The sequence below is a fragment of the Clostridium drakei genome (assembly GCF_000633595.2).
Lineage (GTDB): Bacteria > Bacillota > Clostridia > Clostridiales > Clostridiaceae > Clostridium_AM > Clostridium_AM drakei.
On record NZ_JIBU02000023.1, the window covers coordinates 346,030 to 403,700 of the forward strand.

The 57,671-nt window shown below is 29.1% G+C and carries 61 protein-coding genes (2 of these 61 only partly in view); 2 read left to right on the top strand and 59 right to left on the bottom strand.

Annotated features, from left to right (window positions below):
* The 19 genes from EG57_RS0213455 to EG57_RS0213545 form a co-directional block, all read right to left on the bottom strand.
* A protein-coding gene (locus tag EG57_RS0213455) for a DUF512 domain-containing protein (RefSeq protein ID WP_032077707.1) crosses the window boundary here: on the bottom strand, positions 1–159 show its beginning. Its footprint begins 1,176 nt before the window's first position; only the first 159 of its 1,335 coding nucleotides appear in the window; the start codon lies at positions 157–159; its stop codon lies beyond the left edge, outside the window.
* Positions 160–326: 167 nt separating this feature from the next.
* Positions 327–1,331 carry an inorganic phosphate transporter gene (locus EG57_RS0213460; protein ID WP_032077708.1) on the bottom strand — a complete coding sequence of 335 codons (1,005 nt, stop codon included), beginning with the start codon at positions 1,329–1,331 and terminating at the stop codon, positions 327–329.
* On the bottom strand, positions 1,324–1,947 hold the full coding sequence (locus EG57_RS0213465) for a DUF47 domain-containing protein (RefSeq protein ID WP_032077709.1): 624 nt from the start codon (positions 1,945–1,947) through the stop codon (positions 1,324–1,326). Before EG57_RS0213465 ends, EG57_RS0213460 begins: the two co-directional genes overlap by 8 nt.
* Positions 1,948–2,310: 363 nt before the next feature.
* On the bottom strand, positions 2,311–2,967 hold the full coding sequence (gene phoU, locus EG57_RS0213470; protein ID WP_032077710.1) for a phosphate signaling complex protein PhoU: 657 nt from the start codon (positions 2,965–2,967) through the stop codon (positions 2,311–2,313).
* Between the two features lie 66 nt (positions 2,968–3,033).
* Positions 3,034–3,783 carry a phosphate ABC transporter ATP-binding protein PstB gene (gene pstB, locus EG57_RS0213475; RefSeq protein WP_032077711.1) on the bottom strand — a complete coding sequence of 250 codons (750 nt, stop codon included), beginning with the start codon at positions 3,781–3,783 and terminating at the stop codon, positions 3,034–3,036.
* A gap of 12 nt (positions 3,784–3,795) precedes the next feature.
* Complete coding sequence (gene pstA / locus EG57_RS0213480; protein ID WP_032077712.1) at positions 3,796–4,683, bottom strand: phosphate ABC transporter permease PstA; 888 nt, start codon at positions 4,681–4,683, stop codon at positions 3,796–3,798.
* The gene (pstC, locus tag EG57_RS0213485) at positions 4,684–5,589 is read right to left on the bottom strand and encodes a phosphate ABC transporter permease subunit PstC (RefSeq protein WP_084572229.1); all 906 of its coding nucleotides are present in this window, start codon (positions 5,587–5,589) and stop codon (positions 4,684–4,686) included. It abuts the gene before it with no gap.
* A 60-nt stretch (positions 5,590–5,649) separates the two neighbouring features.
* Positions 5,650–6,540: a phosphate ABC transporter substrate-binding protein gene (locus EG57_RS0213490; RefSeq protein WP_032077713.1), complete on the bottom strand. Its 891-nt coding sequence runs from the start codon at positions 6,538–6,540 to the stop codon at positions 5,650–5,652.
* Positions 6,541–6,857: 317 nt separating this feature from the next.
* On the bottom strand, positions 6,858–8,558 hold the full coding sequence (locus EG57_RS0213495; RefSeq protein ID WP_032077714.1) for a HAMP domain-containing sensor histidine kinase: 1,701 nt from the start codon (positions 8,556–8,558) through the stop codon (positions 6,858–6,860).
* A 12-nt stretch (positions 8,559–8,570) separates the two neighbouring features.
* Positions 8,571–9,266, bottom strand: coding sequence for a response regulator transcription factor (locus EG57_RS0213500; protein ID WP_032077715.1), 696 nt, complete (start codon positions 9,264–9,266; stop codon positions 8,571–8,573).
* 27 nt (positions 9,267–9,293) lie between these two features.
* Positions 9,294–10,001, bottom strand: coding sequence for a peptidoglycan editing factor PgeF (pgeF, locus tag EG57_RS0213505; RefSeq protein WP_032077716.1), 708 nt, complete (start codon positions 9,999–10,001; stop codon positions 9,294–9,296).
* Between the two features lie 161 nt (positions 10,002–10,162).
* Positions 10,163–10,618, bottom strand: coding sequence for a transcriptional regulator NrdR (nrdR, locus tag EG57_RS0213510; RefSeq protein ID WP_007061494.1), 456 nt, complete (start codon positions 10,616–10,618; stop codon positions 10,163–10,165).
* Positions 10,619–10,708: 90 nt separating this feature from the next.
* A complete protein-coding gene (locus EG57_RS0213515; protein WP_029161430.1) occupies positions 10,709–10,972 on the bottom strand; it encodes a YlmC/YmxH family sporulation protein in 264 nt (87 codons plus the stop codon).
* Between the two features lie 147 nt (positions 10,973–11,119).
* On the bottom strand, positions 11,120–11,893 hold the full coding sequence (sigG, locus tag EG57_RS0213520; RefSeq protein WP_029161429.1) for an RNA polymerase sporulation sigma factor SigG: 774 nt from the start codon (positions 11,891–11,893) through the stop codon (positions 11,120–11,122).
* A 76-nt stretch (positions 11,894–11,969) separates the two neighbouring features.
* Positions 11,970–12,677: an RNA polymerase sporulation sigma factor SigE gene (sigE, locus tag EG57_RS0213525; RefSeq protein ID WP_007061497.1), complete on the bottom strand. Its 708-nt coding sequence runs from the start codon at positions 12,675–12,677 to the stop codon at positions 11,970–11,972.
* Positions 12,678–12,744: 67 nt separating this feature from the next.
* Positions 12,745–13,545 carry a sigma-E processing peptidase SpoIIGA gene (gene spoIIGA, locus EG57_RS0213530; protein WP_032077717.1) on the bottom strand — a complete coding sequence of 267 codons (801 nt, stop codon included), beginning with the start codon at positions 13,543–13,545 and terminating at the stop codon, positions 12,745–12,747.
* Between the two features lie 230 nt (positions 13,546–13,775).
* Positions 13,776–14,906: a cell division protein FtsZ gene (gene ftsZ / locus EG57_RS0213535; RefSeq protein WP_032077718.1), complete on the bottom strand. Its 1,131-nt coding sequence runs from the start codon at positions 14,904–14,906 to the stop codon at positions 13,776–13,778.
* A gap of 15 nt (positions 14,907–14,921) precedes the next feature.
* Complete coding sequence (gene ftsA / locus EG57_RS0213540) at positions 14,922–16,193, bottom strand: cell division protein FtsA (RefSeq protein ID WP_032077719.1); 1,272 nt, start codon at positions 16,191–16,193, stop codon at positions 14,922–14,924.
* A 173-nt stretch (positions 16,194–16,366) separates the two neighbouring features.
* Complete coding sequence (locus tag EG57_RS0213545) at positions 16,367–17,641, bottom strand: glycosyltransferase family 2 protein (RefSeq protein ID WP_032077720.1); 1,275 nt, start codon at positions 17,639–17,641, stop codon at positions 16,367–16,369.
* Positions 17,642–18,064: 423 nt separating this feature from the next.
* On the opposite strand from EG57_RS0213545, the gene EG57_RS26735 reads away from it, so the two are divergent.
* A complete protein-coding gene (locus EG57_RS26735) occupies positions 18,065–18,223 on the top strand; it encodes a hypothetical protein (protein ID WP_200880557.1) in 159 nt (52 codons plus the stop codon).
* Between the two features lie 39 nt (positions 18,224–18,262).
* On the opposite strand, the gene EG57_RS0213550 is transcribed toward EG57_RS26735, so the two are convergent.
* The 38 genes from EG57_RS0213550 to EG57_RS0213735 all read right to left on the bottom strand — a co-directional run bounded on the left by EG57_RS0213550 (position 18,263) and on the right by EG57_RS0213735 (position 55,602).
* A complete protein-coding gene (locus EG57_RS0213550; RefSeq protein WP_084572230.1) occupies positions 18,263–19,318 on the bottom strand; it encodes a type IV pilus twitching motility protein PilT in 1,056 nt (351 codons plus the stop codon).
* A 223-nt stretch (positions 19,319–19,541) separates the two neighbouring features.
* Positions 19,542–20,243: an RNA polymerase sporulation sigma factor SigK gene (gene sigK / locus EG57_RS0213555; protein WP_029161424.1), complete on the bottom strand. Its 702-nt coding sequence runs from the start codon at positions 20,241–20,243 to the stop codon at positions 19,542–19,544.
* A 133-nt stretch (positions 20,244–20,376) separates the two neighbouring features.
* Entirely contained in the window at positions 20,377–22,035 is a 1,659-nt protein-coding gene (locus tag EG57_RS0213560) for a penicillin-binding transpeptidase domain-containing protein (protein ID WP_032077722.1), read from the bottom strand.
* A gap of 66 nt (positions 22,036–22,101) precedes the next feature.
* Complete coding sequence (gene udk / locus EG57_RS0213565; RefSeq protein WP_032077723.1) at positions 22,102–22,722, bottom strand: uridine kinase; 621 nt, start codon at positions 22,720–22,722, stop codon at positions 22,102–22,104.
* A 27-nt stretch (positions 22,723–22,749) separates the two neighbouring features.
* Positions 22,750–23,970, bottom strand: coding sequence for a peptidase U32 family protein (locus EG57_RS0213570; RefSeq protein ID WP_032077724.1), 1,221 nt, complete (start codon positions 23,968–23,970; stop codon positions 22,750–22,752).
* A 1-nt stretch (position 23,971) separates the two neighbouring features.
* Positions 23,972–24,619 (bottom strand): O-methyltransferase, encoded by a 648-nt coding sequence (locus tag EG57_RS0213575; protein ID WP_032077725.1) that lies wholly within the window; start codon positions 24,617–24,619, stop codon positions 23,972–23,974.
* 170 nt (positions 24,620–24,789) lie between these two features.
* Positions 24,790–26,613, bottom strand: coding sequence for a translational GTPase TypA (gene typA, locus EG57_RS0213580; protein WP_032077726.1), 1,824 nt, complete (start codon positions 26,611–26,613; stop codon positions 24,790–24,792).
* A gap of 152 nt (positions 26,614–26,765) precedes the next feature.
* Positions 26,766–27,116 (bottom strand): YlbF/YmcA family competence regulator, encoded by a 351-nt coding sequence (locus tag EG57_RS0213585; RefSeq protein ID WP_032077727.1) that lies wholly within the window; start codon positions 27,114–27,116, stop codon positions 26,766–26,768.
* 78 nt (positions 27,117–27,194) lie between these two features.
* Positions 27,195–28,862, bottom strand: coding sequence for a ribonuclease J (locus EG57_RS0213590; RefSeq protein WP_032077728.1), 1,668 nt, complete (start codon positions 28,860–28,862; stop codon positions 27,195–27,197).
* A gap of 151 nt (positions 28,863–29,013) precedes the next feature.
* The gene (locus EG57_RS0213595; protein ID WP_007063584.1) at positions 29,014–29,469 is read right to left on the bottom strand and encodes a Fur family transcriptional regulator; all 456 of its coding nucleotides are present in this window, start codon (positions 29,467–29,469) and stop codon (positions 29,014–29,016) included.
* A gap of 155 nt (positions 29,470–29,624) precedes the next feature.
* Complete coding sequence (locus EG57_RS0213600) at positions 29,625–29,891, bottom strand: DUF1292 domain-containing protein (RefSeq protein ID WP_032077729.1); 267 nt, start codon at positions 29,889–29,891, stop codon at positions 29,625–29,627.
* A gap of 23 nt (positions 29,892–29,914) precedes the next feature.
* On the bottom strand, positions 29,915–30,331 hold the full coding sequence (gene ruvX / locus EG57_RS0213605) for a Holliday junction resolvase RuvX (RefSeq protein ID WP_032077730.1): 417 nt from the start codon (positions 30,329–30,331) through the stop codon (positions 29,915–29,917).
* Positions 30,332–30,482: 151 nt separating this feature from the next.
* Positions 30,483–30,734: an IreB family regulatory phosphoprotein gene (locus tag EG57_RS0213610; protein WP_007063587.1), complete on the bottom strand. Its 252-nt coding sequence runs from the start codon at positions 30,732–30,734 to the stop codon at positions 30,483–30,485.
* 62 nt (positions 30,735–30,796) lie between these two features.
* Positions 30,797–33,436: an alanine--tRNA ligase gene (gene alaS, locus EG57_RS0213615; protein ID WP_032077731.1), complete on the bottom strand. Its 2,640-nt coding sequence runs from the start codon at positions 33,434–33,436 to the stop codon at positions 30,797–30,799.
* A 392-nt stretch (positions 33,437–33,828) separates the two neighbouring features.
* Positions 33,829–34,851 carry an AI-2E family transporter gene (locus EG57_RS0213620; RefSeq protein ID WP_032077732.1) on the bottom strand — a complete coding sequence of 341 codons (1,023 nt, stop codon included), beginning with the start codon at positions 34,849–34,851 and terminating at the stop codon, positions 33,829–33,831.
* Positions 34,838–35,344 carry a PRC-barrel domain-containing protein gene (locus EG57_RS0213625; protein WP_032077733.1) on the bottom strand — a complete coding sequence of 169 codons (507 nt, stop codon included), beginning with the start codon at positions 35,342–35,344 and terminating at the stop codon, positions 34,838–34,840. The genes EG57_RS0213620 and EG57_RS0213625 overlap by 14 nt, the downstream gene beginning before the upstream one ends.
* Before the next feature lie 121 nt (positions 35,345–35,465).
* Positions 35,466–35,894: a Fe-S cluster assembly scaffold protein NifU gene (gene nifU / locus EG57_RS0213630; protein WP_108849543.1), complete on the bottom strand. Its 429-nt coding sequence runs from the start codon at positions 35,892–35,894 to the stop codon at positions 35,466–35,468.
* 5 nt (positions 35,895–35,899) lie between these two features.
* Entirely contained in the window at positions 35,900–37,102 is a 1,203-nt protein-coding gene (gene nifS / locus EG57_RS0213635; protein ID WP_032077735.1) for a cysteine desulfurase NifS, read from the bottom strand.
* A complete protein-coding gene (locus tag EG57_RS0213640; RefSeq protein ID WP_032077736.1) occupies positions 37,095–37,550 on the bottom strand; it encodes an RrF2 family transcriptional regulator in 456 nt (151 codons plus the stop codon). The genes nifS and EG57_RS0213640 overlap by 8 nt, the downstream gene beginning before the upstream one ends.
* Positions 37,551–37,641: 91 nt before the next feature.
* A complete protein-coding gene (locus EG57_RS0213645; RefSeq protein ID WP_032077737.1) occupies positions 37,642–39,021 on the bottom strand; it encodes a vWA domain-containing protein in 1,380 nt (459 codons plus the stop codon).
* Between the two features lie 27 nt (positions 39,022–39,048).
* Complete coding sequence (locus EG57_RS0213650; protein WP_032077738.1) at positions 39,049–40,200, bottom strand: ATP-binding protein; 1,152 nt, start codon at positions 40,198–40,200, stop codon at positions 39,049–39,051.
* A 74-nt stretch (positions 40,201–40,274) separates the two neighbouring features.
* The gene (locus EG57_RS0213655; protein WP_032077739.1) at positions 40,275–41,072 is read right to left on the bottom strand and encodes a hypothetical protein; all 798 of its coding nucleotides are present in this window, start codon (positions 41,070–41,072) and stop codon (positions 40,275–40,277) included.
* A 79-nt stretch (positions 41,073–41,151) separates the two neighbouring features.
* Complete coding sequence (locus tag EG57_RS0213660) at positions 41,152–42,426, bottom strand: replication-associated recombination protein A (RefSeq protein ID WP_032077740.1); 1,275 nt, start codon at positions 42,424–42,426, stop codon at positions 41,152–41,154.
* Positions 42,427–42,441: 15 nt separating this feature from the next.
* Positions 42,442–43,236 carry a hypothetical protein gene (locus EG57_RS0213665; protein WP_032077741.1) on the bottom strand — a complete coding sequence of 265 codons (795 nt, stop codon included), beginning with the start codon at positions 43,234–43,236 and terminating at the stop codon, positions 42,442–42,444.
* Positions 43,237–43,342: 106 nt separating this feature from the next.
* Positions 43,343–43,840 carry a flavin reductase family protein gene (locus EG57_RS0213670; protein WP_032077742.1) on the bottom strand — a complete coding sequence of 166 codons (498 nt, stop codon included), beginning with the start codon at positions 43,838–43,840 and terminating at the stop codon, positions 43,343–43,345.
* 23 nt (positions 43,841–43,863) lie between these two features.
* The gene (locus tag EG57_RS0213675) at positions 43,864–44,637 is read right to left on the bottom strand and encodes a histidinol phosphate phosphatase (RefSeq protein ID WP_032077743.1); all 774 of its coding nucleotides are present in this window, start codon (positions 44,635–44,637) and stop codon (positions 43,864–43,866) included.
* A gap of 177 nt (positions 44,638–44,814) precedes the next feature.
* Entirely contained in the window at positions 44,815–46,818 is a 2,004-nt protein-coding gene (locus EG57_RS0213680) for a methyl-accepting chemotaxis protein (protein ID WP_032077744.1), read from the bottom strand.
* A 121-nt stretch (positions 46,819–46,939) separates the two neighbouring features.
* The gene (locus EG57_RS0213685; RefSeq protein ID WP_032077745.1) at positions 46,940–47,554 is read right to left on the bottom strand and encodes a hypothetical protein; all 615 of its coding nucleotides are present in this window, start codon (positions 47,552–47,554) and stop codon (positions 46,940–46,942) included.
* Between the two features lie 166 nt (positions 47,555–47,720).
* Positions 47,721–48,056 (bottom strand): phosphoribosyl-ATP diphosphatase, encoded by a 336-nt coding sequence (gene hisE, locus EG57_RS0213690; protein WP_032077746.1) that lies wholly within the window; start codon positions 48,054–48,056, stop codon positions 47,721–47,723.
* Between the two features lie 29 nt (positions 48,057–48,085).
* A complete protein-coding gene (gene hisI / locus EG57_RS0213695; protein WP_032077747.1) occupies positions 48,086–48,430 on the bottom strand; it encodes a phosphoribosyl-AMP cyclohydrolase in 345 nt (114 codons plus the stop codon).
* Between the two features lie 65 nt (positions 48,431–48,495).
* The gene (hisF, locus tag EG57_RS0213700; protein ID WP_032077748.1) at positions 48,496–49,257 is read right to left on the bottom strand and encodes an imidazole glycerol phosphate synthase subunit HisF; all 762 of its coding nucleotides are present in this window, start codon (positions 49,255–49,257) and stop codon (positions 48,496–48,498) included.
* Between the two features lie 24 nt (positions 49,258–49,281).
* Positions 49,282–50,346, bottom strand: coding sequence for a histidinol-phosphate transaminase (gene hisC / locus EG57_RS0213705; protein ID WP_032077749.1), 1,065 nt, complete (start codon positions 50,344–50,346; stop codon positions 49,282–49,284).
* 69 nt (positions 50,347–50,415) lie between these two features.
* Positions 50,416–51,129 (bottom strand): 1-(5-phosphoribosyl)-5-[(5-phosphoribosylamino)methylideneamino]imidazole-4-carboxamide isomerase, encoded by a 714-nt coding sequence (hisA, locus tag EG57_RS0213710; protein ID WP_032077750.1) that lies wholly within the window; start codon positions 51,127–51,129, stop codon positions 50,416–50,418.
* Between the two features lie 15 nt (positions 51,130–51,144).
* Entirely contained in the window at positions 51,145–51,756 is a 612-nt protein-coding gene (gene hisH / locus EG57_RS0213715) for an imidazole glycerol phosphate synthase subunit HisH (protein WP_278246472.1), read from the bottom strand.
* A 10-nt stretch (positions 51,757–51,766) separates the two neighbouring features.
* Positions 51,767–52,351, bottom strand: coding sequence for an imidazoleglycerol-phosphate dehydratase HisB (hisB, locus tag EG57_RS0213720; protein ID WP_032077752.1), 585 nt, complete (start codon positions 52,349–52,351; stop codon positions 51,767–51,769).
* A gap of 17 nt (positions 52,352–52,368) precedes the next feature.
* Positions 52,369–53,688, bottom strand: coding sequence for a histidinol dehydrogenase (gene hisD, locus EG57_RS0213725; RefSeq protein ID WP_032077753.1), 1,320 nt, complete (start codon positions 53,686–53,688; stop codon positions 52,369–52,371).
* A gap of 47 nt (positions 53,689–53,735) precedes the next feature.
* Positions 53,736–54,398 (bottom strand): ATP phosphoribosyltransferase, encoded by a 663-nt coding sequence (gene hisG, locus EG57_RS0213730; RefSeq protein WP_032077754.1) that lies wholly within the window; start codon positions 54,396–54,398, stop codon positions 53,736–53,738.
* A gap of 28 nt (positions 54,399–54,426) precedes the next feature.
* Positions 54,427–55,602: an ATP phosphoribosyltransferase regulatory subunit gene (locus EG57_RS0213735; RefSeq protein WP_032077755.1), complete on the bottom strand. Its 1,176-nt coding sequence runs from the start codon at positions 55,600–55,602 to the stop codon at positions 54,427–54,429.
* Between the two features lie 222 nt (positions 55,603–55,824).
* Here EG57_RS0213735 and EG57_RS0213740 point away from each other — a divergent pair, with 222 nt between their 5' ends.
* Positions 55,825–56,028: a cold-shock protein gene (locus EG57_RS0213740; protein WP_032077756.1), complete on the top strand. Its 204-nt coding sequence runs from the start codon at positions 55,825–55,827 to the stop codon at positions 56,026–56,028.
* 117 nt (positions 56,029–56,145) lie between these two features.
* Here the strand turns inward: EG57_RS0213740 and EG57_RS0213745 are convergent, their stop codons facing one another.
* Positions 56,146–57,312 (bottom strand): MalY/PatB family protein, encoded by a 1,167-nt coding sequence (locus tag EG57_RS0213745; protein ID WP_032077757.1) that lies wholly within the window; start codon positions 57,310–57,312, stop codon positions 56,146–56,148.
* 1 nt (position 57,313) lies between these two features.
* Positions 57,314–57,671, bottom strand: partial view of a M20 metallopeptidase family protein gene (locus tag EG57_RS0213750; RefSeq protein ID WP_032077832.1) — the 3' portion only. It continues 860 nt past the right edge of the window; 358 of the gene's 1,218 nt are visible here — the last part of the coding sequence; the start codon falls outside the window, past its right edge; it ends in the stop codon at positions 57,314–57,316.

Below are 57,671 nucleotides of genomic sequence, written 5' to 3' on the forward strand. Positions count from 1 at the left end.
TTCTATTTCTACGTTAATATATTCATCACACATAAGAAATCTGTAATCTATAATATCCTTAACAATTTTGCCATTAATGCTTAATAAATAGTCTCCTACTTCTATTCCCATTTCTTCTGCAATACTTCCTGATTCTACTAGTGCTATTTGGTTTTTCATATATACAACTCCTTTTTGACCTATGTACATCTCGCAATATGGCTCCGTTCCTAAAAAAAATATCCATTTAGTAATATTACCTTAATATGTTTATTTAGTCAACGTATTAGCTTTCTTATTTAAAGAAACAAAAAAACCCTTCATATTTAAGAAGGGTAAATCACATTTTAAAATAATTTTATTAAAAACATTGTTAAAGCTGCAATTACAGCACTTGCTGGTATAGTAATTACCCAAGCAGTTACAATATCTTTTGCTATAACCCACTTTACTGCAGAAAATCTTTTAGATGCACCAACCCCCATTATAGAACCAGTAATTATATGAGTCGTACTTACTGGTGCATTTAATATTGTTGCAGTAAGCATTACAGTTGATGCACTCATTTCAGCTGTGAATCCATTAATAGGTGCAAGTTTGGTCATACCTGTACCCATGGTCTTAATAATTTTTTTCCCTCCAAGACTTGTACCCAAAGCCATAGCTAAAGCACAGCAAATCTTTACCCAATTTGGTATTTCAAACTGTGTTATAAAATTACCACTTATAAGTGCCATTGTAATAATTCCCATAGATTTTTGAGAGTCATTACATCCATGATTAAAAGCTATAAACGCTCCTGAACATATTTGAGCCTTTGAAAAAATTTTAGTAACAGATGAAGGTTTTGCTTCCATAATTCTTAAAACAGCATTCATAATAGTCATAACTACAAATCCTATCACAAATCCTATCATAGGCGATAAAAAAATCCATATTATAACTTTCCAAAACAAATTTGACCAATTAACTATGCCAAAAGACCACTGAAAAACTATAGCAGAGCCAATTAATCCTCCTATAAGAGCATGTGAAGAACTACTTGGAATTCCAAAATACCATGTTATTATATTCCACACTATTGCACCAATTAAAGCAGCTATAATTACAGTTTGTGATATATGATTGGGATCTACAATACCACTACCTATAGTTTTGGCAACACCTTCCCAAACAAAAGCTCCAACAAAATTTAATGCAGCTGACATTATGACTGCCTGCTTTAACGTTAAAACCCTAGTTGATACAGAGCATGCTATAGCATTGGCACTATCATGAAAGCCATTAATAAAATCAAAAATTAAAGCAGTAACAATTATAACAGATATTAAAATCAAAGTTCCACTAAGCATTTTTCATTACTACTCCTTCAATTACATTAGCTATGTCTTCACAAGCATCTAAAGTATCCTCTAAATACTGATAAATTTCTCTCCATTTAATTACTTCAATAACTTCAATATTTGATCTGAAGAGATCACCAATAGCTCTTCTTGAAACTCTGTCTCCTTCTTCTTCAATTCTATTAATTTCTATAATTTTCTTATTTAGATATTTGCTGGTTTTCATATTTTTCAATTCTTCCATGAGAGTAATAATTTCTTTACAACTTGCTGCAATCATATCCCCTAATATAATTGCTTCCTTTGTAACTTTACTTACATTTAGCATAACAAATCTGCTTGCAGCAGACTCTATTAGATCTATAATATCGTCCATGTCTTTTGCTATTATGTAAATATCTTCTCTGTCAAAGGGTGTTATAAATGTTTTATTAAGTTGTTCAAGTATTTGATGTTGTTTCCTATCTCCTTCGTGTTCCACCTCTTTAAGCTTTTTTAAATTTTCCTCTGAATTATCAAGATCTTTTAGAAATTCTACCAACATATTAGATGCTTTATAAGCTATATCAGCAGTTTCTACGAAAAATTCGAAAAATTTGTCTTCTTTTGGAGTCAAACTAAACAATCTTTATCCCTCCTGATCTAAAAGTATAAATTTTCGACCTCATAAAGTATACCATAGATTTTACAAAAATAAAATACAAAATTAACATATATTTTACTCAATAACTCTTTTATACAGTATTTTCATAAGTTCATTTCAAATATCTTTTCTACATTATATTACATTATAATACTTTTTTCTTTTCTATATTTCTAGCCCATATTTATTAGTTACAAATAAATATTAAATCAAACATAAATCACACTTTAATAGACAAATAAATTGCATAAAAATAGATGCCAACATATCTGTTCATATGCTGACACCTTAATATCATAGAAATTCCAATTCATGTAATGATTTTTCTACAAAATTCAAAACCTTTTATTCATTTAAATCCTTTAATTCTCCTGTAACTAAATATATAGTCCATTCACATATATTAGTTACATGATCACCAACCCTCTCCAAATATTTACATACAAATAAAAGTTGAGTTATCTGATTTACATTTTGCTTATTGTTTGCCATTATAGTTAACATTTCAGTAAAAACATTTTTATATAAGCTATCTATTTCGTCATCCATTTTACATACTTCATAAGCCTTATCAACATCTGCAGCTACATAAGCATCTAGAGCTCTTCTTATCATTTCTTTAACTATCTCTGACATTTTAGGAATATCTATAAGTTCTTTAACATATTTTTCATTTTTAAGCCTTTTTGTTATTTTTGCTATATCTACTGCATAATCTGCCATTCTTTCAAGATCTGTTACCAACTTAGTAGTTGTAAAAATAGTTCTTAAGTCTATAGCCAAGGGTTGTTCTTTAGCTATTAATCTTATGCATTTATTTTCTATTTCCTTTTGAAGATCATCTACCAAATCATCGTTCTTTATTATATTATCTGCTAATTCAACATCCTTATTAACTAGTGATTCTATGCACTGGTGTATTTGTTTTTCAACTATGCTTCCCATTCTTAATAAATCATTATGAAGTTCTTTTAAAGCAATATCAAATCCGGTCCTAGTCATTCATACTCACCTCTATTTAAATTAAGTTTACATTATTGTATTATATTCTTTTATTTACAAATAGTTTTAACCAAATCTTCCCGTTATATAATCTTCTGTTCTTTTATCCTGAGGTTTATAAAAAATACTTTCAGTTTTTCCATTTTCGACTATCTCTCCATTAAGAAAAAATGCTGTATAATCTGATATTCTTCCTGCTTGTTGCATATTATGTGTAACTATAATTATAGTATACTTTTTCTTTAACTCATCCATAAGTTCTTCTATTTTCAATGTAGATATTGGATCTAATGCAGAAGTCGGTTCATCCATAAGTAATACTTCTGGTTCTACTGCTAACGTTCTTGCAATACACAACCTCTGCTGCTGACCACCAGAAAGTCCTAATGCACTTTTATTTAATCTATCTTTTACTTCATCCCAAAGCACAGCACCTTTTAAACTACTTTCAACCAATTCATCTAATTTATTCTTATCCTTTACCCCATGTATCTTAGGTCCATATACTATATTGTCATATATAGACATAGGAAAAGGATTAGCTTTTTGAAAGACCATTCCTACCCTTTTTCTAAGATCTATTTCATCATAATCCTTATATATATTCTTATCTTCAAATAATACTTCCCCTTCTATTTTTACAGAATCTATTAAATCGTTCATTCTATTTAAAGTTCTTAAAAAAGTAGACTTACCACAACCCGATGGGCCTATTAATGCCGTAACTGCATTCTTTTTTACATCTAAATTTATTTTTTTCAAGGCCTGAGTATTTCCATAATATAAATCAAGCTCTTTAGTCTGTATTATACCCATTTAGCTTCCTCCTTATTTTTTACCAGCATAAGATTCATATATTTTTTTTCCTAATATTCTAGCAGTTAAATTGAATAATAAAACCATTATTATAAGTACCGCTGATGATTTATTTGCTATAGCTGCTGCATCTGGTACCATTCCTTCAGAATTAAGCTTCCAAATGTACACTGCTAATGTTTCTGCTGGTCTCATTACACTGAAAGGAGATGATTTTCCAACTAAACTAAAGCTATCAAATGGAAGTACTGGTGCACTCATACCTGCCGTATATAAAAGTGCTGCTGCTTCACCAAATATTCTTCCTGATGCTAATATTATTCCTGTTAAAATTTGTGGAAGGGCAGAAGGCAATATAACTTTTTTTATAGTTTGCCATTTAGTTGCCCCAAGTCCAAGACTTGCTTCCTTAACAGATTTACCAGCCGCTATTATAGCATTTTCGCTAACTCTCGTTAAAGATGGTAGATTTAACACTGCTATAGCCAATGCTCCTGATAAAAGTGTAAATCCCCAATTTGTCATACTTACAAACACTAAAAGACCAAAAAGACCTACTACTATAGAAGGCAATGAAGCCATAGTTTCAATACATAATCTTATTATATTTAATAAAATTCCTTCTCTCGCATATTCTGCTAAATATATACCCGCACCTACTCCAAAAGGTACAGTTATTACTAAAGATACTACTAGCATGTAGAAGGAATTAAACAGCTGAGGACCTATTCCACCTCCAGCTTCACCTATTTTAGGTTTTCCAAACAAGAAAGAAGGATTTAATGAATTTCCACCCTTATATAATATATATCCTATCAAGGCCATTAGAAGTAATATTACGAATCCAGATACAACATATAAAATTCCTGTCCATATTTTATCTTTCAACTTAGCATCCATTTATTTAAGTTCACCCCTTTTTCCAATGGCTCTTATTAACAAAATAAATAAAAATGATATAACTAAAAGCAATAAAGCAAGTGACCACAACGCATCATTCCATGCTGTTCCCGATATTGTATTACCCATATCCATAGTTAAAATACTAGTTAAAGTAGCTGTTGGGCTTACTAAATTTTCAGGAAATTTAATTGAATTACCTATAACCATCTGAACAGCTAAAGCTTCTCCAAAAGCTCTTGCAAGCCCTAATATTATTGAAGTTAATATACCACTTTTAGCCGCTGGTAATATAACTCTGCTTATAGTTTGCCATCTAGTTGCACCTAATCCATATGATGCCTCTAAATAGCTCTTAGGTACAACTTTAACAGCATCTGCTGATAAACTAGCTATAGTTGGTAGTATCATGATACTTAATACTACAATACCCGCTATTAAGCTAAATCCAATACCTCCAAAACCTTTTTTAATTAGAGGTAGTAGAACGCTGAATCCTATCCATCCATAAACAACTGAGGGTATTCCTACAAACAATTCTAATGCAGGTTGAACTAATTTATTTCCTATCCTTGGTGAAATAAAGTTCATAAAAATTGCTAAAGCAATACTTATCGGTGCACTCAAAATAACTGCGCCTATGGATACTAAAGTAGAACCTACAATAAATATAAGTGCTCCTAATTTAGGTTTTTCACTATCTGGATTCCAATTTGAAGTAAATAAAAAGTCTTTTAATGAATATCCATGCTTTATAAAAGTATTTAATCCCTTTACAGTTACAAATCCTATTATACTTAAAGTTAAAATTATTATTAACATTCCACAAAATATGGCAAAGCTTCTTCCTAAATATTCAGTTTTTAACTTTTTCCAAAAGGTTCTTTTCTTTATACTATTCTCCATACTCTCTACCTCAATATTAATTTAATGGCTGACTGATTAACAGCCAGCCCTATAAAAACTCTATTTATTTTTAATTTCACTCATTGGAATATATCCTAATTTTTTAACTAAATCACTATTTTCACTACTTAACATGTACTCAATAAATGCTTTTGATAAATCCTTAGCTTCTCCTTTTGTATACATGTGCTCATATGACCAGAAAAGATATTTTCCAGCAGTTATATTTTCTTCATTTGCATCTACTCCATCTATTTTTAATGGTTTTACACTTTCCTTAACTTTATCACTTAAATATGATAACGCTAAATAACTTATTGAACCTTTTGTAGACTGTATTCCTTTTTCAACGTTTCCGTTTGAATCTTGTGTAGTTCCTAGTCCGTCCTTTTCATCTTTTCCACCCATTACTGTATCTTTAAATGTTGCTCTTGTACCAGATGATTTTGCTCTATTAATTACATTTATAGGTAAGTTATCTCCACCAACTTGACTCCAGTTAGTAATTTCACCAGTAAATATTTTTTGTATTTGATCTTTTGTTAGAGAGTCAACTTTAACTTCTTTATTTACAACTACTGCAAAACCAATAGCACAAACTTTATGATCAACTAATTCTTTTGCCTTTTGTGCATCTAATTTAGCTGTTTCTGCTGTTATATCAGAATTTCCTATATCAGCAGTACCTTCAGATACTAATTTTATTCCAGTACCACTTCCCCCACCTTGAACATTAATAGTAGCTTTAGAGTTCTTTTCAGTGAATTTTTTTCCTGCTTGATCGGCTAATGGCTGAAGAGCTGTAGACCCTGCTAATGTTATTGAACCTGAAACTTCCTTTTTAGTATCTCCTGAAGACGATTGTTCTTTTGATCCACATCCTGCAAATACACCTGTTACCATAGTAACTGCTAATGCAGCTATTATAATTTTTAAACTCTTTTTCTTCATTAATACGAACCTCCTAAAATTTTCAACGTTTATTAATTTTAAATTATTCCCTATGAATACTATGATAACTTTACAAAGTTAACCCATTATTATACACAGGTTAATTAAAATTAACATATGGAATTTATTTATCTTTACCATTTTTATTAAAAATATAACAAAAGAACCTTTCCATACTCTGTATTCAAAGGTTCTTTTCACAATATTCAATAAAATAATTCATTTTTACTTACTTAACAAGTTCTTAACATTACTAACATAAACGTTAAATTTTTTTATTCTAGTCATAATCAATTAGTGTAATAATATATTAAAAATCATACAATAGGTATTTCTAAAATAAACTTGCTTCCTTCTCCTATCTCACTTTCCACTCTAATATTTCCATTAAGAGTCATAACTATATGTTTTACAATAGCAAGACCTAATCCTGTTCCACCTTGAGCTCTTGATCTTGCTTTATCGATCCTATAAAATCTTTCAAATATTCTATCTATATGTTCTCTTGATATACCAACACCTTCATCTTCAACCCATATTATGCAATTATTATTTTCAACTCTGGTACCTATTTTTACAATTCCATTATTATCAGAATATTTTATTGCATTGTCCACTAGATTTATAAGCATTTGTTTAAACCGATCATTATCCCCTTTTAAATTAGGAAGCTCATCTCCTATTGTAACAACCTTAATATTTTTCTTTTCAGCTGAATTTTTAACTAAACAGCATACATCTTTTATAATAAAGTTTACATCTATTTTTTCTTCCTTATTCTCTATACTATTTTCAATATGAGAAAGTGTTAAAGTATCATTAATTAATCTTGTTAATCTATCAGCTTCATCATTTATAATATTTAAAAACTTTTCTTTATTTTTAAAATCATCTACATATCTCAATGTCTCTGCAAAACCTTTTATTGAAGTCAATGGTGTCTTTAATTCATGAGAAACATTAGCTACGAATTGAGTTCTCATATTTTCTAATCTTTTTATATCAGTTATATCTTGCACTACAGCAACTGTACCAATTTTTTCTCTAACATTAATTATATCGGCAGTCCTTATTCTTAAGTTCCTTTCCTTAGGCCATAATATCTTTATTTCTGCATAATCTTCATCAGTATTTTTAAATACATCCTCAAATTCAAAATCCCTTATATTATCCATAAGATTTTCACCTATAATATCTCTATTTATACCAAATATTTTTTTTGCATAAGGGTTTATCATAATAATTTTGTAGTTTATATCTACAGCTATAACTCCGCTATCCATACTCTTCAATATTGCTTCCAATTTATTTTGTTTATCTAAAACCTCATTAAGTGTACTATTTAATTTATCTGCCATATTATTAAAGGTTATACCTAATTGACCTATTTCATCTTTAGAACTAATCCTTACTCTTTTATCAAATTTTCCTGAAGCAATACTTGAAGTCGTAAATTCTAATTCTTTAATAGGCTTAACTATAGTATGAGAAAGCTTTGATGCAAATATTATAGAGACCATAATTGAAAACATCATAGCAATTATATAATATTTAAAATAACTCATTTCTATTCCTTTAATAATTTGCATAGCTATAGCACTTCTTACAACATAACCATTATTAAAAGCTGTAGCAAAATATAAAGTTTTCTTTCTCAAAGTAGCACTATATCGTGTACTATACCCCGTACCTTCTTTTCTTGCATCCTTAACTTCTTTTCTCTCATTATGATTATCCATTGTTTCAGCATCTGCTATAGTATCACTTAAAACTTTTCCTTTTTTGTCTATTAAGGTTTCTCTAATAACATCATTTTTAAAATTATTCTTGAAAGAAAAATTTTTATCATTAAATCCTTCTGCCTCTAAAACATTTATTACAATTTGATTATTTATTCTCAAATTTTCCTTTGTGTTTTGCATATATTGATAATTTTCAATAATTACAAATAATGTAGTAACTATAGAAAATGTAAGAATCAATGTGATAAGCATTGTTATCATTAATTTTTTTTTCATTTTAATCACCAACTACTCTTCCGAATTGAACCTGTATCCTATCCCACGAATAGTTTCTATATGTTTTGGATTTTTATCATCTTCCTCTATTTTTTGTCTTAAGTGTCTTATATGAACATCTACAGTTCTTGTTTCACCTATATACTCATATCCCCACACCTTATCCAATAAAAAATCTCTCGTCATAACTCTTCCTCTATTTTTTATTAAAAGTTCCAATACTTCAAATTCTTTCAAAGTAAGATCTAATTTAATGCCATCTTTTAAAATTTCATGTTTTTCAAAATTTATATTAATTTTTCCAAAAGTGAATTTTTTATCTGTAGATTTAGCTGTAGTTCTTCTAAGAATTGCTTTTACCCTAGCCAATAATTCCCTTATAGAAAAAGGCTTAGTAATGTAATCATCTGCTCCTAACTCTAAGCCTAGTACTTTATCAAATTCTTCTCCCTTAGCAGTTATCATTATTATAGGAGTTGATGATATGGAATTATCTTTTCTAATTTCCTTGCATACATCATATCCATCCATTCCAGGCAGCATAATATCCAATAATATAAGATTTGGAGTATCTCTCTTAGCCTTCTTTATTGCATCCAAACCATTATCTGCACAAATAGTCTTATATCCACTATTTTCTAAATTGAATTTTATTAATTCTGTTATGTGTTCTTCATCATCTACAATAAGTATTTTTTCTTCTGACACTAATTTTCCCTCCCGATTCATTAAAAATTATTTTAAATAGATAAATGCAAATAATCTTCCCTTATTTTTATCTCTTCTATAAGAATGAGTTTTATATTCTGTACTGCAAAATGTACATATATCTAAATCTTTCACATTATTTTTATCTATATTTTTTAAATTTAGTTGATGTAATATGCATTTTCCTAAGCTTAAATATCTTCCATTACATATATTTACATCTTTATATATTTCTAATCCTTTGAACTTATCTATAAGATCATAGTGTACTTCATAACAACATTCATGTATATATGGTCCTATATAAACTATTAAATCTTCACATTTAGTCCCATATTGTTGTTCCATTTTTTCAATTGTTTTTAGCAGTATACAATCAAAAGTCCCCTTCCAGCCACTATGTACTGCTGCTATTGCCTTCTTATTTTTGTCATATAAAAGAACTGGAACACAATCTGCCGTAAATACCCCTATTGCTGTATTTTTTTTGTCTGTAATTAAAGCATCACCTTCTTCTATTTCATTTTTATATTCAACAATTTTATCACTATGTGTTTGATTTAAAAATCCAACCTCGTTTACTCCAAACCATTTTTTTATATTTTGCAAATTTTTTTTCCCATGAGAAGAATTTTTATTAAAATCTAATCCACCTTCTGCAGTAGAAAAAACCATTTCTGCTCCTTCTAAAGATACTTTTATAAATTTACAATTCTCAATTCTTAATTCTTCCATTTTACTCCTCCATTAACTAACTTTTAATTATATTTTAACATTGTTTGTTTTATAGACACAGAAAAATTTAATTGTTTTAACTTAAATTTAACACAGCATACTTTTACTAAAAACGAATTAAACTTAACAACAAGTAAGTGGTATACTTGTTAGCATACCACTTACTTATCACTAATTAAATTTTTAATTTCTTCCATAAAAGTATTTATATCTTTAAATTGTCTGTATACAGATGCAAATCTAACATAAGAAACTTCATCTATATTTTTAAGGCTTTCCATTATCATTTCTCCAATATACTCAGAATGTACCTCTGTCAGCATTTGATTGTTTATTGTCTTTTCAATTTCATCAGCTATGCTTTCTATCTGATGCCTAGACACAGGTCTTTTTTGACAAGCTTTTATTAAACCATTTATTATTTTAGTTCTATCAAAATATTCTCTATTCATATTCTTCTTTATTACTAATATAGGTACATTTTCAACTTTTTCATATGTAGTATATCTCTTATTACACTTCAAACATTCTCTTCTTCTTCTAATAGACATATTGTCCTCTGTAGATCTAGAATCTACAACTTTACTTTCCGCATAGCCGCAGTAAGGGCATTTCACATCTATTCACGTCCTTCTAAAATCAATTTTTATCTTAGCCTTATAAATACTCAATATATATTATACACTTTTTTTTATAAATTTCTACCATTAATCTTTTATAGCAAAATCATTAGTTTCCACCAAAACCACATCTATGCCTATCTTTTTAATATTTTCCCATGGAATTTCTATATCATCACTTTTACCAAACCAAGACATTTTTCCAGAAGGTATAATAATTGATATAACTTTAGATTCATCACAATCCACTTTTAAATCTTTTATAAAACCTAATTTTGCTCCAGTATTTATTTCTATAATTTCCATGGATCTTAAATTGCTTATAGAATATAGTCCTTTTTCATCTTCCACTTTTATCACCTCATTTTATCTCTTTTTATTAATATATGAACTATATAAAGTATTAATTACCACAACAAAAAATGCTGAAAATATTAAATAATCTTATATTTTCAGCATTCTATACAACTTATCTATAAACAATATAATTACTAATGTTTAAACATATTTTCTCATATGTCTTAAAGCAGTTTTTTCAAGCCTTGATACTTGCGCTTGAGATATACCTATTTCATCTGCCACTTCCATTTGAGTTCTTCCATCAAAGAATCTTAAATTAAGTATGAGTTTTTCTCTATCATTTAATTTTTTCATAGCTTCTTTTATGGCTATGTTTTCAAGCCAGCTATCATCCATATTTTTGTTATCACTTATTTGATCCATTACATAAATTGCATCGCCTCCATCATGATAAATTGGCTCAAATAGTGATACTGGATCTTGTATAGCATCTAAAGCAAATACCACTTCCTCTCTAGGAACCTTTAATTCTTTTGCTATTTGAGATACTGTAGGTTCTTTATTATTTTCACTTATAAGTTTATCCCTAACCTGCAATGCTCTATAGGCAATATCTCTAAGTGATCTACTTACTCTTATAGAATTGTTATCTCTTAAATATCTTCTTATTTCTCCAATAATCATTGGTACAGCATATGTAGAGAATTTTACATTTTGGCTCAAATCAAAATTATCAATTGATTTGATTAGCCCTATACATCCTACTTGAAATAAATCATCTACATTTTCTCCCCTGTTATTGAATCTTTGAATCACACTTAGTACTAATCTTAAATTACTTTTTATAAATTTTTCCCTACAGCTTACATCTCCATTCCTCATACTTATTAGTAATTCTTTCATCTCTTTTTCTTTTAAAACTGGTAGTTTTGCTGTGTTTACACCACAAATTTCAACTTTATTAATTATCATAAAGTTATCAGCCCCTTCAGAATATATCGCATTTTAATTGTTTCCTAAGGAGTGAAATTTTATACTAAAGACAACCTTATAACATTTTATTTATTTCTTTTTTTAGCCTCTTTATTATTCTTTTTTCCAATCTTGAAATATAAGATTGTGATATACCAAGCATATCAGCCACTTCCTTTTGAGTTTTCTCGCCTTGTCCATTTAAACCAAATCTTAAATTAACTATTTCCTTTTCTCTATCATTAAGTTTTTTCATAGCCACCATAAGTAATTGTTTATCTACTTCATCCTCTATCAAATTGTAAACCACATCATTATCCGTGCCTAATATATCAGATAAGAGCAATTCGTTTCCATCCCAATCTATGTTTAAAGGCTCATAAAAGGATATTTCAGCTTTTACTTTACTATTTCTTCTTAAATACATAAGTATTTCGTTTTCAATGCATCTTGAAGCATATGTAGCCAATTTTATTTTTTTGCTTGGATCAAAAGTATTAACAGCCTTAATAAGTCCTATAGTTCCTACAGAAACTAAATCTTCTACATTTACCCCTGTATTTTCAAACTTTCTTGCTATATAAACCACCAGTCTTAAATTACGTTCTATTAAAGTTGATCTAACCTTCTCTTCTCCTCCATCAAGCTTAGATACCAAATCATCTTCTTCTTTTTTACTAAGTGGAGGAGGCAATACATCACTTCCACCTATATAGTAAATTTTCCCAGCCAAAAATTTTATCTTAATTAAAATTCTATTCAGCAATATTTTTAGTTTTATCATAAATCATCCTCCAAATAATTAATATGGTTGTCCTTCATCTATGATAGTTATGTATTGTTTGATATTATTACATAACCCCTCTAGATAAAAGCGCATGGTATTCATTAAAATCACTTAATTTCTCTTCACAAAAAGCTACTATAACTTCTCTTACTAATTCTTCCTTTGAACCATGTATTTTTATATATTCAGGTCTAAATCCTTGCAAATTACCATTTGCACCATTAACAACCCTATAAGGAATATAAAATTTATCATAAGTATTTAAATCCATATCTTGAAAAACTGACTTTTCCACTATTATTACAGGCAAATTTGTAGCAGGCTCCCTCAATTCATTCCCTGTATCTAAAAAAGCCTCTACAGTCTTTTTTGAATTTTTCATCACAATATCTATATCATATATTAAACACCCTAAATCTTTTCTATCTTTTATATAAATTATTGTTCTATGAATAAGCATATATATTATCATTATTGAAATTATAAGTTTTTTATAAGAAAAATTTATAATTGTAAAATAACTAATATAGTTACTACAATTGCTATATTCTATAAAAATACATGCTCCTGCAAGTACCATAGAATATAAGATAAATATTCCTAAAGCTTTTATAAAAAATATAAATTTTATTCTTCTAAAAACTATTAATATCATAATCGAAGCCATTAAAATTTTAAATGGAAAATATGAAAAAATATTTAATTTAGGATAAAGTAACGTTATTATATATATACTTCCTATCGTTGATGAAAAAATCATATTTATTAGTTTTGCTCTTACTCTCAATGATTGAGCAGTTATATACAAAAGAAATAAATTTACTATTAAGTTTTCCAAGATCAATACATCTAAATATACAATCAAATAATGCCCCACCTCCATACATTTATTACCATTTTTATATTTTTATTATATACCTTTTTTTTCTAAAATTTTGTCACTTCTTAATAAAAAGTAATATTTTTATTTTCCATATTATCCTAATAAATTCAATTTTATAAAAATAATTTTCAGCTTAATTTCTCAAAAAATAAAATAAAAAAACCATGTATAGCTATTATGCATTATACATGGTTTTTTATTCCATCATACTATTACCTTTTTTGTCTTCTTAAAAAAGCTGGAATTTCAAGGTTACTTTCATCATAATTTTTATATTCCATTTTAGATGCAGCAACTTGATCTTTGCCATCAAAATCATTTACATTGTTATTATGTTTAGGTTGCTCCATATTAGTTTTTGGATTAACTTCTGGATTCCCCTTTATATCTTCTGATTCAAAACCTGTAGCAATTACAGTAATCCTTATTTCATCCTTTATGTTTTCATCTATTACTGCACCAAATATAATATTTGCATCTGGATCTGCTGCTTCTTGAACTATTTCTGCTGCTTCATTTATTTCTAAAAGTCCTAAATCTGCTCCACCCGTTATATTCAATAAAACTCCTGTAGCTCCTACTATTGAAGTTTCAAGTAATGGACTTGATATAGCTTGTTTAGCAGCTTCTTGAGCTCTATTATCGCCAGTTCCTCTACCTACTCCCATATGAGCAAGTCCTTTATCTATCATAATAGTTCTAACATCTGCAAAATCTAGATTAACAAGTCCAGGTATAGTGATAAGATCTGATATACCTTGAACACCTTGTCTTAAAACATCATCTGCAAATTTAAATGATTCCATTAAAGTTGTCTTTTTATCTACAATACTCAATAATCTTTCATTTGGTATTGTAACTAAGGTATCCACTCTCTCCTTTAATTCTTTTATTCCTAATTCTGCATGAAGCATTCTCTTTCTACCTTCAAATGGAAAAGGTTTAGTAACTACACCTACTGTGAGTATTCCCATAGATTTAGCTATTTCAGCAATAACAGGTGCTGCTCCAGTACCCGTTCCTCCTCCCATGCCTGCTGTTATAAAAACCATATCAGCTCCTTTTATAGCTTGGGATATTTCATCCTTGCTCTCTTCAGCAGCTTTTTGTCCGATTTCAGGATTAGCACCTGCTCCTAATCCCTTAGTAAGTTTATCTCCTATTTGTATTTTTTGTGATGCTTGTGATAACATTAAAGCCTGTTTATCTGTGTTTATAGCTATAAATTCAACATTTTTAAGTCCTTCTCTTATCATCCTGTTGACAGCATTATTTCCTCCGCCACCACAGCCTATTACCTTTATTTGAGCAAATTGTTGAACATCAACATCAAAGTCTAGCACAATACTACCTCCTTATTAAAAAAAATCCGTAAAAAATTCTTTTATTTTTAACACAATCCCATTTTTATTTTCATTTCTAATTTCTTTTTTATCTTTACTTTTAGTATAATCTTTATATTTATTTTCTTGTTGCTTTTCAATGTCAGCCGAAAGTTTATTACCCTTTACAGCATAGGAAACATCCTTAACTATACCAACTGTACATGCATATAAAGGATTAGATGCACCAACAGTGCCCGGAGTTCCTATTCTAATTGGTTTCTTAATTATATTTTTGCTAAAATCCTCAATCCCCTTAATTAATCCTAGACCTCCACCAACTATAACTATACCTGATACTTTTTCATAATACTCACTACTTTTTAGTTTTTCATCTATTATACACAATAATTCTTCTACTCTTGCTTCAACTATTTGCTTTAGCATATAATAATCTACTTTAATTTTATTATTGTAATCAGCATTAACTTCTATTTTTATGTTATAATTAGCGTTATCTTCACCTAAACTAATATGCTTTTTCTTTAGGTTTTCAGCTTCAGAAAAAGGTATTTTTAAACATACAGAAATGTCATTGGTTATTATACTTCCACCTAAGGCTGCTGTTTGAATACTGGCTAAATTTCCTCCTTCGTAAACATAAATATTTGTACATTCAGCCCCCACATCTATCACTGCTACACCCCTTTGAATTTCATCATCTTTAAGTACAGCTTGTGATATAGCTAAAGGTTGAAATACTACTCCCAAAACTTTAACTTCAGCCTTAATTACACTTTTAAAAAGATTATTAACAACAGTGGTCTGAGCTAAAATTATCTGTGCATCTACTTCTAATCTTAACCCACTCATACCTATAGGATCTTTTATTTTATCATAACCATCAATTATATACTGCTCAGGTATAACTCCTATAATTTCTTTATCGGATGGAATCGTAACAATTTTAGATGCTTTTAAAACTCTTTTTACATCGCTTTCTCTTATTTCTCTATCTTCTGAGGATACAGCTACTACACCTTTATTCCAAAGTAATTCACTTATGCCCCCTGGTAAAGAGATATATGCTTCTTTAATTTTTATGTCTACCATTCTTTCCAAAGCTGCAATACACTCCTTTACAGCTTCAGAAGTATTATCTATATCAACGACAATTCCTTTTTTTACTCCATTACATTTTGCCGATGCAACCCCCATAATTTGTATTTTGCCATATCTATCAACTTTTCCTGCAGCAGCACGAACTTTCGATGACCCAATGTCTATTCCAACTATATATTCATCCATTAAGTGCTTTTCCCCCCTTAGAGAACCATCCAAAATTATATATTCAACAAAAATTCTATTTTTCCTCTTATTATTTTATCATATTTTAATAAAATTTCAAATATAGTTAAATAATACAGTTTTTAAATGTAAACATTACAAAAATAAGGAAAGGATTTAAACCTTTCCCATTTTTAGTTAGCTTTATCCAAATCGTTTATTTTTACACTTCTAGTATGAGCAGTATGACTCCACTCTTTTTTATTCCTATCTATAATTCCTTGAATGGAAATAGGAAACCAAGTAATAGCATATATTGGGTATAGTATGTAATACCAAAATATTTTCTTATTTAATTTTTTTTCTAATACTAAAATAAATGGAGTATATATAAATTGAAATATTGCTAATAATGCTATTGTAATATGAAGTAAATCAAAGTTAACAGAATATATAAATGTATTAAAATTATTTATTAGGTTAAGTCCTTTCATACAATATTGAATTATACCTGTTACGGCAGAAATACCTATTAAAATAGCTACTATAGGCTGTATGCTATACAATGCACAATCTAACGCTGTGAAACTAAAATTCACTATAGATTTCTTTAACAATTTGAAAAAATATCTACTAGCAACATCTGCAAATCCTTGCATCCATCTTTTTCGCTGCCACCAAGATTGGGAAAGTGTTAAAGGTTTTTCATCATATATTATTGCATCATGAGCCCATCCTACTTTGTATCCTGATAACACAATTTTACATGTAAATTCTAAATCCTCTGTGAGGCAAGTTGCTCCCCATCCTAATTTTTTTAATATTTCTGTATCCACACAAAAACCTGTTCCACCTAATTGTGTAGATAGTCCCAGGTTATTTCTTGCATTTTGAAACATTCTATTATTTGACCAAAAAGATATAGAATAACTTCCCGTAATCCACGTATCTTCTGGATTTTTGCTGTCTAAATATCCTTGAACAACTTTAAATCCTTCACATAATTTTTTATTCATTTCTTTCAAAAAATTTTTATGAGCTAAATTATCCGCATCAAATATTGCAATAGCGTCATATTTTTTATGTAACTTAAATATTTTATCAAACATCCACTCTAAAGCATATCCTTTTCCTCTTTTTTCCTTGTTTGTTCTTTCATACACAATAGCATTTTTTTCTCTGGCCTTCTCGGCAGTTTTATCTGTACAATTATCAGCAATAACAAAAATGTCATAAAGTTCTTTAGGATAATCAAGCTTTTTTAAGCTTTCTACAATATCACCTATGACAATTTCTTCATTGTGTGCTGCGACAATTAAAGCAAAATTTTTTCTTGGTTCTACAACTCTTTCGTTCTTTTTCCTCAATATACCAAAAAATGATATACATAAATAATATATCGTTATAAAATATACTATACAGGTAAAAACACTAGAGGTGCCATGAATTATATCTTTAAAAATGCTCACTACTTATCCCCCCTAATTCAAAGTTATTTTAGCATAAATAAAAATTAATTACTATATAATTTGTAATAAATAAGCAAAAAATATTTTACACTTATTTGTAAAAATACTTAACCATGAGATATCCATAGGAAAAATGTACATAAATCATTTTAGCAAAGGATATTAAAATTTTTTTAAATTTTAAATTATTTTAATGGTGTATACCCGGTTTGTTATTAATTTTATCATGTGTTATTATATAATTATAACAAATTAAATTTACTGTTATAGTACAGTGATTGAAAAGGGGGTAGAGCCTTATGAGGCGCTACGAACTGATCTTTTATATTGATTTGCGAAGGCTTCATAAAAAAGATGAATCCTTTGGATAAATTCTCTTTACAATTTTAAACAAAAAATTTTAAAATTTAAGGAGGTTTGTTTATGGATATCATGCTTGAAAAAATGTATCCTGTAGATACTATGAATATATGTGATAGCGAAAAGGAATGTACTCGTCAAATTGAAGATAATTTTTCTGTACATTTAGATTCTGATTCCAATAAAACTTGTTTAAAAATGTTTGATTACTTTATATTCTAATAAATAAAAATAGGACTTAGGTCCTATTTTTATTTTTAACTACAATGATATTATTCTGCTTAGTATATCCCTATCCATAGCATAACTTAAAGCACATTCATATGATATCATTCCTTTTTTATATAACTCAGCTAAAGACATATCCATAGTTTTCATACCATATTTAGCTCCTGTTTGTATGGAAGATTCTATTTGATGAGTTTTTCCTTCTCTTATCATATTTTGGATAGCTGCAGTTGCCATCATTATTTCTAAGCTTGCTATTCTTCCATTACCATCAACTTTGGGCAATAATTGTTGTGATATAATTCCTTTAAGCACTGCTGCTAACTGTGTTTTTACTTGCTGCTGTTGATATGGAGGAAATACATCAACTATTCTATCAATAGTTTTTGATGCACCTATTGTATGTAATGTAGAAAATACCAAATGTCCTGTTTCAGCAGCTATAAGTGCTATAGAAATAGTTTCTAAGTCCCTCATTTCTCCCACAAGAATAACATCTGGATCTTCCCTTAAAACCGCTTTTAAAGCATTATGATAACTCAAGCTATCTTTTCCTATTTCTCTTTGATTTATTATAGATTTATTATGTTTATGTAAATATTCAATGGGATCTTCAAGAGTAATAATATGTTCTGCTCTAGTACAATTTATTTCATTTATCATTGCTGCTAATGTAGTACTTTTCCCTGACCCAGTAGGACCTGTAACTAATACAAGACCTCTTTTGTTATTTGTAATTTCTTTTATTGAAGATGGAAAATTCAAATCACCTATTGAAGGTATCTTTAATCCTACAACCCTTATAGCTAATGAACAGCTTCCTCTTTGTTTGAACAAATTAACTCTAAATCTTCCTAATCCTGACACGGAAAAAGAAGTATCCATTTCACCTTTTTTAGTATACTCTTCGTAGTCTTCATTTAAAATTTCTCTACTATAGCTTTCCGTATCTGCTGGTTGAAGTTTTTCATTATTAACATTTGACAATTCTCCATCTATTCTTATTATTGGAGGAACTCCTACAGTTAAATGTAAATCAGATGCATTATTTTTAATGGTTATTTCCAATAATTCCTTTAGTGATATCACTTTAAGTTCTCCTTTCATCAATCCTTACTATAATTATAATTTTCCAAATTTAATATGTTATCTAGACTAATTTTTTGCAAAATATACTATAAAGATGCTGGTAACCTATTAAAGTTAATATTCTACAAATTTTATTAAATTCCTTTTATAAAAGACAAATTTATAAAAAACTAAAAATTAATGACTAAGAGTACTTAAAATCTTAATCATTAATTTTTAATCCTCACTTTTTTTCATAATTTAATTCTTTATACAATTTTTTTAATGCTCTCTTTTCTATTCTTGATACATAAGATCTAGATATACCAAGAATTTTAGCTATTTCCCTTTGAGTTTTTGGTTTTCCTTCTAAAAGTCCATAACGCATTTCTACCACACTTTTTTCTCTTTCTGCTAAGCAAGTATTCATTTTATCATATAGTTTTTTTACCTGTATTTTACTTTCCACAATCTCAATTATAGAATCTTCATCACTACTAAGTACATCTAAAAGAGAAATCTCATTTCCTTCTTTATCTATTCCAATAGGATCTTGAAGATATATTTCACCTTTAGTTTTTTTATTATTTCTTATAAGCATAAGTATTTCATTTTCTATACACTTAGCAGCATAAGTGGCAAGTCTAGTTCCCTTTGAAGCATCAAAGGAATCTATAGCTTTTATTAGTCCTACAGTACCAATTGATATCAAATCGTCTACTTCTTTTCCCGGATACGAATATTTTTTTACAATATGAGCTACTAATCTTAAATTTCTTTCAACCAAAATATTCTTGGCTAGTAAATCCCCCTCCTTAAACTTTTTTAAATAATATTCTTCTTCTTTATCATTTAAAGGTTGTGGAAAGGAACTGTTATTTGTAATATAGGCAGTGAGAAATACCATGCTGCCTGCAAGATCTAATAAGCAGTTGGTTAAAAACACGGGATGCTCCTCCTAATAGTGCTTATTAATATATTATGAGCTAATATTAAAAAAAGTGCCTGTACAAACAAATTTTACTTCATGATATAAAAATAATACTTTACATTATACTTATATCATGAAAATTAAATGATTATTTACTTATTAACTTACTAACAACATCTTTAAAAACTGGTGCAGCTGTAATACCTCCGCTTTCTTTATCCTTATCTATATCTTTTACAAATACAACCATAGAATAATATTTTCCTTGAAACTTGAAAAATCCTACAAACCATCCATCTGAATGCTCTTCTGATTTTGTTGATGCTTTAGACATTTCTACTCTTTGTGTGGTTCCTGTTTTACCACCCATTTCCACATTATTTACAGCTGCTGCTTTTCCAGTACCTTGCTTTACTACCTCTATCATTTGGTTTTTTAGTATATTAGCTGTAGATTTTTCTATAACAGGATGGCTATTAGAATTCAACTTTTCTATTTCCTTATTGTTGTCATCAACATAAGCATCTAAAATTTTAGGTTTTACATAAACTCCTTCATTAATAACTGTGTTAACTATATTTATAGCTTCTATAGGAGTTATTCTAATGCCTTGACCAATTGAAGCTGCACCTAAACTACCATCACCATATTTAGGATCTTTAACTTCAAAATTTCCTTTCTTTTCACAATCTAACCCTAGTGATTTTTCCAATAGACCTTGAGTCTTTGCATTATCATAAAAATTATTAAATCCAACTTTATTTCCTATTTGAAAGAATATATCATTGCAGGATTGTATTAAAGCTTGTTCTGGATTTAAAGTACCATGAGGTTGCTCTTCTGACTCATACAGCCCTTTACATGTAAATTTATCATTTAGACTTAATGTTTTTCTGTCCAAACCAGCTTCTTCTACTATTACTTTGAATATTGAACCTGGAAAAAATCCATGATTAGTTGCTGCGCCTAGATTTATATTAGGTAGATTATCATTTTTTTGAACCATAGCTTTTATGTTTCCTGTATTCGCCTCCATTAGTACTACTCCTATTTGATTAAAGTTCTTATACCTGTTATCATTTAATGTATCTTTAATCTTATCTTCTGTATTTTTATCCACAGTAAGCCTTACATTTATGTTTTTTTCAGGTAATTCCGTCTTTTCATTTGTTACATTTCCATTTACGTCTCTATTTATTATAACTTGAGGTTTTTTATTATTTTTAGTTTTATTAGCAATTTGCATTTCTAATGAATCTGACGATTTTAGTTGATTACTATCTGTTTTTTTAGTACTAGTCAATAAATTCTCTATTTTCCAAGTACCTTCTCTATTTATTGATGAATACGTATAAGTATAGAATCCCTTTACTCCTTTTACATTTTTCAATTTATTATATGTATTTTCATCTATTTCATAGTACAACTTTTGGCTACTGCTTAAACTATTTATCTTAGATAAGTCATATTCATTATTATAATTTCTCAAAATATATATTAAAGTTAAAATTTTATCTGAATCAGTATCTTGATTATTTTTAATAAATATATCCGGACATATAACTACATAATACTTCTTTTTATAATCAAGTAACTGTTTTCCATTTGAATCAAAAAGCATGTAGTTTGCATCTGTAATATCTTCTTTGTAAGAATACTGTGAGTTAGCCATAACACTTAGTTTATTTGAGCTAAAATACTGAAAATAAACTATTCTAATATAAATGCCTATAATAAATACTATAAACATACAAAAAATTACATATTGTCTTTTTTTTATCGTATTCCTATTTAATTTTATCATCATAAAAAAACACCTCATCTCAAACTAAAATTTTGTCCAAAATGAGGTTTTTTATTCAATAATTTACTCTTATTTTTGTAAAAATTGTTTTATATTAGCAACTATAATGTCTATAGCAACTTTATTATGTCCACCCTCTGGTATTATAATATCAGCATATCTTTTAGTAGGTTCTATGAATTGCATATGCATTGGTCTTACTACATTTAAGTATTGGTTTATAACAGAGTCTACAGTTCTCCCTCTTTCATTTATATCCCTAAGTATTCTTCTTATTATTCTAACATCTGCATCTGTATCTACATACAATTTTATATCTAAAAGATTTCTTATTTCTTCATCCTCAAGTACAAGTATGCCTTCTACTATCACAATTTCTCTAGGCTCAATCCTTATAGTTTCTTTTTTTCTGTTATGCGACTCAAAATCATAAACAGGTTTATCTATAGCTTGTTTTTTTAAAAGTTTCTTTAAATGTTCTATTAAAAGTAGTGTATCAAATGCATTAGGATGATCATAATTAGTTTTTACTCTTTCTTCCATAGAAAGATGACTTTGCTCTTTATAATAAGAATCTTGTTCTATCATAGCTATGCAATCTTCACCAAATTTATTATATATTTCTTTGGCAATTGTACTTTTTCCCGAACCGGTTCCGCCAGTAATACCTATTAAAATTGGACGTTTCATTCATATCCCCCTCTCAAGTTTGTTACACTAATCTCTTTTCTTTATAAGCATATCATCTTTCTTTAATTCCACCGATGTTGTAATTGTAAATATCATTTGAGCTGAAGGTGCTACTTCTATTTTTTCACCTTTTCTATTTTTCATGTCACTTAAGCATATTTGAAAGCTATCTCCCTCTGATCTAAAAACCTCTACTGTATCTCGTTCAAATACTCTATTCCTTTGTTCTATAGTAGCAACACCTGTAGATTTATCATAATCTCTAACTATTCCAACAATATCATATTCTCTTATGTAATTAGAAGATTCCTGTGCCTGTTTATTAGCATCTCCAAAATAGAAGCCTGTATAATATACTCTATGGCTTGCCTTTGTAAGATCATCCATCCACTTTTTCTGGAATTTATATTCTTTAGGGTTTTCAAAATATGCATCTATTGCCTGTCTATAAGCCTTAACTATACTAGCAACATAATAAGGACTTTTCATTCTTCCTTCAATTTTAAAAGAATTTATACCTGCCTGAGCGAGCTCTGGTATATATTCTATCATGCACAAGTCTTTTGAATTTAATATGTATGTTCCTCTTTCATCTTCAAGTATAGGAAAATATTCATTAGGTCTCTTTTCTTCCATTAAATAATACTTATATCTGCATGGTTGAGCACATTGCCCTCTATTAGAATCTCTTCCTGTCATATAATTTGAAATAACACATCTACCCGAATAAGACATACACATAGATCCATGCACAAAAGCCTCTATCTCACAATCTTCTGGCAGTTTATTTCTTATTTCCTTAATCTCAGTTAAAGACATCTCCCTAGCTAAAACAATTCTCTTTACTCCTTGTTTATGCCAAAACTGTGCAGACTTCCAGTTAACATTGTTTGCTTGCGTACTTAAATGAAGTTCTAAATCCGGTACCGTTTCTCTAGCAGTCATAATAATTCCTGGATCTGATACAAGTATAGCGTCTACCTTTAGGTCATATAACTTTTTTAAGTATTCTTCCAATCCAATTAAATCCTCATTATGTGGAAAAACATTTATAGTAACAAATACTCTTTTTCCTCTTTCATGAGCATATTCTAATGCTTCTTTTAATTCATCATCTGTAAAATTATCTGCGAAAGCTCTTAAATTAAGTTTACTACCGCCAAGATAAACAGCATCTGCTCCAAAATTTATAGCCGTCTTTAACTTTTCCAAATTCCCTGCAGGTGCTAATAACTCAGGTTTTTTCAAATCAATCCCTCCTTGTTGTAACTGCAATTCCATCTCCCATAGGTATAACTGAAGTTATAAAGCTTTTATTATCAGATACAAGTTTTAAATATTCTCTCATTCTTTTAACTATAGTTATCTTTCTTCTTTCCACTAAATCATCAGAAGCAACCATTCCTCTAAATAATGCATTATCTGCTATTATTATTCCGTCCTTGCTTAACAATCTCATACATTCAGGAAGGAAGTGATTATAATGGCCTTTACCTGCATCCATAAATATCAAATCATATTTATCATTTAATTGCTTTAATACTTCCAGACAGTCACCCTGGATTATTTTAATCTTATCTGTAAATCCATACTTTTCAATATTTCTTTGGGCGGCTGCTATCATTTTTTCATCTCTTTCAATAGTTGTTATTTCACTATTGCCTTTAGAACTTATATTCATAAGGATAGATGAATATCCTATAGCAGTACCAAGCTCTAATATCTTTAAAGGCTTTTTAATATTTATCATAAGCTCCAAAAACCTAGCAACCTCTTTATGTACTATAGGAACATTATTTTCATGAGCATAATCCTCTAATTCTTTTAGAGGTTCATTATGCTCTTCTATAAGAGATCTTATATATTGCTCCATATAATCATATGTAATACCCTTCATTATTTCCTCCAAAATATTTAATCAAGATCAATTATTTCTTATATATATGCATATAAAATTTTCCAGAAGCATATCCTTTAAAAAGATGATACTTCTGGTTCCATTCATACACTGATTATCGCTTCATTACATATATGATCTAATAAAATATTCTTTTATTATACTTTAATTTATTTTTTTCTTGAAGCTCTTTTTCTAGTATCAGAATCTAGTATTTTCTTTCTCATTCTGATATTTTTAGGTGTAATTTCTACAAGTTCATCAGAACTTATAAATTCAAGACTTTGCTCTAAACTCATTTGAGTTACTGGTACTAATTTTAAAGAATCATCAGCACCTGATGATCTAGTATTAGACAAATGTTTCTTCTTACATACATTAACTTCTATATCCTCTGATCTTGAACATTGTCCTGCTATCATTCCAGCATATACATCTGTAGCTGGTTCTATAAATAACGTTCCTCTTTCTTGTGCATTGAACAATCCATAAGCAATAGATGCACCTGTTTCAAATACAACTAATGATCCTCTAGTTCTTTCAGGAATTTCTCCTTTATATGGTTCATATCCATCTAATACATGGTTCATAATACCATTACCTTTTGTATCAGTCATAAATTCATTTCTAAATCCTATAAGTCCTCTTGCAGGAATTTTAAATTCAAGTCTTGTGTATCCATTAATAGCAGATGTCATGTTTACCATCTCACCTTTTCTAGGTCCTAACTTTTCCATAACAACTCCCATAAATTCTTCTGGTACATCTATTGTAAGGTATTCAATAGGTTCACACTTTTTACCATTTTCTTCTTTAAATATAACCGATGGCTTAGAAACTTGGAATTCATATCCTTCTCTTCTCATAGTTTCAATTAAAACTGAAAGATGAAGTTCTCCTCTTCCGCTTACTTTAAAGCAATCGGCACTTTCTGTTTCCTCTACTCTTAAAGATACATTAGTTTCTAATTCTTTCATAAGTCTATCTCTTAAATGTCTTGATGTAACAAATTCCCCTTCTCGTCCTGCGAATGGTGAGTCATTAACCATAAAGTTCATACTTAATGTAGGTTCATCTATCTCAACAAAAGGAAGAGCCTCTGGATTAGCACTATCTGCTATAGTTTCCCCTATATTTATATCTGGAATACCAGCAACTGCTACTATATCACCAAGTTTAGCTTCCTCAGTTTCTTCTCTTTTAAGTCCATTATACTCATAAAGACTAGAAATTTTTACATTATCTATTTTTCCATCTGTTCTTACTAACGCTACTTGCTGATTCTTTTTTATACTTCCTCTTTGTATTTTACCTATACCAATTTTACCTACATATTCATTATAATCTATAGTTGTAACTAACATTTGAAGCGGCATGTCCAGATGACCTTGTGGCGCTGGAACATTTTTCACTATAACATCAAACATTGGATCCATATTATCTGATTCATCTTCTAATTCTTTTTTTGCGAATCCAGCTCTAGCTGAACAATAAACTACTGGAAAATCTAGTTGTTCATCACTTGCACCAAGCTCTACAAATAAATCAAATACTTCATCTAAAACTTCTGCTGGTCTTCCATCTGGTCTATCTATTTTATTTATAACTACTATAGGTCTTAGATCAAGCTCCAAAGCCTTTTTCAATACAAACTTAGTTTGAGGCATTGGTCCTTCATAAGAATCTACTACAAGTAAAACACTATCTACCATTTTAAGTACACGTTCAACTTCTCCTCCAAAATCAGCATGTCCTGGAGTATCTACTATATTTATTTTTATTCCATCATGCATAACTGCTGTATTTTTTGAAAGTATAGTAATACCTCTTTCTTTTTCAAGATCATTTGAATCCATTACTCTTTCTTGAACTTTTTCGTTTTCTCTAAACACATGGCTTTGCTTAAGAAGTGCATCTACTAGTGTTGTCTTACCATGGTCAACGTGTGCGATTATTGCCACATTCCTTATATCGTTTCTTGTAAATAATTCCATTATTATTCCTCCAATTTTTTTGTTTAAATCACTAAATATAACCTTATATCCTAATAAGCACTCAAAAAAATTGGATACTTATAAAGTACCCAATTATGCTTACCCTATCTATTTTAGTATCATAACTTTAAAAAGTCAACTTTTGAAGTATTTTATTTATTCATTCCAAAGGTAAAATCTATACCTATTGCATCATTTAAAATTTTTAAAACATCATTCCATACAACGCTAAATCTTTGCTCTGCCTGAATGTAATTGCTTACAGAAGGATTAGAAGATATAACTGGTCCTAAATTTTTAAGTTTCCCTGTTATTTCATCAGATACTTTTCCATTCTGCATTTGTTGTGAGTAAGCTTCTATCTGTAATTTTCTAAAATCATCCAGCATCTTTTTGTTATTATAATCTTCTTCGATACCTTTGCTTGCTTCTCTAAGTTTAATAACTTCTGGACAATTTTCCAACTCTTTTGCAAATTCGTGAGCCTTATCATAGATATTCATAAATAAACTCCTCCTTATTTATAATTGAAACTTTAACTTAAAATCCAAACAAGCGCCTAATAAAATTTAAATCCATAATCATATTTCCATAATTATAGGAAGTATCATTGGCTTTCTTCTTGTTCTTTCATAAAGGAACACTCTAAGAACTTCCTTTATATTTGATTTTATGCTTGCCCACTCAGTTATATGTTTTTCTTCACATTTTTTCAAGGCATCTTTAACCAGCTCTCTTGCTTCTTCCATTAAATCTTCAGATTCCCTTACATAAACAAATCCTCTTGAAATAATATCTGGTCCGGCAATTACGCTTCCACTTTCTTTTTCAATAGTAACTACTACTGTAAGTATACCATCCTGTGAAAGATGTTTTCTATCTCTCAATACTATATTTCCAACATCACCTACACCTAAGCCATCTACAAATACCTGACCAGAAATAACAGTTCCATTTTTTCTAATAGAATCTCTTGTTACTTCTATTACATCACCATTATCAGCAATTACAACATTACTTGATGGAAGTCCTAATTTAACAGCCAACTCTGCATGCTGTTTTAAATGTCTGTATTCACCATGTACAGGCATAAAAAATTTAGGTTTTACAAGCGTATGCATAAGTTTTAATTCCTCTTGACATGCATGGCCAGAAACATGAACATCTGCCAACGCCTCGTAAATTACATCTGCTCCTTTTTTAAATAACTGATTTATAACTTTTGAAATTAATTTTTCATTTCCTGGTATAGCACTAGCAGATATAATAACTCTATCTCCTGGTATTATATTTACTTTTTTGTGTTCTGAAGATGCCATTCTTGAAAGTGCTGACATAGGTTCTCCTTGACTTCCTGTTGTAATGATAGTTATTCTATTATTAGGATATTTATTTATACTATCAATATTAATAAATACATCTTTATTAGCATCTATATATCCTAATTCCATTGCAACTTCCATTATATTTTCCATACTTCTCCCAGAAACAGCAACCTTTCTATTATACTTTATTGATTCTGTAATTATTTGCTGTATTCTGTGAATATTGGAAGCAAATGTTGCCACAATTATTCTTCCTTTGGCATTAGTGAAAATTCTGCCAAATGTTTCTCCTACAGTACTTTCAGACATAGTATATCCTGGCCTCTCCACATTAGTACTATCTGCCAGCATAACTAGTACCCCTCTTTTACCTAATTCTGCAAATCTTGCTAAATCAGCTACACATCCATCAATAGGTGTGTAATCAATTTTAAAATCTCCTGTGTGTAAAATAACTCCGATAGGCGTATGGATTGCAATAGCCACTGAATCTGCAATACTATGACTAGTTCTTATAAATTCCACAGATACATTGTCTAATTTAACTATATCTTTTGGTTTTACACATTTTAACTCTACTACACTTAACAAATTGTGTTCCTTTAATTTTGTTTGAATGATACCCAATGTTAATTTTGTTCCATATACAGGTACATTCATTTCTTTTAATACATATGGTAACGCTCCAATATGGTCTTCATGTCCATGAGTTAAAAATATCCCCTTAACCTTATCTATATTTTTTTGTAGATATGTTATATCCGGTATTACCAAATCTATTCCTAACATTTCATCGTCTGGAAAGCTTAATCCACAGTCGATTACTACTATGTCATTTTTGTACTCTATTGCTGTAAGGTTCTTTCCTATTTCATTTAATCCACCTAATGGAATGATCTTTATTTTCTCTTTTTCCTTTCGCAAAAAAATCTTCCCTCCTTTTTTATAATTTTTAAAATATTTTATCCAATAGCTATCCTAATAATACTACTTAATGATAAAAGTAATAAAAAACGACTGCTATGGGCTGGATAAATTCAGCTAAAATTTAGATGGTATAAATATACTATCTAAATTAAGTTTCATTTTTACATTTGCTACATATTCCATAAAATTTCAGACTATGATTAGTAATCTTAAAATTATATTTTTCTTCAATTTCATGTTCTAAATCATCCAATAAATCGTGCTGAACTTCAATAACACTTCCACAATTAGTGCATATCAAATGATGGTGTTGATGATTTTCCTCTTCATGAATTAGCTCATATCTGCTACACCCATCATTAAGTTCTAATTTACATATAACACCTAATTCTTCTAATAATTGAACTGTTCTATATACTGTAGCCAATCCTATTTCTGGACAATCTTTCTTTACTAAATCATACAGTTCTTCTGTTGTAAGATGGCTACCTTCATTCTTTATTATTATATCTATAATAGCTCTTCTCTGAGGGGTAAACTTGTAGCCTTTTTCCTTTAAGTTATTTTTAAGTTTTTCTGTTTCTTCAGGTGAAAGCTTTGACATTATATAACCCCATTTCAATAATTATTTTCAAACCATAGTTTAATACGTATTTAATTGATTGTCAATTGAAAATAAATTAATTCGTTAAAATTAATTTTTACTAACCTTGTATAAAATTATAAAAGCTATGAATATCATAGCTTTTGCATTAAACATTAATTAAGTTGATCTTCACTGAATAAAGTCTCATAAGCTTCTTCTACCATTGCAAATTCATCTTCATCTTCAACAGTAGTTAATACCTCATTGCCTTCTTCATCTACATCTATTCTTAATGCTATCGCTTCATCTATCTCTTCTTTATCTTTTGGAACAACTATTATGTATTCTTTATCCTCTATATCCATTTTAGTAACTACATCAAACTCTACTTCTTTGCCATCCTCATCATTTAGAATTATAGTTGTTACATCATTTTCCATGGTTTTTCACCTCGTTCACTTGTTTATTTATTTGAAATACTATCTAAATATCCTTGAAGTATATATATTGCAGCCATCTTATCAACTATTTTTTTTCTCTTATTTCTAGATAAGTCTGCTTCTAACATAGCTCTATGTGCTGCTACAGTTGTTAATCTTTCATCCCACATTTTAATTGGAAGTCCTATTTTTTCTTTTATCACTTCGCAAAATTTTAATACTTTTTCACTTTGCGGTCCCAAAGTTCCATTCATATTTTTAGGAAGTCCTGACACAATAGTTTCCACACTATATTCATCACAAATACTTTTAAGCTGTTTTATGTCTTCATCCTTATTTTTTCTTCTTATAGTAGTTATACCCTGTGCTGTAATTCCAAGGGGATCACTTACGGCAACACCAATAGTTCTATCTCCTACATCTAATCCTAGTATTCTCATTTTAATTCTCCTAATTTCACTATTCTTATTGTACAATTTATTATTATTAAAATCAAATTTTATCAAAATTGTAACATATACAATTATATTTCAGTTTTATTCATCAGTATAATTTGTTCCAAATGGGTTAAAAACCCATTTGGAACAGATTTTATTTTATTCCTAAATATGCTTTTAATACTTCTTCTAATATTTCATCTCTTTCTAACTTTCTAACTAAGGATCTAGCTCCATTGTAATTTGTAATGTATGTAGGATCCCCTGAAATTAAATAACCAACTAATTGATTTACAGGGTTATATCCCTTTTTAATTAGAGAATCATAGACTTCAGTCAATATTTCTTTAGTCAAATCTTCTTTATCTTTAGGAATATTAAACTGAATAGTATTATCGTTACCCATTTATATCACCCCGCTAGTAATTCTACTAATTCTATTATAGACTATATTCGTGAAAATGTATACTATTTAACTAAATTTTCCAATATTGATGCACAATTCCCTATGGCATCTTCCACTTTTTCAGGAAGCTTTCCACCAGCTTGAGCCATGTCAGGTCTTCCACCTCCACCGCCACCAGCTATAGCTGCTACTTCCTTTATAATTTTTCCACAGTGAACTCCTTTTGCAATTGCTTCTCTAGTAGTCATAGATACAAACTGAACTTTCCCTTCTACTACACTTCCAAGAACAACTACACATTCTCCACCTTTATTCCTGATCTTATCTGCTAATTCTCTAAGTGCATTTCCATCTACATCTTTTAGTACACCAGTAAAAAGCTTAATTCCTTTTACTTCCTGGCATCCATTTAATATTTCATCTTCTGCACTTCCTGCAAGTTTAGATTTTAATTCTGCAATTTCTTTATCTTTTTCTTTAAGTTCAAGAGCTTGTAAATCTAGTTTATGAATTATCTCTTTTTCAGAACATCTTAGCTTATTGCTAATTTCCTTAATAAGATCATTTTTAGCTTCTACATATGCAATTGCTTTAGGTCCAGTAACTGCTTCTATTCTTCTTATTCCTGCAGCCACACCGGCTTCAGATATTATTTTAAATAAACCAATTTCTCCTGAATTTGATACATGAGTTCCTCCACATAATTCCTTACTAAAATCTCCTACTGAAACCACTCTAACTTCATCTTTATATTTGTTATCAAACAAAGCAATAGCTCCAGTTTCTTTTGCTTCTTTCAAACTCATGACTTGTGTTTCCACATTTAGTACTTTTACTACTTCATCATTAACTAAGGCTTCAACTCTTTTTAATTCTTCATGACTTGGTGCTTCAAAATGATTAAAATCAAATCTTAATCTTTCAGCATCTACGTAAGAACCTGATTGATGAACATGATCTCCTAGAACTTTTCTCAATGCTTCATTTAATAAATGTGTTGCAGTATGATTTCTTCTTATATTGTTTCTTCTATCTTCATTTACATTTAAAGTTACTTCATGATCTACACTTATAGTTCCACTTAATATGTTTACAAAATGAAGTATTTTTCCTGCTACATTTTTCTTACAATCCACAACCTCTGCCTTAAATGAATCTGTAGATATTATACCATGATCACCTATTTGCCCTCCCATTTCTGAATAAAAAGGAGTATTTTCTGTAACTATTACACCCTTATCTCCTTCTATCATAGTTGAAACAAATTCTTCGTTCTTAATTAAAATTTTAACCTTTGAAATAGTGTGTAAAGTATTATATCCATTAAATTTGGTTTCTATTTCTAAAGGTATTTTATTTAGTATAGTATCTTCTGCTCCCATATAGTTAGTTTGTTCTCTTGCGGCTCTAGCTCTTTCCCTTTGATTTTGCATTTCCCTATTAAAACTTTCTAAATCAACTTTCATATCTTTTTCTTCAAGTATTTCTTCAGTAAGCTCTATTGGAAATCCATAAGTATCATATAGCTTAAATGCTTTTTCTCCTGATAAAACAGTTTCATTGTTAATTTTTAAACTTTCTATAAATTCATTTAAAATTTGCATACCACTATCTATAGTTTCATCAAATCTTTCTTCTTCTAATTTTATAACTTTTTTAATATAATCTCTTTTTTCTGCAAGTTCAGCATAATTTCCACAAGAATTATCTATAACTATATCTGTTAGTTTATATAAAAATGCATTATTTATTCCTAAAGATTTTCCATGCTTAGCAGCTCTTCTAAGCAACCTTCTAAGAACATATCCTCTACCTTCATTTGAAGGCAATATTCCATCACTAATCATAAAACTAACGCTTCTAACATGGTCTGTTATTACTCTCATAGATATATCGTTTTTTTCATCTTTTCCATATTGAATTTTTGCTATTTTACTAACTTCATCTAGTATAGCTCTTATTGTATCAACTTCAAAAATGCTATTTGTTCCCTGCATAATTGTAGCTATTCTTTCAAGCCCCATACCTGTATCTATATTAGGATTTTTTAATTTATTATAATTTCCACTTTCATCCTTATCAAACTGTGTAAATACAAGATTCCAGAATTCAACTACCCTATCTTCATCTGCTGCTTTTAAAAATTCTTCTACTGTATTTATTTTTCCATTTCCTCTATCAAAGTGAATTTCAGAACATGGTCCACAAGGTCCTACCCCATGCTCCCAAAAATTATCCTCTTTTCCTAATCTAAATATTCTTGATGGATCTACATCCGTCTTTTTAACCCATATATCATTAGCCTCATCATCATCTAAATAAATGGTTACATATAATTTATCTTTAGGAAGCTTCAATACTTCCGTAGTAAATTCCCACGCCCATGGAATAGCTTCTTCCTTAAAATAGTCACCAAAAGAGAAATTACCTAACATTTCAAAAAATGTACCATGTCTTGATGTTTTCCCTACATTTTCAATGTCACCTGTTCTTATACATTTTTGACAAGTTGTAACTCTTGTATTAGGAGGCACTTGCAGTCCTGTAAAATATGGCTTTAAAGGTGCCATTCCTGCATTTATAAGCAATAAACTTTTATCATTTTTAGGAACAAGTGAAAAGCTCGGTAATCTCAAATGTTCTTTACTTTCAAAGAATTTTAAATACATTTCTCTAAGCTCATTTAAACCTATCTTTTTCATAAATTATCTCTCCTTTTTTCTTAATGTTTTGTAACAAAAAAACTTCCATCCCAAAAGGGACGAAAGCTGTTTCCGTGGTACCACCCTAATTACACAGCTAAAGATGTTTTAATTTACAAATACATAAAAATTAAAACCTAAGTTCAATAATCACTTTTTAAAATAAAGCTGTGTCTCTTTAAAGCTTATGACTCCTGGACTGCTTCAATATATACTACAAGAAGTTTTCACCTTCCACTTCTTCTCTTTATATAGAAATATAAATACTCCTTCCAATCATTGCCTTCATATCTAATTATGATACAAATTATAATTAAAAATAATCTATATGTCAACAGTATTAGTTTTGAAGCTTCAAATTTCCACATAAATTATAACTGCATTTATTTTACTTAAAATAAGTAGTAATTCAAATCCTCATAAATTACCTTTATCATAACTCCTACTGGAATAGCAAGTATCATTCCTAGAAAACCGGCAATCTTTCCACCTACTATAAGTAATATTATAACCATAAGTGGATGCATGCTTACACTATCTCCTGTAATTTTAGGCGATAATATATTGCCTTCTATTTGTTGTAATAAATATAACCATATCAATACCCACATAGCTTTTTGGGGTGATTTAATCAGTGCTATAAAAATTGCAGGTGCAGCCCCAAAAACCGGTCCAAAATATGGTATTATATTAAAGAATGCATTTAGTATAGATAAAATTATAGGGAAATCTATATGCAAAAATATTAAAATTGCAAAAGTAACAATTCCAATAAATACGCATAAAAGCAGCTGACTAACTATATATCTTCCTAATACTTTATCTATATCCTTGCTTATTTTTTTTACCATATTCCTACTCTTAATCGGAAAAAAATTCAATAATTTATTTGATATGTTATCTCCATCAGCTAAAAAATAATAAGATATTATAGGTATAACTGCAATAGACACTATATTTTGACCTATATCTAATGCTGAATCAAATATTTTTGAAAATAAACCAATTAATTGATTATTTATCTTTATGGATATATTATTCATTATTGCATAAATGGTTTTATTATTACTCATAGGCTTTAACTTTAAATATAAATTATCTACAATTTTTTGTATTCTATCTATTGTATAGCTTATATTCAAACTTTCTTTAAAAGCAGATGGTATAATTAACAAAAAAATTGTCATTGTAATTAATATTAAAATACATATGAGGCTTATTGCTGCAAATTTTTTTCTTATTCCATTTTGCTCCATATATTTATTCATTGGCCTTAAAGTATATGCAATTATAAAAGAAATGAACAATAAATATATTACTTCTCTAATAGCAGAAATTCTTAAACACAAAATTATCATTAAAAATATAATAATGAAAGTCAATATGTACTTATATAATTTTTTAACTTTTCTCATCTGAATCATCTTCCGCAAATAATTTATGTGGTAAACTACAAAAACTTAGATTTTCACTTCTTCCATTAAACAACAAACTTTCTTCTCCTATTAAAATATCCTTAATCAGTATTATTTTCTTACCAGATAAAAAATTACTTACAAAACCCATAGATACTACTAATGAACTTATTTTGAAAGACATTTTATCAAATATTATATCTTCTACCATACCCAATATATTGCCTTTTTCATCCCTCACATCCATATCCTTAATACTTTTAAATTGCAAAAAATCTCCTGAGGTTGTTTTTGTAATAACCATTACTGAATTAAAACTAACTACATCTTCTATAAGTACATTTAAAGTTTTTTTCAATAGTCCATATGGAGCAATGCTAAATCCTATTATCTTTTTAATATAGAAATCTACAAGCAAATCATTTATGAATCCTAGTTTCTTCCCATTTACATTTATAACATCCATAAGCGTAAAATCTTTTGATCTATACAAGTTTCATCACCCCTATTTATAATTAAGTTATAAAACTTGAATAACTTCCTTTGCTGTATTTTGTGCAATGTCAAAAAAAATATAACCTCAAAAATAAGGTTATATTTTTATAAATTATATTTTAATTTCCGTGCACATGTTCATGAATAGTTTCTGAATGTGTCTTCATTGCCCAAGGTTCTAATCCTTGAGATTCTCTGTAATTATTTATAGCTTTATGAATAGCTTCTTCTGCAAGAACTGAGCAGTGCATTTTTACTGGTGGAAGTCCATCTAAAGCTTCAGCTACTGCTCGATTAGTTAACTCCCAAGCTTCTTCAACCTTTTTTCCTTTTATAAGCTCTGTAGCCATACTTGAAGATGCTATAGCTGATCCACATCCGAAAGTTTTAAATTTTACATCTTCAATTATATCATTTTCAACTTTAATATATATTTTCATTATATCTCCACATTGTGGATTTCCAACTTCTCCAATACCATTAGCATCTGGAATTTCTCCTACATTTCTAGGATTTCTAAAGTGATCCATAACTTTTTCACTGTACATCATATCTATCTACCTTCTTTCTTTGCATTTTCTGCTTTTATAAAATCTTCCCAAAGTGGTGACATTTCTCTTCTTCTTTCAACTATTTTAGGTATTACTTCTAGTGCATAATCTACTTCCTCTTCAGTAGTTCCTGCTCCTAAGCTTAATCTTAATGAACCATGAGCTACTTCATGTTTTAAGCCTAGTGCTAAAAGTACATGAGATGGATCTAATGATCCTGATGCACAGGCACTTCCTGTAGAAGCAAATATACCTGCATCATTTAAATCTAATAATAAAGTTTCTCCTTCTATTCCAATAAAACTTATATTAACATTTCCAGGCATTCTCTTTTCACCTATTGGTCCATTTACCTTAACATAAGGAACTTTTTCAACAAGACCATTTAAAAGTTTATCTCTAAGCTTAGTTAATCTCTTAGCTTCTGGTTCTAATTCTTCTACAGCAATTTCTATTGCTTTACCAAGACCTACTATTCCAGGTACATTTTCAGTAGTAGCTCTCTTTCCTCTTTCTTGTGCTCCACCGTGAATTAAATTTTCTATTTTAGTTCCTTTTCTTAAATACAATGCACCTTCACCTTTAGGTCCATAGAACTTATGTCCAGCTAAAGACAATGCAGTTATATTCATAGCTTGCACATCTATCTTCACATGTCCTATAGCTTGCACTGCATCAGTATGGAAATATATATTATGTTCTTTACATATCTTTCCTATTTCTTCTATAGGTTGAATGGAACCTACTTCATTATTGGCAAACATTACCGAAACAAGTATAGTTTTATCTGTAATTGCTTTCTTTAAATCTTCTATTCTTATAAGCCCGTACTCATCTACTGGTAAATAAGTTACATCAAAACCACTTTTCTCCAAAAACTTACCTGTATGTAATATGGCATGATGTTCTATTTTGGTAGTTATTATATGATTTCCCTTATTTTTATTTGCAAATGCTATACCTTTTAATATCCAGTTATCACTTTCAGAACCTCCTGCAGTAAAGAATATTTCATCCTTAGAAGCATTTAGTGCTTTAGCTACTCTTTCTCTTGCTTTATCTATAGCCTTTCTAGGAGCATCTGACATTGAATACAATGAGGATGGATTTCCAAAGTATTCTGTAAAATATGGAAGCATCTCCTTTAGTACCTCAGGCTTTGTGTAAGTAGTAGCTGAATAATCCATATAAACACTTTTATTCATTAATATTATCCCCTTTCTCCTTGTTAATTTTCATTTTTTTATAATCTTCTACCATATCTTCAAGAGTGGTAGCTTTCATAACGCCATTTATACTTTCCTTTATCCTTGACCATAAAAGTCTAGTAGCACAACAATCCATGTTCCCACAAGAATTATTATTATTCTCTTCTAAACATTTAGATATTTCTACTGGTCCCTCTAGCACTTCCATTATTTCAAATACAGTTATATCTTTTGGATTTCTTTCCAATACATAACCACCCTGGGCTCCCCTTATACTTTTTATTAGCTTAGATTTTCTAAGAGGTGAAAATAATTGCTCTAAGTAATATTCAGAAATATTCTGTCTTTCTGCTATACTTTTTATGGATGATGGTCCTTCACCATAGTGAACAGCCAAATCAACCATAGCTTTTACTCCATATTGTCCTTTAGTTGATAGCTTCACTTAACCACTTCCTTTAATGTTGAGTATTTTACTATGCTTTATGAATATATATTATCAAACCAGAGTAAAGTTGTCAACAATAAAATTTACTTTATTTTTGCCATTCCACAAGCATATCTTTCATAGTATCTTTACCATATGTGGGGTCTGGCTTTTCTACTTTTATATTTGATAATCTTTTTACTTCACCATATGAATTTTTTAACGATAAGCGCTCCCCCTTTCCTGTAATTACCCATAATGTCTTATAATTTACAGGCGTACAAGTAAGCTCTTTTTCTCCAACTCCATCTGTGAAATATATAAGCAGATGATTTCTCATTCTATGATTATAAATATATTGGAACACTGGAGAATATGAAGTACCGCCTCTAGTATCTATCTTTTTTCTTATATCTCTTTTACTTTTCACCTTATATACTCTTCTTATTTCATTGTCACATTCTATGATAGTTATTTCTGAAGGATAGCTTTTTAAGATATTAAAAACTTCTGTCATTATTTGATCTATTTCCCCATCTGTTATACTACCACTTATGTCTAGTGCTATAATTATTTGAGCTATATGGTTATTAAGTTTTCCTCTTAAATCCAATCTATATGGCTGCCTTCTATCTTTTCTTGTAATAGTTTTCTTATGCCCCGATGGCAACGTTCCCATAATCTTTTTTAAATAATCCTTCCATGATATTTCAGGCGTCTTATTTAAATCATCAATTATTTGTTGAATCTCACTAGGAATTTTTCCCTTGCTAGCATTATTAGCTACCTTTTTTGTAAGATCTTTTAATTGTTCTAAATTGAGATCGTCCTCGGAATACCACCATAAATCATGAGCATGAGCACTATCATGCTCTTTTTTTATTAATTTACTATTTTTATCATTTATATTTTCAATAATTTTTTTGCCTTTATTTGCTTTTAGCTTATCTATACCCTTTTGAATTTCTTTAACATACCATTCCATATTTTCATTTGGCTTTAAATCTATATTGTAAGTAAGACTTACATTAACTAAATTATCAGACCAAGCTGGAAGATTATATATGTATTGATTAATTGATACATCCATAGCTTTGCTTATAGCTGTAGAACTATATTTTCCTCTTATAAATTTAGCCCTTTTAAGATGATTATTCATAATATGATATATTTCATGTTTTATTAGTGCCTTCATCTCTTCAATAGAACATTGTAAAAAAATATAAGGATTAAAGTATATATTAAAATGTGTTAATGACGCCGTATTACCTACTGCTGTAGGTAAATCAACTTTTATCTCTCTCTTCATTTGAACTGTAAAAAGAGCAAAAAAATTATCTTTTTCCTGCATCATAGAAAATGTACAAAGTTCTAGTAATTTAAAAAAGTTTTGTTTAAATTCCTTTGTTAAATTAGGTTTGTTATCCCACTGAATTACTTCATTTAATAGTTTAATTCTTAAATCCTCAAACTTATTATTTTCCTCCATTCAAATCACCCTTTTTTATTCAAATTGTTATGCATTTATCATTTCATATATATCAAAGTATCCTTCTACAAAAGATGGTTCTTCTAAAAATTCCTTGTATAAACTGTCTTCATAATTCCATTTTATTTCTTGCATTATACTCATCTTTAAATCTGCAGGATAGCATTGCAATAATTCTGATAACAGCCTAATTTCCCTTTTCTCATGATCTTTATTATTTAGATAATTCAATGCATTTTTAGCAATAAGATATAGCCTAGAATGACTTTCACTTTCTATTCTTTCTTTCAACTCATCACCTATATTCTCATCTATAAATATATTTTCTGGCTTTATTAGAGGATTTTTATTATTTTCTAAATAATTATAAAAATCTTGAGCAATGCTTGCACCTAAATTTCCCTTTACAGCATTATAAAATATTCTAGAAGGTATTTTATTTTTATTATTTAAATATACTCTATAAGCTTTAGATACTCTTTCCCAGCTTCTTGGAGTAGCTTTTATATATTCTTTTGAATTTGGTGTACTCAAATAATCTGGAAAGTTTGCTATAAACTCCAACACTTCTTCATGTATATTGGTTTGTCCACTTTTATCACTCTTCTCCATTCCCCACTGAAGCCACGATCTAGCATCTGCTTCCATTTCAATCCAAACGAATCTATCCTCTTGTGCAGGGTCCATATCTACAACTTGATAATCTGTATTTGCAAAGTTATCATATTTATTAGAAGGATTCATAGCAGCTATAACTTTTACATTATCATGCAGCTTATACCCATTTATTTCTCTATTTAATATTATATTCATAAGCTCTTGCTGTACACTATGTTCACATCTATTTAATTCATCAATAAACAACAATATTTTTTTATTTGGATCCTTCTTCAAAACATTGTATATTTCTAAAAGTTTTGTATGCACCGCATACACAGTCTTTTTTCTTGTTTCTATATTACCATTTTCATTTACCTTATATTCTTCAACTGTAGGTAAACCTCCAATTTCACCCTCCTTAAGCATATTACCATCTATACCTATACTATAATAATTATGTATTTGTGCTAAACTTTTAACCAATGCTGTTTTTCCTATACCACTTTCTCCTATAATCAAAGGTACCGAATCACTTTTAATAACTAATTCTACTGTTAATAGTGCATCCATAAAATTCATTTTTATTTCTCCTTTTTCTTCATTGAAATTTTTACATCATACTTAAATTTGCAACATCAAAAGTAACATTTTAGCTAAAAATTATTTGATATTGAGAGTTTATAATCTAAAAACACAGCTTTAGACTTCATACTACCATATTTATATATAAATTTGACCTTATCAATTTTTAAAGTATTATCTTTCATAAAGTCTATAATATAATCTTTATTAACATTTTCTTTTTTTATCTTATTTTTAATAATTTCTTCTATATCAATTTGAGAAATTTTATTCTCCACATATTTTAGAACCTTAATATTATCTTCAATGAAATTCTTCCACGCTTTTTCCGTTATATTTTCAACAAACATTATAGCCTCTTCATTTTTAGATACAGCTATTCTTTGAACCTTCATAGATGGTTCTTTTATGTATTTTATGGCCTTCCACTCCATTTCAACTGCTCTAATCTTTACTTTTTCTGTTGGTTGCTCTATATACTTAATAGAATCCCAATCTTTTTCCACTGCCATAATTTGAATTTCTTCAGGTGGATTTTTATAAAATTGAATGGCCCATCCTTTTTGTTTTATAGCATTAACCAAAATTTCTTTAGATGGATTTTTAATATATTTAAGTGCATTCCAAGCTTGTTTGACTACAAGACTACACATTTCCTCCGTTGGTTTCTCTATATATTCAATAGCCCACTTATTTGAATTTAAAGCTTCATATTGAACTTTAACTGTAGGATTTGATATATATTTTAAAAGCATACCATCCTTTTTCACAGTTATCATCTGCATTTCCTCTGTAGGATTATCAATAGACTTTATATAATATGGATTATTTATAAGTATTTTTAAAATATCTTCTTTTTCATTATTCATGTAACCTCTCCCCTATCTTAATATATTAGCAAAGTAAAAATAATCATTGTCTTAGATTTAAACTTTAAAAATTCAACAATCATATTTCCTTATTTTCTTTTATTCTATCCCAATATGCCTTACTGATCTGCTCCATTTTGTTGTTACCAAAGCTATAATATTGTTTCATTTTTACGTTATCTGGAAGATATTGTTGCTCTATATAACTATTTTTATAATTGTGAGGGTATTTATAATTTTGCATTCTTCCTAATACTTTTGCACCTTCATAATGCCCATCTTTAAGGTATAAAGGTATTTCTCCAACATCCAATGTTTCTAAATCTTTAAGTGCAGAGTCAATAGCTAAAATTGCTGAATTAGATTTAGGTGATGTAGCTAAAAGTATAACAGCTTCAGCAAGTGGTATTCTAGCTTCGGGGAATCCCAATTGTAATGCTGCATCAATACAAGATTTTACTATAGATATAGCTTGAGGATAAGCCAGCCCCACATCCTCTGAGGCAATAACTAAAAGTCTTCTGCATATTGAAGGCAAGTCTCCTGCTTTTATAAGCATTCCAAGATATAATATCGCTGCATTTGCATCACTACCTCTTATAGATTTTTGAAATGCACTTAAAATATCATAATGACTATCTCCATCTCTATCATAATTTAATATCTTTTTCTGTGAAAACTTTTCTATAGAATTTATTGTAATGTGAATCTTATCTTCTTTCATAGAATTAGAATATAATATTAACTCTAATATATTTAAGGCTCTTCTCAAATCACCTTCACATAGTTCTCCCATATAATCTAATGCTGTTTCATCATAACTTATAGCTTTTCCAGGTAGATCATCTTTGATAAGTTCTAATGCTCTTTTTAATCCCTGTACTATATCTTCCTTAGTAAGCTTCTTAAATTCCAGAACTATAGATCTACTTAGAATAGCTTTAAATATATAAAAATACGGATTTTCAGTAGTACTACCTATTAATGTTATTTGTCCATTTTCAATAAACTCTAATAAACTTTGTTGAATTCTTTTAGTAAAATGATGAATTTCATCTATATAAAGAATTACACCGTTATATCCCATTATAGTATTCAGATCCTTTATAATCTCCTTAATGTCTTTTAGTGAATCTGTAGTAGCATTTAATTTGTAAAACTTTTTTCCTGTAGCAGAAGCTATTATATTGGCTACAGTAGTTTTTCCTGTACCTGGAGGTCCATAAAAAATCATGTTCATTAGATGCCCTGAACTTATCATATCTTGAAGTATTTTTCCTTCTCCTAATAAATGCTTCTGTCCTATTACTTCCCCTAAATTTTTAGGTCTTATTTTATTGGCTAAAGGATTCATATATGTGTCTCTCCTCTATTTCTTATTGTTTTTTAACATAAATTTATCAACTGCAAAATCTATTATTCTCTCACCAGTTTTAGTGAGCTTTTTACTCTGGTTAAGAATCATATGCGATGTGCCTTTTATACCTGAAACCAACATATTTTTTTTATAATTTTCTCCAAACTCCCTTATTTGTCTTCTTGTAGCCCCTAACTTTACAGCCTGATTAATAGACCTTTCATAAGTCCATTTATTCTTATCTACATTATCTTCTATTGCTCCCCCTACAAATTCCACAGTCAAATCAATGGTACTTCCAACCATGTCCCAAGGTGCCTTTATTCCATTTATAATGAAAAAAGTTTTTTTATGAAATTTTATGGTTTCTGCTAAATTAAGCCAAGCATAAATATTCTCTGGACTCTTTTTCACTAATTCTTTTGCCTTTTCAATATCAGATACTCCTGAAACTAAATCATCTATCGCTGTTGCTATTGGAAGTTCTTCAAATTCTTTTTTTACCTTTTGAATAGTATTTAAATCCTTAATTTCTTCTTTTCTTTTTATTTTTGAAACTTCAACTTGTTTTTTTAACTCATCTGCTGCTTTTTTTCTTCTTTCACTTTCATTTATCTTTTCCTCTTTTATTTTTTTCTGTATATTTTCTTTCCTTATTTTCAAATGAGCTCCTTCTTTATCGTCTATATTTTCAAGTTTCTTATCTAAAGTTTTAATATTTATTTCCAAATAACTACATTTTATTTTTTCTTTGGTAGAACTTACTACAATATTGCTTATTTTTAACACTTTCTTTATAAGGCTCATAGTATCACTCCTTGTATAAATAATAATATTATCATTTATTTTTAACAAGTAATTGATATAAAATAAAATATCAAGAACTATTTAGCTCTTGATACTTATAATAATTTTATTCACCCTTATAACAATTTACAATTTCTCCATAATATATAGTATGATAGTTCTCACCATTATAAATTTTCTTCTCTGTATCTTTATCCATAGAATCAGAACTTATAGTATTTTTATATAAAACTTTACATTCATATTGCATTGCCTTACATTTTATAATCGGAGTAAAAGTACTTTTACCTTCTTGTATTTGTAAATTACACTGTTTAAATTTATCTATATCCCTTCCTGATTTTGAACCACAAACAGCTAATGCTTCTTTCATAGCGTCGTTTAGCGGAATTGTTATAGTAAATTCTCCTGACTTCTCTATAAGTTCTCGAGTATATCTTGACTCCCTAATCATTACTGTAAACACTGGTTTCTTCCACATAAATCCAATGCTTCCCCAGCTTATAGTCATAGTATTCAACTTATCTTCACTTTTACAAGTTAAAAATGCTCCACCTTTATGTAAACATTCCATAGCTCGATCTAAATCATTTGTAAAATCCATAGTTTGTTCCTCCTTATATTAATTTATTGATCTTTTTCATACTCTTTCTTTCTATTTTTAAAATATACTATTTTTAAATCACATAATGTAGCAATATCTTTTGCTACATTAAAATTACTTCCAATAGATAGTGCATTATGCGCATCTGAACCAGTAGTTATATTTTGTCCACCAAGCTCTCTAAATCTTTTATAAATAGGTATTATGTTTTTTACTGCATTTTCATCATTAAGTCTTCTGGTATTGAGTTCCATGCATTTGTCTGTATTTATCAAAACTTTTAATATTTCATCAATAATATCTGAGTATTCCTCATAATATATTTCCTTATCTTCATATTTAGCATACCTTGAAATATAATCTATATGTCCCATGCTATCTATAAAATCATAGGTCTTTATAGATTCTAACATGGCAATAAAATACTTTTTATATGCTTCTCTTTTATTTTTTTCTTTATAATATTCTTCATAATAAATATCTAAATTATTCACTAAATGTACAGATCCTATTATGTAATCAAAAGGATTATTTTTTGCAACCTTCTTACTTTCTTGAACACAATCTTCCTTCATTCCAATTTCAACACCAAGTAGAAGGTCATCCCCTCTATATTTATCATACTCTTCAAAATATTGTGCTACATCAAAGCAAAATAGTCCTTCCTTAGGAAATTTCAAATCCATATGCTCAGTTATTATCATAGATACATTTTTGTTTTTGGCAGATTTTATAGCATCTTCTAGTTCCATTTTTGAATCTGAAGAAAACTTTGTGTGTATATGAGTATCAAACATTTTAAATACCTCCTAACAGTATAAAAACATAACTTAAATAGACATTTAAATCACTGCTTCCTTTATAAAATCATATTTCAATTAAATTTTACACTTTCATATAAAAAAAATAAAGCGAAATAATTTAAAACATTTAGCCAGTGATTAATTTTCACTGGCTAAAGTTCAAAACAAATTTTAATTAATTTTAAAATTTTTAACTGCAGCATCTAATTCTTCTGTTAATTTATTCAATTTTTCTGCAGATACTAAAACTTCACTAAGTCCACTAGCTTGTTCCTGTGATGATGCACTAACTTCTTCTGTAGACGCTGCTGTATCTTCAGAAATTCGTGCTAAATCAGAGAAGGTTTCTACCATAGCTTCTCTATTTTTGCCAATTACCTCTAGTTCATAACCTACCTTTTCTATACTACTTCTAAGTAATTTCGAATCACTTTCAATATCCTTAAATGATGAATTAGTTTCATTTACACTATTTCCTGTTTCCATTCCTATTTCTGAAGAATAATTAATTTTATCCAAAACAGCTTTAACACCACTTCCAATTTTGTTTACTATAGCATTAATTTCTTCTGCTGATTCTCCAGATTGCTCTGCTAACTTTCTTACTTCTTCTGCTACTACTGCAAAACCTTTCCCAGCATCACCAGCTCTAGCTGCCTCTATACTAGCATTTAATGCAAGTAAATTAGTTTGTTCTGTTATTTGTTTTATAGTTTCAGTTATCTCATTAACCTTTTTAGAATTTTCAGCAAGTACATTTACTTCTTCCAAAACTTCTTCATTGGATTTAGTCGTTTTATCAAAATTAATTACTAACTTATTTATATTTTCTAAACCCTTTTCTGTAGAAATTTTAACTCTACTAGATGCCTCTAACATATGTTTTGAATCATCCAAGCATCCTTTTACTTTTTCTCCTAAAAGTTCAGCTAATTTAAAGCTTTCATCTACATTTTCTGCTTGATTTGAAGCTCCATTAGCAATACCTTGTATTGATTTGGCTATTTCCTCTCCTGCACCAGTAGCTTGTTGACATATACCAACCATAGCTTCTGTAGATTCTTTTATACGCTTAGAACTCTCAACTGTTTCTTTAATTATTTCTACCACTTCACCTATCATTAAATTCAAGGATTTTGTTATAGAATCTATTTCTATGCTGCAATTCAGATTTTCATCTATTTTCTCTGTAAAATCTCCCTTGCTAAGCTTAAACAACCTTTTTTCAATATTCTCTACAGGCTTAGTAATAGATTTAGAAAATAAGTTTCCAATTATTACTGCTAAAATGATTACTATTAATGCTATAATAAGTATCATTTTTATAATACTATTTATTTTTGAGTTAAACTCTGTCTCAGGTATAAAACCAAGTACTTTCCATCCAGTTTCAGCATTTTTCAGACTATATACAAAATAATTTGTACCATTTATCTTTTCAAATACTCCTGCTTTTCCTGAATTAGCAACATCATTTATCCATTTTTGATCTTTAGCATTTTTTCCAATAAGTGAAGAATCTTTATGCGCTATTATCGTTCCTGTTCCATCAATTACTGATACATAACCTGAATCACCAATTTTTGAATTAGCTACTTGTTGAGCAATTTGAGTAAGTTTTATATCTATTCCAGCTACCCCTATAACTTGTCCACTAGTAGCATCTTTAATTGACTTTACATAACTTACTACATATTGACCTTTATTAAAGGCATCTTCATAAGGATCTGTAAGAACTATTTCTCCATTTTTAGATACCCCTTGTGGATACCATGGTCTCTTTCGTGGATCATAACCCTGTGGCAAATCCTGCTTAGGTTGTACAAGCATTCTTCCATCACTTACACCTAGATAGGCAGCACTTACTTCTTTATGACTTTGTGCATAAACATTATTAAAATCAAGAATTGAGTTAGCAGCATTAGTATCTTTAAGTACATTTTGATTATTAGTATTCTTAGATATCATGTCAACTGACTCTCTACTGCTTTGATCAACAGACTTAATTGTTTCATCTATTTTTCCAAGAGTAGTGTATAAATAATCATTAAAAATATTGTTAAAATTTTTCTTTACGTAATAATAATTAAAAAAAGCTATAATACATTGAGGTATTATTGCCATAAAAATTAATATTGCTATAATTTGTGTGTGAAGCTTCATTTTTCCTTTCATAAACCTTACCCCCATAATTACTAAACAAAATTTTCACTTACTATAAGCATATTACGAAGCAAAACTTCGCAAGCTAAGAATTAGTAGTGAATTGTACTGATACTATAAGCAATGTATTTTTTTACCCTTCATTGGAGTCTATATACATACACACATCAGCAAAATTTGAAATTAAATCAGCAATTCTTTGTACAGTTTCTTTAGTATTACCCTTTAATAAATCTACTGCTAACTCTTCATTATGTGATATGAACTGATAAACATTTAAAGTTATATAGTCTCTAATTTTAAAATATAAGTAATCTTCCTCTAAAGCAATGATTCTTTCAGGCAATTCTGTAATAGACGTATATCTTTCTATAAATGCTAAATCATCTTTGTCTAAATTTTTGCCATCTTTAAACATTATTTTTCCATTTTCTATAATAGTTTCAGACTGCTGTTCCATATAAGCAATAATATCATTAATTTTACTTGGTTCTGGAATTTTTTCTTCTTTTCCCCATGCATACATTATATCTAATTGCTTATTCCAAAGATTTCTAAAATAAATGAGTTCTGTCTGCAAATAAACTGAATATTCTTTTTCATCTTTTACCTTTTCCTTTTTATCTCTTAATATATTATAGATACTTTCATGCCAATAATTTTTAGCTGTTATTACTGGTTTTGCCGATAATTCTACTAATTCCGATATTATTTCAGTTTTGTCTTTATCTTCAGAATTTTTTACCATTTATAATTCCCCCTACACTTATTATATATATTTCTATTTCATTTTTATTTTTATATTTACATAATATCACATTTTTTTGAATTATCGTATAATTTTTTATTTTATTTTTAATAAAATTTTATGACCTAAGATCTTATACTCAATCTTAGGTCATTAATACTAACTCCTAATGTATACTTTGTACTTCTTTTCTTTCTGGTTTTTTATTACATATTTTTTGTCTTCTCTTTTCAAGCTCTGTCATTATATCTTCTATTTTTATTCCCTGCTGTACCATTAAAACTACAATATGATAAAATAAATCACTTATTTCATAAACTGTTTCATCTTTACTATTATTTTTAGCTCCTATTATAACTTCAGCTGTTTCTTCTCCAACTTTTTTTAAAATTTTATCTACACCTTCTTTAAAAAGATAACTTGTGTAAGATCCTTCTATTGGATTTTCCCTTCTATCCTCTACTATTTCATAAAGTTGTTGTACTATGTTTTTTAATTCCATTTTTATTTCCCCCTTTTAAATTATTTTTTTTAAATGGAAACATTTCTATAAAAACAGGTTCTGTTCCCTGTATGACAAGCAGCTCCTATTTGCTCTACTTTTATGAGAAGAGTATCCTCATCACAATCCACATAAATGGCTTTTACATATTGATAATGTCCCGATGTTGCTCCTTTATTCCAAAATTCACTTCTAGACCTACTCCAAAACCAAGTAGTTCCAGTTTCCAGAGTCTTTCTTAAGGATTCTTCATTCATATAAGCAAGCATAAGTACTTCATTATTTTTAAAATCTTGAACTATTGCAGGAATTAATTCATTACTAAAGTTTAATTTTGTAAAATTCACCTTATCTACTTTTTCTAAGTCTTGCATAATGTTACCTCTTTGCTATAATAAATCTTTCCTAAATTGTTTATTCAAAATAACTAATATATAATTTAATCCCTTATTTCTATATTTTTTTCCTTTAAATATTCTTTAACTTGTTTTATACTTAGTTCCCTATAGTGGAAAAGCGAAGCAGCTAATGCTGCATCTGCACCTGAATTAGCAAAAACTTCATAAAAATGTTCTAAAGTTCCACAGCCTCCTGATGCTATTACAGGTATGTTTACGGCCTCTGTTATAGCCTTAGTAAGCATTATGTCATATCCAGCCTTTGTTCCATCTGTATTCATACTTGTTAAAAGTATTTCACCAGCTCCAAGACCTTCTGCCTTTTTCGCCCACTGTACAGCATCCAAACCTGTATCTATTCTTCCACCATTTATAACAACATTCCAACCTGTTTTATTTTCTCTCATCTTAGCATCTATAGCTACTACCACACACTGACTTCCAAATCTATCTGCTGCATTTTTTATAAGCTCTGGATTTCTTATTGCTGCTGAGTTCACAGATACCTTGTCAGCACCTGCTCTTAAAATGTTTTTAAAATCCTCTAAATCTCTTATACCACCACCAACTGTAAGAGGTATAAATACTTTTTCTGCTGTTTTTCTAACCACATCTATCATAGTCTTTCTTCCTTCATGTGTAGCAGTTATATCAAGAAACACAATTTCATCTGCACCTTCCTTGTTATAAGCTTCTGCTATACTTACAGGATCACCTACATCCTTTAAATTTACAAAATTAATTCCTTTTACTACCCTGCCCATATTTACATCTAAGCAAGGTACTATTCTCTTTGTAAGCAAAATTGTCACCTCTTTTTGTATTTATTAAATCTCATCCATAATTTCTTGTAGCTTTTCAATGAAGAAGTCCATTTCTTCATCTGATCCTATACTTACTCTTAAATAATTATTTATTCTTTCTTTATTGAAATATCGTACTAACACACTTTTTTCTCTTAGCTTAGTAAATAAATCACTAGCAGCATAATCCTTATGTGTTATGAAAATGAAATTAGCTTTTGAAGGTATTACATTAAATCCTAAAGAATTTAATTTTTTTACAATCCTCTCTCTTGTATTTATTACCTTTGATACACACTCTGTAAAATACTCTTTATCCTTTATGGCTGTCACTGCTGCTGCTGCTGCCACCCTATCTATGGTATAAGAATTAAAAGAATTTTTCACTCTATTTAATCCTTGTATAAGTTCTTTATTGCCCATAGCAAAACCTACACGAATTCCTGCTAGTGACCTTGATTTAGAAAGTGTTTGTACTACCAAGAGGTTATCATATTCTTTTATAAGTCCAACTACTGAATTCCCACCAAAATCTATATAAGCTTCATCAATTATAACTACTTTATTAGAATTGTAATTTAAAATTCTCTTTATAGAATCTGTATCAAGACATTTTCCTGTAGGTGCATTAGGATTTGGGATAATTACTCCTCCATTTTTTTCTGCAAACTCACTAACTGGTATAGAGAAATCATTTTCTAATCTTGCAAGCCTATAATTTAAATTATATAATCCAGCATAAACAGGATAAAAGCTGTAACTTATATCAGGAAAGATAATAGTCTCATTAGTGTTAAAAAAAGTTAAAAATGAAAAAGCTAAAACTTCATCAGAACCATTTCCTATAAAAATTTCATCTTTGCTTAAATTATAATATTCTGCAATAGCTTTTCTAAATTCATCACAATCAGGATCTGGATACAATCTCAAATCTCCATTAGCTGCATTTTTTATCGCTTCTAATACTTTAGGTGATGGAGGATATGGACTCTCATTTGTATTCAATTTTATATATTTTTTATCCTTAGGCTGCTCTCCGCAGACGTAAGGTTCTATACTTTTCGTAATTTCACTCCAATACTTACTCATAATTCAAAACTTCCTTCACTATTATTATTTTCACCCAGCTTTTGCAAATACAAAATTTTAATAATTAATCTATTTGCAAACCTTTATAGCTTCTTTCAAATCTATATTTTCGGAATATATAGCCTTACCTGTGATAGCTCCATAAATGCCCATTTCACTTATAGTCTTTAAATCTTCTATACTTTTGATTCCACCAGAAGCTATTATATTGCAGCTTACACTATTTTGTATTTTGCTTAATTGTTCTAAATTAGGTCCTTGAAGTGTTCCATCTTTACTTATATCAGTAAAAATGATAGTTTTAACTCCTATTTTCTCCATTTCCTTTGCAAAATCTATGTAATCTATACTGCTTATATTCATCCAACCATCTACAGCTACTTTTTCATTCTTAGCATCTATTCCTACTGCTATCTTTTCTCCATGTTTTTTAACTGCTTCAGTTACTAAATTAGGATTGTTTAAGGCTGCTGTACCCAATATAACTCTACTTATTCCCTTAGTTATGAGATAATCTATCTTTTCCATATCCCTTATTCCGCCGCCAACTTCTATAGGTAATTTCACTTTATCTATTACATCTAAAATCTTATCTATATTCTTCATAGAACCTTTAACCGCTCCATCTAAATCTACCATATGAATATATTCTGCCTTGCAAGCCTTAAATTCCAATGCCGTTTCCACAACATCCTTAGCTACTACTTCAGAAGAATCCATTTTACCTTGATATAGCCTTACACATTTTCCATCCTTTAAATCTATAGCTGGAAGTATTATCACTAAAAACACCTCTTTCTAAATCAAACTAGCAAAATTTTTAAGAATTTTTATACCTACATCTCCACTTTTTTCTGGATGAAACTGTGCTCCAAATAAATTGCCTTTGCTTATAACTGCTGGTACATCTATTCCATATTTACTTGTAGCATTCAATATTTCTCTTTCTTCTATCTCTGCATAAAATGAATGAACAAAATACACATAACTTTCTTCATTTATTCCCTTAAGTAAAGCACATTGTCTTTCCATTTTAAGGCTATTCCATCCCATATGAGGTATTTTTATGTCTCCATACATCTTTTTTATAGTTCCTTCAAAAAATCCTAAACCATCACAATCTCTTACTTCTTCTCCTTTTGAAAATAAAAGCTGCATTCCAAGACATATGCCAAGAGTAGGTATTCCTTTATCAACAACTTCTTTTAATGCCTTATCTAGAGATTTTTCTTTTAAATTTTCCATAGCATCAGGAAAAGCTCCTACACCTGGAAGAATGACACCATCACTTTTTAGTATTTTTTCTATATTTGAAGTTATTGCAGCTTTCTCCCCTATATATTCTAAAGCCTTTTGAACACTTCTTAAATTTCCCATTCCATAATCTATAATTGAAATCAATATATTCACACCTCTTTCACTATAAGCTTCCTTTTGTAGACATAACTCCTTTTATTCTTTCATCCTTCGTAACTGCTTCTTTTAAAGCCTTACCAAAAGCTTTAAATAAAGCTTCAATCATATGATGACTATTTTTGCCATAAAGTATTTTTTCATGAAGAGTTATACCTGCATTAAAAGCCACTGCTCTAAAAAATTCTTCTACTAGCTCTGTATCCATTTCTCCAACTCTATATGAATTAAATTCAGCATCAAAGACTATATATGGTCTTCCACTTATGTCCATAGAAACCATAGCTAAAGCCTCATCCATAGGAAGAAATACTGTTCCATATCTTTTTATACCACTCTTATCTTCTAAAGCTTTTTCTATACATTTTCCAAAAGTTATACCTACATCTTCAATAGTATGATGTGGATCTACATAAAGGTCTCCCTTTGCTTTTATCTTAACATCTATTAATCCATGCTTTGACATAAGACATAGCATATGATCAAAGAATCCTATACCTGTATCTATATCATATTTTCCGCTTCCATCTAAATTTATCTCTATACTTATATCCGTTTCTGAAGTTTTTCTATCTATTTGTGCTGTTCTCATACTACCACCTTCTATGCTTAATTTTTTGAAATTATATTATCTTCCATCCTTACCTTTATAGAATTCGCATGAGCTGTAAGTCCCTCAGTTTCAGCTAATTTTATAACCTTATCACCTACATCTAACAAAGCTTCTTTTGAATAACGTATAAAACTACTCTTCTTTACAAAATCATCTACTGAAAGAGGTGAAAAAAATCTAGCTGTTCCACTAGTTGGAAGCACATGATTAGGTCCAGCTATATAATCTCCTAATGGTTCTGGTGCAAAATATCCAAGAAATATTGAACCTGCATTTTTTACATATCCTAAACTTAAAAATGGATCTTCTATACATAACTCTAAGTGTTCTGGTGCTATATCATTTGACATTTCAATAGCTTTTTCTATACTATCAACAACTATAATAGCTCCATAATTTTTAAGAGAATGCAATATTATATCCTTACGACTTAAATTTTCTACCTGTATCTTTAATTGCTCTTTTACCTCTTCTGCTAAGTCTTGTGAAGTTGTTATTAATATTGAAGATGCTAACTTATCATGTTCAGCTTGAGACATTAAATCTGCTGCTACATATTTGGGATTAGCATTTTCATCCGCTATAATCAATATTTCACTAGGTCCTGCTATCATATCTATATCTACATTCCCATAAACACTTTTCTTCGCCATAGCCACATAGACATTCCCAGGTCCTACTACTTTATCAACTCTCTCTATACTTTCTGTTCCAAAGGCTAATGCCGCAACAGCTTGAGCTCCTCCTACTTTATAAATCTTATCTACACCAGCTATATCTGCTGCTACTAAAATATTAGGATTTATACTTCCATCCTTTGATGGAGGAGTTACCATAGTTATACTACGTACTCCAGCCACCTTAGCTGGAATTGTATTCATAAGCACTGATGATGGATAAGCTGCAGTGCCTCCAGGAACATATATTCCTATCTTTTGTAATGGTCTTATCTGTTGCCCCAATACAACTTCATTTTCATTTGTAATCATCCATGAATTTCTTTTCTGTTTTTCATGAAAAAACTTTATATTTTTTACAGCTAAATTTATAGCATCAATAAATTCTTTGTCTACATTTTCATAAGCCTCATCTATTTCTTTTTTAGTTACACAAATGTTTTTTGTATCTATATTTTTACTATCAAACTGATTCGTATAAGAAATTAAAGCCTCATCACCTTTTTCTTTTACATCTCTGAGGATTATTTCAACTCGCTTAGTTACTTCTTGATGTACTGACTCTTCTCTATTTCGCAAGCTTTTCAAAAAATCTTTGCCAGCTTTTGTATTTCCAGATATGGTATTTATAATACTCATGTTTATTACCTCCAAAGTTATGAATTAAAAACATATTAAATTAAACTCTATTGCTCTAATACTAGTTCTCCTAATTTCATCTCGGTTTGAAGTAAATCCACTATTTCTTCTATTTCATTTTTCTTCATTTTCATACTAGCTATATTTACTACCAATCTTGCACTAATGCTACATATGTCTTCATATACAACTAAGCCATTTTCTTTTAATGTGTTTCCTGTTTCAACTATATCCACTATGGCATCTGCTAATCCTAATATTGGAGCTAATTCTACAGAGCCTTCTATTTTTATAATTTCTACATCCTGACCCATTTTTCTAAAATAATTTCTAGCTACATTAGGATATTTTGTAGCTATTTTTTTTCTGTTATATCCTTCATAAAAATTTGAATTTTTAGGTCCTGCAACTGCAAATTTACATTTTCCAAACTTTAAATCCAACACTTCATAAAAATTTCTATTTTGCTCTAACAATGTGTCCTTTCCAACTATACCAATATCCACTACTCCATGTTCCACATAGGTAAGCACATCTGGAGCCTTTACTAGAACAAAATCTATATTAAATTTATCATTATGAAATATTAACTTTCTTCCCTTATTCATTAGATCACTGCAATCTATACCTGACTTATGAAATATATCTACAGCACATTTTTCAATTCTGCCCTTTGTTAAAGCTATTTTAATTGTTTTTCTATTTACCATATTAAACGCTCCATTTCCATAATCTGTTCTAAACTATAATAAACTCCATTCTCTTTTCTTCCGCATACTCTTCAGCTTCTTTTTGAGAATCAAATAAACTTAATTCTGCAATACTACCCTCTTCTCTAAGTTTTAAAGCCTTGTCATAAGCTTTCTTAAAATCTACATTCTTATAATAAATTAAAATCTTTTTTACTTTACTTTCATTAATTTGTCCACAATTTTCTAATGCACTTATAATACTATCTACATTTACTGCAAAACCAGTGGCCTCTTGCTGTTCACCAAACTGTTTTATTAAGTTATCATATCTTCCTCCACTTAATATGTTTCCTCCAACACCTTCTGCATATCCTCTGAAAATTATTCCCGTATAATAATTTAAGTAATGCACCATACCCAAATCTACAGATACATAATCTCCTAATCCTGCGTCCTTTATTATTTCATATACTGATTTTATATCATTTATCGCTTCTAATGCTTTTTCGTTATCTGTAAAAGTATAAACCACATCTAGTATGTCCATATTTCCAAATAATTTTGGTAATTCCTTTAATATTTTTAATGTATCTTTATTCATATTATTTCTATTTTTATCTAAAAGCTCACTTAAAGCTGTAAAGTTTTTATTTTCTATATATACTCTAAGTTTTTCTTTTTCTTCATCATCTATATCCACGTTTTCTATTATGGCTTTAAAAAATTCAGCATGACCAAGCTCTACTTTAAAATCTTCTACTCCGCAATTTATTAAAGCTGTTATTCCTGTAATTATAGCTTCTGCATCAGCTTTTAAATTTTTAACTCCAATAATTTCAATACCTGACTGAGTAATTTCACTATTTTTTCCATTTAAACTTTCATTTACTCTATAGACATTCGATGTATAACATAATCTCAATGGATGGGTAACTTCTTTTAACTTTGTAGCAGCTATTCTAGCTATAGGGGTTGTCATATCCGGTCTAAGTACTAATATTCTTCCATGATTATCAAATAGCTTATACATTTTTTCTTGAGCTAAAGTAGAACTTTCTCCACTAAAAACATCATAAAACTCCAAAGTAGGAGATTTAACTTCTAAAAATCCACTGCATGTATAAGTTTTTCTAAGTATATTTTCTATTTCCACTTTCCTTGTACACTCTTCAAATAATGTATCTTTTGTTCCTTCTGGAATATATCTTTTCCAACTTATCATATATTTCACTTCCTCATTTTATTGCGTTATCAATTTATCATGCTAAATTGCTAAATTTTCATAATGCTATTGTAACAACTTATATTGAAAAAATCAATACCTAAAAAAAACTTTTATTAATTTAAAAGCTCTTAACTTCATAATTCTTACGTATTATTAATTAAATAATGCGCATAATAAAAAGACATAATAACTTTATTAAAAATTTGGAGGTTTTTTATAATGCTAACAGGTGTAGTAAAATGGTTCAACGATGAAAAGGGATTTGGTTTTATATCAGGAGAGGATGGAGAAGATGTATTTGTTCATTATTCTGCTATAAAAGAAGAAGGAAAGAGAAAAGATTTAAATGAAGGGCAACAAGTTAAATATGATGTAATAGAAACACCAAAAGGACTTCAGGCCTCAAATGTTCAAAAAATGTGATTATAACAACACAAAAAAATAAAGGGATACTTCATTATAGTATCCCTAAATTAGCTTACATATTTTTAAAAGGATAAAGATCAAAATTCTTTATCCTCATTAATTTTATTTATTGCACTATTTATTCTTCATTATCTGAATTTCACGTATGATTTGATTAACTGCTTTAGTTACATTTTCTTTAGAAGTAGCAATATTCATTCTTACATAATTATTAAATCGTTCCCCACCAAACCATTCTCCAAAATCTAGAGCCAACTTACATTTTTCTTTAATAAATCTTTCAGTATCTTCACCGTTTATATATCTGCCTAAATTAATCCAAATCAAATAAGTTCCTTCTAATGGGGATATCTCTACAAGTGGTAATTCTTTATTAAAGGTTTCTTTAACATATAAATAATTTTCACGAATTTGATTTAATATTTCTTCCAACCATTCTCTTCCGTTTTCATAAGCACTTTGTACTGCAATATATCCAAAAGTATTTCCACTTGGAATACGGATACGTTGTACAAAATTATCAAAAGCTTTAAGAATTTCAGGATTTGAAATAATAACAAATGAATTTTTGCATGCAGCAAGATTAAAAGTTTTAGTTCCAGCTGTAAGAGTAATAATAGAATCATAATCACTAATAGACGCAGTTGGAATATGCTCATTTTTATCAATTATAATATCCTGATGAATTTCATCTGAAATCACTTTCACATTATGTTTTTTACAAATGTTTACAAGGCCCTGAAGTTCATTCTTTTTCCAAACCCTACCGACAGGATTATGTGGTGAACAAAGAATAAATAATTTTACATTATTTTCTATAATTTTATTTTCGAAATCTTTAAAATTAATAGTATACCTTCCATGTTCATTAACCAAATCACTTTCTATCAATTTTCTGTCATTATTTTTCACAGCATCTAAAAACGGATAATAAACAGGTGTTAAGACAATAACTGAATCATTTTTTTCTGTTAATATCTGTATAAGCCAATTAATAGCTGGTACAACACCTGGAGAATATCGAATGTGCTCTTTGTTAACTTCATAGTTGTGATAAGTTTTTTCCCAATTAATAAAGGATTGTTTATAACCTTCTGGTTCTTTATAGTATCCTAAAACTCCAAATTCTAAATATTCTTTGAGTTTGTTAATAACACAATCACATATTTGAAAATCCATATCTGCTACCCATAAAGGTAGTAAATCTTTCTCTCCAAACATAGGTTCCAATCCATCCCATTTTGTACTATCTGTTTGTTTTCTTTCAATATACTTTAGCAAATTAATTCCCCCCAATATTATTATTCATAAAAAAACTAATAGCTGTATTTGAAAGTACAGCTGCAACAGTTCCTAATATATTTTCATCTATGCAAAAATTAGAACTATGCAAACTAAAAGTTCCTACTTTATTTTTTGGTGCACAGCCTACAAAAAAGTAAACTGATTTAACCTTTTGAGAATAATGATAAAAATCTTCCCCCCCAAGATTACTCTCCTCTAACATTTCTACATTTTCTTTTCCTACAATTTCTTCTGATGATTTTTTAAAAATTTTACTGTAATACTTATCATTGATAACAGGCTCAACTCCATGATAACATTGTACAACTACTTTTGCACCATTAGCTTCTGCAATA

Excerpts from the sequence above, each read along its gene's own strand:
- pstC (WP_084572229.1), bottom strand. The coding sequence starts at position 5,589 with ATGGAGAATAGTATAAAGAAAAGAACCTTTTGGAAAAAGTTAAAAACT.
- pgeF (WP_032077716.1), bottom strand. The coding sequence starts at position 10,001 with ATGGAAGAATTAAGAATTGAGAATTGTAAATTTATAAAAGTATCTTTA.
- sigG (WP_029161429.1), bottom strand. The coding sequence starts at position 11,893 with ATGATAATTAATAAAGTTGAAATTTGTGGTGTAAACACAGCAAAACTA.
- alaS (WP_032077731.1), bottom strand. The coding sequence starts at position 33,436 with ATGAAAAAGATAGGTTTAAATGAGCTTAGAGAAATGTATTTAAAATTC.
- hisE (WP_032077746.1), bottom strand. The coding sequence starts at position 48,056 with ATGGAATTAAAAAACATAGTACAACAACTTTATGAAATAGTAGAGGAT.
- EG57_RS26735 (WP_200880557.1), top strand. The coding sequence starts at position 18,065 with ATGGATATCATGCTTGAAAAAATGTATCCTGTAGATACTATGAATATA.
- EG57_RS0213490 (WP_032077713.1), bottom strand. The coding sequence starts at position 6,540 with ATGAAGAAAAAGAGTTTAAAAATTATAATAGCTGCATTAGCAGTTACT.
- hisG (WP_032077754.1), bottom strand. The coding sequence starts at position 54,398 with ATGGTAAATAGAAAAACAATTAAAATAGCTTTAACAAAGGGCAGAATT.
- ruvX (WP_032077730.1), bottom strand. The coding sequence starts at position 30,331 with ATGAGAATACTAGGATTAGATGTAGGAGATAGAACTATTGGTGTTGCC.
- EG57_RS0213740 (WP_032077756.1), top strand. The coding sequence starts at position 55,825 with ATGCTAACAGGTGTAGTAAAATGGTTCAACGATGAAAAGGGATTTGGT.
- pstB (WP_032077711.1), bottom strand. The coding sequence starts at position 3,783 with ATGGGTATAATACAGACTAAAGAGCTTGATTTATATTATGGAAATACT.
- udk (WP_032077723.1), bottom strand. The coding sequence starts at position 22,722 with ATGAAACGTCCAATTTTAATAGGTATTACTGGCGGAACCGGTTCGGGA.
- EG57_RS0213575 (WP_032077725.1), bottom strand. The coding sequence starts at position 24,619 with ATGAAGGGTATTACATATGATTATATGGAGCAATATATAAGATCTCTT.
- EG57_RS0213610 (WP_007063587.1), bottom strand. The coding sequence starts at position 30,734 with ATGGGTAACGATAATACTATTCAGTTTAATATTCCTAAAGATAAAGAA.
- hisC (WP_032077749.1), bottom strand. The coding sequence starts at position 50,346 with ATGAGTAAGTATTGGAGTGAAATTACGAAAAGTATAGAACCTTACGTC.
- hisD (WP_032077753.1), bottom strand. The coding sequence starts at position 53,688 with ATGAGTATTATAAATACCATATCTGGAAATACAAAAGCTGGCAAAGAT.
- EG57_RS0213670 (WP_032077742.1), bottom strand. The coding sequence starts at position 43,840 with ATGGATTTTACAAATGATTTAGATCGAGCTATGGAATGTTTACATAAA.
- EG57_RS0213600 (WP_032077729.1), bottom strand. The coding sequence starts at position 29,891 with ATGGAAAATGATGTAACAACTATAATTCTAAATGATGAGGATGGCAAA.
- nifS (WP_032077735.1), bottom strand. The coding sequence starts at position 37,102 with ATGAATAAAAGTGTTTATATGGATTATTCAGCTACTACTTACACAAAG.
- EG57_RS0213680 (WP_032077744.1), bottom strand. The coding sequence starts at position 46,818 with ATGAAAGGAAAAATGAAGCTTCACACACAAATTATAGCAATATTAATT.
- EG57_RS0213665 (WP_032077741.1), bottom strand. The coding sequence starts at position 43,236 with ATGAGCCTTATAAAGAAAGTGTTAAAAATAAGCAATATTGTAGTAAGT.
- EG57_RS0213645 (WP_032077737.1), bottom strand. The coding sequence starts at position 39,021 with ATGGAGGAAAATAATAAGTTTGAGGATTTAAGAATTAAACTATTAAAT.
- typA (WP_032077726.1), bottom strand. The coding sequence starts at position 26,613 with ATGGAATTATTTACAAGAAACGATATAAGGAATGTGGCAATAATCGCA.
- EG57_RS0213675 (WP_032077743.1), bottom strand. The coding sequence starts at position 44,637 with ATGTTTGATACTCATATACACACAAAGTTTTCTTCAGATTCAAAAATG.
- EG57_RS0213655 (WP_032077739.1), bottom strand. The coding sequence starts at position 41,072 with ATGAATAATGAAAAAGAAGATATTTTAAAAATACTTATAAATAATCCA.
- EG57_RS0213650 (WP_032077738.1), bottom strand. The coding sequence starts at position 40,200 with ATGAATTTTATGGATGCACTATTAACAGTAGAATTAGTTATTAAAAGT.
- EG57_RS0213685 (WP_032077745.1), bottom strand. The coding sequence starts at position 47,554 with ATGGTAAAAAATTCTGAAGATAAAGACAAAACTGAAATAATATCGGAA.
- hisB (WP_032077752.1), bottom strand. The coding sequence starts at position 52,351 with ATGAGAACAGCACAAATAGATAGAAAAACTTCAGAAACGGATATAAGT.
- EG57_RS0213735 (WP_032077755.1), bottom strand. The coding sequence starts at position 55,602 with ATGATAAGTTGGAAAAGATATATTCCAGAAGGAACAAAAGATACATTA.
- pstA (WP_032077712.1), bottom strand. The coding sequence starts at position 4,683 with ATGGATGCTAAGTTGAAAGATAAAATATGGACAGGAATTTTATATGTT.
- nifU (WP_108849543.1), bottom strand. The coding sequence starts at position 35,894 with ATGTACAGTGAAAAAGTTATGGATCACTTTAGAAATCCTAGAAATGTA.
- sigE (WP_007061497.1), bottom strand. The coding sequence starts at position 12,677 with ATGATAAAACTAAAAATATTGCTGAATAGAATTTTAATTAAGATAAAA.
- EG57_RS0213595 (WP_007063584.1), bottom strand. The coding sequence starts at position 29,469 with ATGTCAAAGCTTTCACCTGAAGAAACAGAAAAACTTAAAAATAACTTA.
- EG57_RS0213560 (WP_032077722.1), bottom strand. The coding sequence starts at position 22,035 with ATGATGATAAAATTAAATAGGAATACGATAAAAAAAAGACAATATGTA.
- EG57_RS0213585 (WP_032077727.1), bottom strand. The coding sequence starts at position 27,116 with ATGAATATCTATGATAAGGCTCACGAATTTGCAAAAGAGTTGGAAAAT.
- EG57_RS0213660 (WP_032077740.1), bottom strand. The coding sequence starts at position 42,426 with ATGAATCCTTTAGCCAATAAAATAAGACCTAAAAATTTAGGGGAAGTA.
- ftsA (WP_032077719.1), bottom strand. The coding sequence starts at position 16,193 with ATGGATGAATATATAGTTGGAATAGACATTGGGTCATCGAAAGTTCGT.
- EG57_RS0213620 (WP_032077732.1), bottom strand. The coding sequence starts at position 34,851 with ATGAGAAAAGTTAAAAAATTATATAAGTACATATTGACTTTCATTATT.
- hisI (WP_032077747.1), bottom strand. The coding sequence starts at position 48,430 with ATGCAAGACTTAGAAAAAGTAGATAAGGTGAATTTTACAAAATTAAAC.
- phoU (WP_032077710.1), bottom strand. The coding sequence starts at position 2,967 with ATGACTAGGACCGGATTTGATATTGCTTTAAAAGAACTTCATAATGAT.
- EG57_RS0213460 (WP_032077708.1), bottom strand. The coding sequence starts at position 1,331 with ATGCTTAGTGGAACTTTGATTTTAATATCTGTTATAATTGTTACTGCT.
- EG57_RS0213495 (WP_032077714.1), bottom strand. The coding sequence starts at position 8,558 with ATGAAAAAAAAATTAATGATAACAATGCTTATCACATTGATTCTTACA.